This is a genomic window from Pontibacter fetidus (assembly GCF_010119545.1).
In the GTDB taxonomy this organism is placed as follows: domain Bacteria; phylum Bacteroidota; class Bacteroidia; order Cytophagales; family Hymenobacteraceae; genus Pontibacter; species Pontibacter fetidus.
The window spans coordinates 173015-230685 of record NZ_JAAEAA010000001.1 but is presented as its reverse complement, the minus strand read 5'-3'; the positions used below and the strand labels follow the sequence as shown (position 1 = coordinate 230685).

At 45.5% G+C, this 57671-nt stretch carries 45 protein-coding genes (2 of these 45 running past the window's edge); 21 read left to right on the top strand and 24 right to left on the bottom strand.

Annotation, left to right across the window (positions count from 1 at the left end; all coding sequences use genetic code 11):
- Positions 1–1117, bottom strand: the 5' portion of a protein-coding gene (locus tag GWO68_RS17990; RefSeq protein ID WP_162344525.1) for an LTA synthase family protein. The gene continues 722 nt to the left of window position 1, outside the view; 1117 of the gene's 1839 nt are visible here — the first part of the coding sequence; it begins with the start codon at positions 1115–1117; its stop codon lies off the left edge, out of view.
- 272 nt (positions 1118–1389) lie between these two features.
- Here GWO68_RS17990 and GWO68_RS00970 point away from each other — a divergent pair, with 272 nt between their 5' ends.
- Positions 1390–3582: a glutamine synthetase III family protein gene (locus GWO68_RS00970; protein ID WP_162344524.1), complete on the top strand. Its 2193-nt coding sequence runs from the start codon at positions 1390–1392 to the stop codon at positions 3580–3582.
- 80 nt (positions 3583–3662) lie between these two features.
- On the opposite strand, the gene GWO68_RS00965 is transcribed toward GWO68_RS00970, so the two are convergent.
- Positions 3663–4037, bottom strand: a complete 375-nt coding sequence (locus GWO68_RS00965; protein ID WP_162344523.1) for a hypothetical protein — start codon at positions 4035–4037, stop codon at positions 3663–3665.
- Between the two features lie 156 nt (positions 4038–4193).
- Here GWO68_RS00965 and ispG point away from each other — a divergent pair, with 156 nt between their 5' ends.
- The 4 genes from ispG to GWO68_RS00950 all read left to right on the top strand — a co-directional run bounded on the left by ispG (position 4194) and on the right by GWO68_RS00950 (position 7552).
- Complete coding sequence (gene ispG, locus GWO68_RS00960; protein ID WP_162344522.1) at positions 4194–6167, top strand: (E)-4-hydroxy-3-methylbut-2-enyl-diphosphate synthase; 1974 nt, start codon at positions 4194–4196, stop codon at positions 6165–6167.
- A gap of 46 nt (positions 6168–6213) precedes the next feature.
- Positions 6214–6378: a DUF6728 family protein gene (locus GWO68_RS17710; RefSeq protein WP_202923621.1), complete on the top strand. Its 165-nt coding sequence runs from the start codon at positions 6214–6216 to the stop codon at positions 6376–6378.
- Between the two features lie 89 nt (positions 6379–6467).
- Positions 6468–6815 carry an MmcQ/YjbR family DNA-binding protein gene (locus tag GWO68_RS00955; RefSeq protein ID WP_162344521.1) on the top strand — a complete coding sequence of 116 codons (348 nt, stop codon included), beginning with the start codon at positions 6468–6470 and terminating at the stop codon, positions 6813–6815.
- 236 nt (positions 6816–7051) lie between these two features.
- Positions 7052–7552, top strand: a complete 501-nt coding sequence (locus GWO68_RS00950; RefSeq protein ID WP_162344520.1) for a MarR family winged helix-turn-helix transcriptional regulator — start codon at positions 7052–7054, stop codon at positions 7550–7552.
- Between the two features lie 143 nt (positions 7553–7695).
- On the opposite strand, the gene leuS is transcribed toward GWO68_RS00950, so the two are convergent.
- On the bottom strand, positions 7696–10461 hold the full coding sequence (gene leuS / locus GWO68_RS00945) for a leucine--tRNA ligase (RefSeq protein ID WP_162344519.1): 2766 nt from the start codon (positions 10459–10461) through the stop codon (positions 7696–7698).
- Between the two features lie 180 nt (positions 10462–10641).
- Between leuS and GWO68_RS00940 the strand changes: the two genes are divergently transcribed.
- Positions 10642–11295 (top strand): DsbA family protein, encoded by a 654-nt coding sequence (locus tag GWO68_RS00940; protein ID WP_162344518.1) that lies wholly within the window; start codon positions 10642–10644, stop codon positions 11293–11295.
- Between the two features lie 66 nt (positions 11296–11361).
- Positions 11362–12081, top strand: a complete 720-nt coding sequence (locus tag GWO68_RS00935) for a DUF1003 domain-containing protein (RefSeq protein WP_162344517.1) — start codon at positions 11362–11364, stop codon at positions 12079–12081.
- Here GWO68_RS00935 and GWO68_RS00930 read toward each other — a convergent pair.
- Both GWO68_RS00930 and GWO68_RS00925 read right to left on the bottom strand, forming a co-directional pair.
- Positions 12078–12809 carry a spheroidene monooxygenase gene (locus GWO68_RS00930; protein WP_162344516.1) on the bottom strand — a complete coding sequence of 244 codons (732 nt, stop codon included), beginning with the start codon at positions 12807–12809 and terminating at the stop codon, positions 12078–12080. The genes GWO68_RS00935 and GWO68_RS00930 overlap by 4 nt on opposite strands.
- 133 nt (positions 12810–12942) lie before the next feature.
- Complete coding sequence (locus GWO68_RS00925) at positions 12943–13437, bottom strand: pyridoxamine 5'-phosphate oxidase family protein (RefSeq protein WP_162344515.1); 495 nt, start codon at positions 13435–13437, stop codon at positions 12943–12945.
- A gap of 133 nt (positions 13438–13570) precedes the next feature.
- Between GWO68_RS00925 and GWO68_RS00920 the strand changes: the two genes are divergently transcribed.
- Positions 13571–14155, top strand: a complete 585-nt coding sequence (locus GWO68_RS00920) for an acyl carrier protein phosphodiesterase (RefSeq protein ID WP_162344514.1) — start codon at positions 13571–13573, stop codon at positions 14153–14155.
- 667 nt (positions 14156–14822) lie between these two features.
- Here GWO68_RS00920 and GWO68_RS00915 read toward each other — a convergent pair.
- The 3 genes from GWO68_RS00915 to GWO68_RS00905 form a co-directional block, all read right to left on the bottom strand.
- Complete coding sequence (locus GWO68_RS00915) at positions 14823–15335, bottom strand: FKBP-type peptidyl-prolyl cis-trans isomerase (RefSeq protein WP_162344513.1); 513 nt, start codon at positions 15333–15335, stop codon at positions 14823–14825.
- A gap of 76 nt (positions 15336–15411) precedes the next feature.
- On the bottom strand, positions 15412–17352 hold the full coding sequence (locus GWO68_RS00910) for an AAA domain-containing protein (RefSeq protein WP_162344512.1): 1941 nt from the start codon (positions 17350–17352) through the stop codon (positions 15412–15414).
- A 145-nt stretch (positions 17353–17497) separates the two neighbouring features.
- Complete coding sequence (locus GWO68_RS00905) at positions 17498–18094, bottom strand: hypothetical protein (RefSeq protein WP_162344511.1); 597 nt, start codon at positions 18092–18094, stop codon at positions 17498–17500.
- Between the two features lie 186 nt (positions 18095–18280).
- Here GWO68_RS00905 and GWO68_RS00900 point away from each other — a divergent pair, with 186 nt between their 5' ends.
- From GWO68_RS00900 to GWO68_RS00885, 4 genes are all read left to right on the top strand, one after another.
- Positions 18281–18550 (top strand): hypothetical protein, encoded by a 270-nt coding sequence (locus tag GWO68_RS00900; RefSeq protein ID WP_162344510.1) that lies wholly within the window; start codon positions 18281–18283, stop codon positions 18548–18550.
- A 122-nt stretch (positions 18551–18672) separates the two neighbouring features.
- On the top strand, positions 18673–19467 hold the full coding sequence (locus GWO68_RS00895) for a thymidylate synthase (RefSeq protein ID WP_162344509.1): 795 nt from the start codon (positions 18673–18675) through the stop codon (positions 19465–19467).
- Positions 19468–19557: 90 nt separating this feature from the next.
- Positions 19558–20355: an MBL fold metallo-hydrolase gene (locus tag GWO68_RS00890; protein ID WP_162344508.1), complete on the top strand. Its 798-nt coding sequence runs from the start codon at positions 19558–19560 to the stop codon at positions 20353–20355.
- Between the two features lie 117 nt (positions 20356–20472).
- Complete coding sequence (locus tag GWO68_RS00885; protein WP_162344507.1) at positions 20473–23115, top strand: TonB-dependent receptor plug domain-containing protein; 2643 nt, start codon at positions 20473–20475, stop codon at positions 23113–23115.
- 51 nt (positions 23116–23166) lie between these two features.
- Here GWO68_RS00885 and GWO68_RS00880 read toward each other — a convergent pair whose 3' ends face one another.
- The 3 genes from GWO68_RS00880 to GWO68_RS00870 form a co-directional block, all read right to left on the bottom strand.
- On the bottom strand, positions 23167–23991 hold the full coding sequence (locus GWO68_RS00880; protein WP_162344506.1) for an aminotransferase class IV: 825 nt from the start codon (positions 23989–23991) through the stop codon (positions 23167–23169).
- Between the two features lie 276 nt (positions 23992–24267).
- Positions 24268–25389, bottom strand: a complete 1122-nt coding sequence (dprA, locus tag GWO68_RS00875; RefSeq protein WP_162344505.1) for a DNA-processing protein DprA — start codon at positions 25387–25389, stop codon at positions 24268–24270.
- Positions 25390–25411: 22 nt separating this feature from the next.
- Positions 25412–25759 carry a MerR family transcriptional regulator gene (locus tag GWO68_RS00870; RefSeq protein ID WP_162344504.1) on the bottom strand — a complete coding sequence of 116 codons (348 nt, stop codon included), beginning with the start codon at positions 25757–25759 and terminating at the stop codon, positions 25412–25414.
- 202 nt (positions 25760–25961) lie between these two features.
- On the opposite strand from GWO68_RS00870, the gene alaS reads away from it, so the two are divergent.
- From alaS to GWO68_RS00855, 3 genes are all read left to right on the top strand, one after another.
- The gene (alaS, locus tag GWO68_RS00865) at positions 25962–28598 is read left to right on the top strand and encodes an alanine--tRNA ligase (RefSeq protein WP_162344503.1); all 2637 of its coding nucleotides are present in this window, start codon (positions 25962–25964) and stop codon (positions 28596–28598) included.
- 86 nt (positions 28599–28684) lie between these two features.
- Positions 28685–30142: an Asp-tRNA(Asn)/Glu-tRNA(Gln) amidotransferase subunit GatB gene (gatB, locus tag GWO68_RS00860; protein WP_162344502.1), complete on the top strand. Its 1458-nt coding sequence runs from the start codon at positions 28685–28687 to the stop codon at positions 30140–30142.
- Positions 30143–30153: 11 nt separating this feature from the next.
- Positions 30154–31275 (top strand): TlpA disulfide reductase family protein, encoded by a 1122-nt coding sequence (locus tag GWO68_RS00855; protein WP_162344501.1) that lies wholly within the window; start codon positions 30154–30156, stop codon positions 31273–31275.
- 260 nt (positions 31276–31535) lie between these two features.
- Here GWO68_RS00855 and GWO68_RS00850 read toward each other — a convergent pair whose 3' ends face one another.
- The 3 genes from GWO68_RS00850 to GWO68_RS00840 all read right to left on the bottom strand — a co-directional run bounded on the left by GWO68_RS00850 (position 31536) and on the right by GWO68_RS00840 (position 33450).
- Positions 31536–32153 carry a hypothetical protein gene (locus tag GWO68_RS00850; RefSeq protein WP_162344500.1) on the bottom strand — a complete coding sequence of 206 codons (618 nt, stop codon included), beginning with the start codon at positions 32151–32153 and terminating at the stop codon, positions 31536–31538.
- A 4-nt stretch (positions 32154–32157) separates the two neighbouring features.
- A complete protein-coding gene (locus GWO68_RS00845) occupies positions 32158–32694 on the bottom strand; it encodes an acyl-CoA thioesterase (protein ID WP_162344499.1) in 537 nt (178 codons plus the stop codon).
- Positions 32695–32790: 96 nt separating this feature from the next.
- The gene (locus tag GWO68_RS00840) at positions 32791–33450 is read right to left on the bottom strand and encodes a protein-L-isoaspartate(D-aspartate) O-methyltransferase (protein WP_162344498.1); all 660 of its coding nucleotides are present in this window, start codon (positions 33448–33450) and stop codon (positions 32791–32793) included.
- Between the two features lie 162 nt (positions 33451–33612).
- Between GWO68_RS00840 and GWO68_RS00835 the strand changes: the two genes are divergently transcribed.
- Entirely contained in the window at positions 33613–34197 is a 585-nt protein-coding gene (locus GWO68_RS00835) for a riboflavin synthase (protein WP_162344497.1), read from the top strand.
- A 95-nt stretch (positions 34198–34292) separates the two neighbouring features.
- Here the strand turns inward: GWO68_RS00835 and GWO68_RS00830 are convergent, their stop codons facing one another.
- Positions 34293–34874 carry a phosphatase PAP2 family protein gene (locus GWO68_RS00830; protein ID WP_162344496.1) on the bottom strand — a complete coding sequence of 194 codons (582 nt, stop codon included), beginning with the start codon at positions 34872–34874 and terminating at the stop codon, positions 34293–34295.
- A gap of 3 nt (positions 34875–34877) precedes the next feature.
- The gene (hemF, locus tag GWO68_RS00825) at positions 34878–35777 is read right to left on the bottom strand and encodes an oxygen-dependent coproporphyrinogen oxidase (RefSeq protein ID WP_162344495.1); all 900 of its coding nucleotides are present in this window, start codon (positions 35775–35777) and stop codon (positions 34878–34880) included.
- 209 nt (positions 35778–35986) lie between these two features.
- On the opposite strand from hemF, the gene GWO68_RS00820 reads away from it, so the two are divergent.
- Entirely contained in the window at positions 35987–38065 is a 2079-nt protein-coding gene (locus GWO68_RS00820) for an alpha-ketoacid dehydrogenase subunit alpha/beta (protein ID WP_162344494.1), read from the top strand.
- Between the two features lie 75 nt (positions 38066–38140).
- Here GWO68_RS00820 and GWO68_RS00815 read toward each other — a convergent pair whose 3' ends face one another.
- A complete protein-coding gene (locus tag GWO68_RS00815; protein ID WP_162344493.1) occupies positions 38141–44527 on the bottom strand; it encodes a T9SS type A sorting domain-containing protein in 6387 nt (2128 codons plus the stop codon).
- A 410-nt stretch (positions 44528–44937) separates the two neighbouring features.
- Entirely contained in the window at positions 44938–47388 is a 2451-nt protein-coding gene (gene tamL, locus GWO68_RS00810) for a translocation and assembly module lipoprotein TamL (protein ID WP_317164474.1), read from the bottom strand.
- 4 nt (positions 47389–47392) lie between these two features.
- On the opposite strand from tamL, the gene GWO68_RS00805 reads away from it, so the two are divergent.
- The gene (locus GWO68_RS00805; RefSeq protein WP_162344491.1) at positions 47393–48142 is read left to right on the top strand and encodes a TrmH family RNA methyltransferase; all 750 of its coding nucleotides are present in this window, start codon (positions 47393–47395) and stop codon (positions 48140–48142) included.
- A gap of 74 nt (positions 48143–48216) precedes the next feature.
- On the opposite strand, the gene GWO68_RS00800 is transcribed toward GWO68_RS00805, so the two are convergent.
- The 4 genes from GWO68_RS00800 to GWO68_RS00785 form a co-directional block, all read right to left on the bottom strand.
- Positions 48217–49344 (bottom strand): outer membrane beta-barrel protein, encoded by a 1128-nt coding sequence (locus tag GWO68_RS00800; RefSeq protein WP_162344490.1) that lies wholly within the window; start codon positions 49342–49344, stop codon positions 48217–48219.
- Between the two features lie 12 nt (positions 49345–49356).
- Positions 49357–50232 (bottom strand): hypothetical protein, encoded by an 876-nt coding sequence (locus GWO68_RS00795; RefSeq protein WP_162344489.1) that lies wholly within the window; start codon positions 50230–50232, stop codon positions 49357–49359.
- Positions 50233–50247: 15 nt separating this feature from the next.
- Complete coding sequence (locus GWO68_RS00790) at positions 50248–50781, bottom strand: RNA polymerase sigma factor (protein ID WP_162344488.1); 534 nt, start codon at positions 50779–50781, stop codon at positions 50248–50250.
- A 509-nt stretch (positions 50782–51290) separates the two neighbouring features.
- The gene (locus GWO68_RS00785) at positions 51291–51998 is read right to left on the bottom strand and encodes an arylesterase (RefSeq protein ID WP_317164473.1); all 708 of its coding nucleotides are present in this window, start codon (positions 51996–51998) and stop codon (positions 51291–51293) included.
- A gap of 131 nt (positions 51999–52129) precedes the next feature.
- Between GWO68_RS00785 and GWO68_RS00780 the strand changes: the two genes are divergently transcribed.
- From GWO68_RS00780 to GWO68_RS00770, 3 genes are all read left to right on the top strand, one after another.
- Positions 52130–52825 (top strand): ABC transporter ATP-binding protein, encoded by a 696-nt coding sequence (locus tag GWO68_RS00780; protein ID WP_162344487.1) that lies wholly within the window; start codon positions 52130–52132, stop codon positions 52823–52825.
- A gap of 159 nt (positions 52826–52984) precedes the next feature.
- Positions 52985–55489 (top strand): ABC transporter permease, encoded by a 2505-nt coding sequence (locus GWO68_RS00775; protein ID WP_162344583.1) that lies wholly within the window; start codon positions 52985–52987, stop codon positions 55487–55489.
- A 135-nt stretch (positions 55490–55624) separates the two neighbouring features.
- Complete coding sequence (locus GWO68_RS00770; RefSeq protein WP_162344486.1) at positions 55625–56461, top strand: SDR family NAD(P)-dependent oxidoreductase; 837 nt, start codon at positions 55625–55627, stop codon at positions 56459–56461.
- Positions 56462–56598: 137 nt separating this feature from the next.
- Here the strand turns inward: GWO68_RS00770 and GWO68_RS00765 are convergent, their stop codons facing one another.
- A complete protein-coding gene (locus tag GWO68_RS00765; protein WP_162344485.1) occupies positions 56599–56961 on the bottom strand; it encodes a CoA-binding protein in 363 nt (120 codons plus the stop codon).
- Between the two features lie 91 nt (positions 56962–57052).
- On the bottom strand, positions 57053–57671 hold the 3' portion of the coding sequence (locus GWO68_RS00760) for an NAD(P)/FAD-dependent oxidoreductase (protein WP_162344484.1). It continues 959 nt past the right edge of the window; only the last 619 of its 1578 coding nucleotides appear in the window; the start codon falls outside the window, past its right edge; its stop codon occupies positions 57053–57055.

The window sequence follows — 57671 nt, the reverse complement described above, 5'->3', positions numbered from 1 at the left end:
AGGATTTCAGGTTGGCAAATTCCAGCTCACCTCCGTAATAGAAACTCGTGTTATACCCCTGCTGCTCAAATGTATGGCTTAACTGCGGCAACTTCTCCGATTTTTTAGGCACCTTAACTATAGATGTAGCTGGCTGCACCGGGTAACCACTCAATATAGAAACCATACCTTTCTGGCTACGGTCTCCGCTGGCATAAAAATTTGTAAAGCTGATGCCCTCTTTTGCCAATTTATCCAGGTTAGGGGTTACGCCTTTTTCGCCGCCCAGGCTTTCAACCATTTTGGCCGTATAGCTCTCCAGAATAATGAACAGCACATTTGGCTTGCCCGTTTTTACAACTTGCCCCGACGTGTCAGCAACGGAACTATAGAGTTTATGTACCACATTTTCGGCCGAGTCGGCAGGCAGGTACAGATAGGGGTTAGTGCTTTGTTCGCCATACTTCAGCATCGAGTGCATCATGTTCCAAGGCATATTCAGGCTGGCATGGTTAACAAAAGGCTTGTCAGAGAAATAAGCGGTACTTTGGTTGATCGGGATCTGTTGTACCCCGCCGCGCATCGGCAATACCAACAACGCAATAAAAGCAAAAGACAAAACAGCCGTTATCCACGAAAAACGGTTCAGTCTATAGTTGGCCAGGTCAAAAAACAGCTTATAGATAATTATAAATATACCCGTAAGTGCAAGTGCCACAAAAGTTAGCAGCAGGAGCGGGGCCGAAGCTGCCGAAGCCGCCATTTCGGTCGGGGTATTGAGGTATTGTAAAGGTGTAGAATCTAGCCGGAAACCCCAGTGCGAATACAGTTCCAGATCAGCGGCAAGTATAACTGAGATTATACCCAGCCACACAAAGGTGAACCACCGGATAATAGCCGCAGCAGGCAGCCGTTGCCAGAGCGAACTTACAAAAGCAACTATAAACGGCACGGCACTCAGGTAAGAGGCAAAAGAGAGATCGAGGCGGGAACCATACCAAAAGGTACCGGCTAGCTCGCTTATAGTAACCTGCGTTGTATTATCGAGATGATATAACAGGAATGCCGCCCTGGAAACTATAAAAAACAGTACCCAAAACAGGAAATATAGCGGCTGAAAGTAAAAGGGCTTTTTCACGGTGCAAAGATAATCACTTACCAGCCTCAATTAACAGTTATCCGCATAAGTTAATTCCACCTGATCTATTAAAGAGGTTACCTTTTAAATTAGAGGGGTGTTAGGCTTAAATATATATTCGAATTATATTGATGGGTTTAAAATTTAGAGGGGTTGTTGTGGTGTTTAAATATTTTTCCAAATACACCCCTTAAAAAATATACCCTTTTTGTAAAACTATGTAATTTGCTTTTATCTTTGTGCTACCAAATAAACATCTCAACCCCAAACCAATGGCAACACTTCGTTTTAAAGCGCTTGAACTTGTAAGCCAGCGCAAACCCTGTGAAGTAACTTTCTCTTCTACAGTAATTTCAGATTTTTTTGGCGAGAACGTATTTAACATGCAGGCCATGCGTGCTACGTTATCATCAGAGTATTATAAAAAACTGAAGCGTACCATTGATGCAGGTGAGCAGGTAGACCGTAACCTGGCTGACGCCGTTGCTGCTGCGATGAAAACATGGGCAATGAGCAAAGGAGCAACGCACTACACGCACTGGTTTCAGCCACTAACCGGCTCTACAGCCGAAAAACATGACTCTTTCTTTGACTTGACCAACGAAGGCGAAGCGATAGAGGCTTTTAGAGGAAGTGCCCTGGTACAGCAGGAGCCGGATGCATCGTCTTTCCCGAGCGGTGGTATCCGAAACACTTTCGAGGCCCGTGGCTATAGTGCCTGGGACCCATCTTCACCTGCCTTTATTATTGAAAATGCCGGTGCTAAAACACTTTGTATTCCTACCATTTTCGTTTCCTATACTGGCGAGGCTCTGGACTACAAAACTCCTTTACTGAAATCGCTGAACCTGTTGGGCGACGCTGCACTACCGGTTTGCCAGTATTTTGATAAGGATGTTACCAAAGTAAATACCACCTTAGGCATTGAGCAGGAATACTTTTTAGTAGACCGCGCCTTATGGGAAGCCCGCCCGGACATGGTATTAACAGGCCGTACCTTGTTTGGCCATGCCCCGGCCAAAGGCCAGCAGCTGGAGGACCATTATTTTGGTTCTATCCCGAGCCGCGTGCATGCGTTTATGGTTGATTTTGAGAAGTCAGCTTTGCGTTTAGGTATTCCGTTAAGAACCCGTCACAACGAAGTTGCCCCTAACCAGTTTGAGTGCGCCCCAACCTATGAAGATGCTAACCTTGCCGTAGACCATAACCAGTTGCTAATGGACATTATGGACCGTGTAGCTGAGCGTCATAACTTTAAAGTATTACTGCACGAGAAACCATATAAAGGCGTAAATGGAAGTGGCAAACATAACAACTGGGCACTGAGCACAAACACAGGAGTTAACCTGCTAAGCCCGGGCAAAAAACCAAAGGAAAACCTGCAATTCCTGACTTTCTTCATCAATACCATGATGGCCGTTTACAAGCACGCCGATCTGTTGCGCGCAAGTATCGCCTCTGCCAGCAACGACCATCGCCTGGGTGCCAACGAAGCTCCGCCGGCGATCATGTCGGTATTTGTAGGGCAGCAACTATCAGCTGTGTTAGATGAACTGGAGCGCACCTCAAAAGTGCCGATGGAGAAAGGCGACAACATGTACCTGAAACTGGGCATCGACCGCATTCCGGAAGTTTTACGAGACAACACCGACCGTAACCGTACTTCGCCATTTGCTTTTACCGGTAATAAATTCGAGTTCCGTGCAGTAGGTTCATCGGCTAACAGTTCCTCGTCTATGACAGTGCTTAACACAATTGTAGCCGACCAACTGATCGAATTCCGAAACGTAGTAGATGAACTGATAGAGAAGCAGGGGATGAAAAAGGAACTGGCCATTATCCAGATCCTGCGTGAGTACGTGGTGGCATCCAAAGCAATTCGTTTTGAAGGCAATGGTTACTCTAAAGAATGGGAGGAGGAAGCAGAGCGCCGTGGTTTATCCAACGTTAAATCTACCCCGCTAGCCCTGGATGTGTACCACAGAGCCGAAGTGATAGACCTGTTCTCGAAACATGGTATTTTTACGAAAGTGGAAGTAGCTGCCCGCCACGAGATATTGCTGGAAGATTACATCAAAAAGATCCAGATCGAGTCGCGTATTATGGGTGACCTGGCTGTAAACCACGTGATCCCGACAGCAGTTGCTTACCAGAACAAGCTGATCCAGAACATACGTGGGTTAAAAGACCTGGGCCTGGAAGATGAGTACACTGCCACAACTATAGAAGCGATCAAGAAAATGTCGCGCCACATCACTACTATACAGCGCAGCGTCGATGCCATGATCGAAGCCCGTAAGGTTGCTAATAAAATTGAAGATGCCCGTGAGCGTGCTATTATGTACCGCGAGCAGGTGTTCAGTTACTTTGATACGATCCGTTACAGCGTAGATAAACTGGAACTGATGGTGGATGATGAAGACTGGCCGCTAGTGAAGTATCGTGAACTGATGTTCCGTCATTAATCATATTGATTATTATAAAAAAGGGTGTCTATTTAAGGCGCCCTTTTTTATTTTCATTTTAGGGAAATCCGGATTAAAGTTTACTTATTCTTTCCGGTAAACTTACTGATTGCTTCACCGCTGAGCTTGGCAAGTATAAGCGGGATAACTATAGCGGCTATACTTACTGCTATTACTTTTCGCAGACCTAATCGCATGACCAGGTTTGTAGCAATGTGGTCCCGTAGTTCGTTTAACATAAACTTACCGGCATTGGTCATTGGCTTTCCTTCCAACACATCCTGCACGGCTCTCCACTTACCTTTTTGCAACTGTCGCTTCAGGAAACCAACCACCGATTCGTTTGTGATCAGTATAGCCTGGCTTAGCTGTTCCTGCCGTAATTTGCCCCATCGCAATATGTCGCTTAAGCGCTGCTGCGTGTTGTCGGGGATGAATGCGCGCATGTGTATCATAAGTCGCTGATTTATAACACTTCATACGTATTTCGCAACACTTATGTAATGCTGGTTTATAGTTATGTTTAAAAAAGCTAATTTTACGCAATTTCCCCTTTGAACAAAGCAGACGCAACTTTAGTTAAGAGATAGATGAATTGCGAGATCGATCAAATGAATAAGAGTTATTGCCCGAGCATGACGGAATACAAACGTCGCAAAACGCGGGTTGTGAATATTGGCGGAGTTCCGATGGGTGGCGATTACCCGATCCGGGTACAATCAATGACTACAGTGGATACGATGGATACGCTTGGTTCTGTGGAGCAGTGTATCCGGATGATAGAAGCTGGTTGTGAGTATATCCGTATCACGGCGCCAAGTATAAAAGAAGCTGAGAATTTAAAGCATATTAAGGAAGAACTGAACAGGCGTGGTTATAATGTTCCGCTTGTAGCAGACATACATTTTACACCAAATGCCGCCGAAGTTGCTGCCCGTATAGTTGAGAAAGTGCGCGTAAACCCAGGCAACTATGCTGATAAGAAGAAATTTGAAGTTATAGAATATAACAACGAAACCTACCAAGCAGAACTGGATCGTATCCGGGACCGTTTTGTGCCGTTGGTACGCATTTGTAAAGAACACGGCACTGCCATGCGCATCGGTACAAATCATGGTTCGTTGTCGGATCGTATACTTAGCCGCTACGGCGATACACCGCTGGGCATGGTAGAAAGCGCTCTGGAATTTATCCGGATCTGTGAAAGTGAAGGCTACTATGATCTGGTGATCTCGATGAAAGCCTCGAACACGCAGGTAATGGTGCAGGCTTACCGTTTGCTTGTTCAGAAACTGGACGAAGAAGGTTTGCAGCCATATCCGTTGCACCTGGGCGTAACAGAAGCCGGCGAGGCAGAAGACGGTCGTATTAAATCGGCGGTTGGTATTGGTACCTTGCTGGAAGATGGTCTGGGAGATACTGTTCGCGTGTCGCTTACAGAAGCACCGGAAGCCGAAGCACCTGTAGCCAAAGCACTGATCGACCGGTATACGCATCGTGCCGAAAAAGCTGATCCCATCAAGCCAATCTGCAATGTTCCTATCGACCCTTTCCAGTATCATCGCAGAGAAACCATTGAAGTAGAAAACCTGGGTGCACAGAATGTACCTCGCGTAATTGCTGACCTGAGCCGCTTAACAGCTATCCAATATGCTGACCTGAAAAGTGTTGGGCACCTGTACTCGATGCTGCTCGATAAGTTTAACATGAACGACCTGGGTGCTGACTACATTTACACCGGCGATAACCCGATCACGTTTATGTTGCCTAATGGTCTGAAGGAGATCGTGAACTATAGTTCGTGGCAAAAAGCAGAGCATACTGAACACCGCCATCCGCTGTTAACGGTTGCGCAATTCCTGACGGACCAGCCACGCCATGCTAAACTTAACTTTATACTGGCAACTATAAACGACCTGACGTCGGAAGTTTTAGAAAGATTAAAAACAGATGGAACTGCCGTTCTGATGCTGCATACTACAAACGAGCATGCCATGCCGGAGCTACGTAAGTGCTTTTTCAGGTTGATGAATAATGGCGTTCAGGTTCCATGTATCATTAAAAGAGCGTACGGCCAACTGACTTCGGATGAAGTACAACTTTATGCCTCAACGGATGTGGGCGGTTTGCTGATTGATGGCTTGGGAGATGGTGTAATGCTGGGAACAGAACTATTGCCGGAACAGGAGAAAGGAGCATGGCTGCAAACGATTGATACGCTGAATAAGCTGAGCTTTGGTATATTGCAGGCAGCCCGCACACGCATGAGCAAGACTGAGTACATCAGTTGCCCGAGTTGTGGCCGTACCTTATTCGACCTGCAGGAAACCACCGCTATGATCCGGAAACGTACTGACCACCTGAAAGGAGTGAAGATCGGAATTATGGGCTGTATTGTAAACGGCCCCGGCGAAATGGCTGATGCAGATTACGGGTATGTAGGTGTAGGCAAAGACAAGATTGCGCTGTACCGCGGACAGACTGTTGTTAAAAAATCAGTACCAGCTGACCGGGCCGTGGACGAACTGATAGAACTGATACGCGAAGATGCCCGCTGGATTGAACCTGTAAAGCTGGAAGAGTAACAGGTCTATTACAAACTATAATTTATAACTGTTAACCCATATTACCATGAAGGGATTATTTGATTTCACGGAAGTGGCTACTTATTTTTTCCGTAAGAAAGACCCTAACCGCAAAAGCAGTTTTAACCTGCGTGCCATGCATACTATCAATAAAATTTCGATACTGATGTTTTTGGCAGCCATCATTTATTTTATTGTAACACACCTATAGTTTACGAACTATAAAATATAGTAAAGGAGAGCTGTTTAGTTCTCCTTTTTTATTACATTGTATCCCGCTTTTAAGTAACCTACTATACCATGCATATAGAAGCTTTAAGGGAGTATTGCCTTGCTAAACCCGGGACAACCGAGGAACTGCCATTTGATGAAGACACCTTGGTTTTTAAGGTTTGCGGTAAGATGTACGCTTTGTGCAGTATAAATGAGTTTGAAAATGGCATTGCATTAAAATGCGATCCTGAACATGCCGTAATCTTGCGGGAGCAATACGTCCAGATTAAGCCCGGCTACCACATGAACAAACAACATTGGAACACTGTGCTACCTGAAGCCGGACTGCCAGAACAGTTACTTAAAAGCCTGATAGATGACTCTTATGCGCTGGTTGCATCTAAACTTACAAAAGCACAGAAACTGACTATATGATTGTAGCCTAGCATAAAAGCGAAAAGGAAATTTATCACCTGGAATTGTAAATTTTTAAAACCTATAGTTGCGGTATATTATAACAATAGCTAACCTGTTGCGTACTCTGAAAACAATGCAATTTCAGTTTTAGCCGTTAGTATACGAAACAGAGTTGTTTAGCTTAAAATTTTAACCGTTTGTCTTATTTATTCGAAATTTTTAAGTATAATTGACACTACACTTTACATTTATTTATGCACTTTGAGAATGAAGTTGGGATCAAGATCCGCAACGAGTGGCAGAAGGCAAGTTTAAACCTTCTTTATACTTATGGTTTTCTCTTTAACGGTTACGAGAACTTCTTTAAGCGTTATGGTCTTACCACGCAGCAGTACAATGCTGTGCGTATACTTCAGGAACAATATCCTAACCCGATTTCTACTTCAGGGTTGAGGGACAAGATGCTGGATAAAATGTCTGATACATCGAGGCTGGTGAGCAGGCTGAATGCAAAGGGCTTTGTAGATGTAAAACAAAACCCACACGACAAGCGCCTGGTAAACATTATACTTTCAGAAAAAGGGCACCGCTTAATGGAAACTATTGAGCCCGAGTTAAACCTGCTGGATAGTATGATGAACGGACTGACCGAAGAAGAAGCTATTATGCTTAGTGAACTGCTTTCCAAAGTGCGGACATCAGTAAAAACAGCTTGCCGCAGGATACGCGCTACAACGGTGGCAGAAACAAACTAGATTGAACTTTATAAAACAATAAGAGGGTAATTATGCGGTGCATGGTTACCCTTTTTTGTTGGCTATAGTTGCTTAAAAACCAAAAGCCGCCAGGAGTTGAGTCTGGCAGCTTTTAGTGAGTTAGTTGGTAAAATGGAATACTTTTATACTACCACGTTTATAATTTTGTTAGGTACTATAATAACTTTCTTTGGTGTTTTTCCATCAAAAAAACGAATAACCTGTTCATCTGCCAATACCGCTTTTTCAATTTCTTCGCGCGGCGTATCTGTGGCAAACGAAAGCTTATGACGCGTCTTACCATTTACCGATACCGGGTATTCAAATGTATTCTCTACCAGGTACTCTTCTTTCCATTGCGGGAAACCAGCATAGCTGATACTTTCAGAATAGCCCAGCTGCTGCCAGATCTCTTCAGTAATATGCGGCGCGTAAGGTGCCAGAACTTTAGTTAACGGCTCCAGTATAGCACGTTTGTTTGTTTTAAGTTGCGTAAGTTCATTAACGCAGATCATAAACGTAGCCACCGACGTGTTGAACGAGAAACGCTCTATATCTTCTTCTACTTTCTTGATTGTCTTATGCAGCGTTTTCAGTTCTTCGGCAGTAGGCTGCTCTTCTGAAACTATAAAGTTGCCATTGTTATCATGGAAGAGCTTCCAGTACTTCTTCAGGAACTTGTGCACCCCATCCATGCCATTGGTATTCCATGGCTTGAACTGCTCCAGCGGACCTAAGAACATCTCGTACATACGCAGCGTATCAGCACCCATTTTCTCAACCAGGTCATCCGGGTTCACCACGTTATACTTCGACTTCGACATTTTCTCAATCTCGACGCCTACATGGTATTTGCCATCCTCCAGTACAAACTCTGCATTCGCATTTTCCGGTCTCCAGGCTTTAAAGGCTTCTAAATCCAGGATGTCGTTTTCTACAATGTTTACATCCACGTGCAACTGGGTAGTTTCATACTGATTTTTCAATCCGTAAGAAACATACTTGTTGGTGCCGTTGATGCGATAAACAAAGTTAGAGCGGCCCTGGATCATGCCCTGGTTAATAAGCTTTTTGAACGGCTCTTCTTCCACTACTAAGCCAAGGTCAAACATAAATTTGTTCCAGAAGCGGGAGTAGAGCAGGTGACCAGTTGCGTGCTCTGAACCACCGATATACAGGTCAACATTACGCCAGTACTCGATCTTGTCTTTTGCTGCAAACTCGGTGTTGTTCTGTGGGTCCATGTAACGGTACCAGTACCAGCTGCTGCCTGCCCAGCCTGGCATCGTGCTCAGTTCATACTCATACTGATCTTCATATTTCCAGTCCACGGCGCGGCCAAGTGGCGGCTCGCCGGTTTCTGTTGGCAGGTACGCATCAATTTTTGGTAGCTCTAATGGCAGCTCTTCATCTTTCAGTAATTGCGGAATGCCATCTTTAAAGTAAACCGGAACCGGCTCGCCCCAGTAACGCTGACGACTGAAAACAGCATCGCGCATACGATACTGCACGCGACCTTTACCTACACCCAGTTCTTCTGTTTTGGCTATGCCTGCTTTTATAGCGTCCTTCACGTCCAGCCCATTCAGGAAACCGGAGTTAATGATCTTTCCTTCTTTAGCTGCGTAGGCTTCTTCTTCAATATTGCCACCTTCCACAACCTGTTTAATAGGCAGGTTAAAGTGTCTAGCAAACGCATAATCGCGCGAATCATGACCCGGAACGGCCATTACGGCACCGGTACCATAACCAGCCAGCACGTAATCGGCAATCCAGATCGGCACACGTTCTTCCGAAATAGGGTTGATAGCGTAAGCACCTGTAAACACACCGCTTACGGTTTTCACGTCCGTCATGCGCTCGCGCTCCGAACGGTTTTTGGCTACGTTTACATATTTTTCAACTTCAGCGCGCTGTGCATCAGTGGTTATCTCTGCAACAAGGTCATGCTCAGGGGCAAGCACAACAAACGTAGCCCCGAAAATTGTATCAATACGCGTAGTGAAAACTTTAATGTGGCCATCACCTTCAATAGCAAAGTCCAGCTCGGCACCAACCGATTTGCTGATCCAGTTGCGCTGCATTTCTTTTACAGGCTCCGGCCAGTCTATAGTATCCAGACCTTGTAATAAACGCTCAGCGTAGGCTGTGATACGCATCATCCACTGGCGCATTTTCTTACGCTCTACAGGATAACCGCCACGCTCTGAAACACCACCAACTACTTCGTCATTCGCCAGTACAGTACCCAAAGCAGGGCACCAGTTTACAACCGCTTCGGCAACGTAGGTTAGTCTATACTTTAGCAACAGTTCAGCCTGCTGCTGCTCGTTCATCGCTTTCCAGTCTTCTGCAGTAAAGGCGGGTGTATCTTCGTCGCAGGCGGCATTTATAGTTGCGTTTCCGTTGGCTTCAAACTCAGCGATCAGCTTATCTATGCTTTCTGCTTTATCAGAACTATAGTTATAGTAGCTGTTGAACAGTTGCTTAAATATCCACTGCGTCCATTTATAGTAGTTAGGGTCAGAAGTGCGCACTTCGCGTTCCCAGTCAAAAGAGAAACCGATATTCTTCAGCTGCTCTACATAGCGGGCAATATTCTGTTCTGTAGTTATAGCCGGATGCTGACCGGTTTGTATGGCATATTGCTCTGCTGGCAAACCAAACGAGTCGAAGCCCATCGGGTGCAGCACGTTAAAACCTTTCAGGCGCTTGTAACGGCTAACTATATCAGAGGCAATGTAGCCAAGCGGGTGACCAACGTGCAGACCGGCACCAGATGGATACGGGAACATATCCAGTGCGTAGTATTTTGGTTTACCGTTAGTTTCGTTGGCTTTAAACGTCTGGTTTTCTTCCCAGTAGCGCTGCCATTTTTTCTCAATCTGGCTGAAATTATATTCTGACATAGTTTAAATCGAATTCGCTTGTTCTAACTTAAACCGCTAAGTTAATTGTTGGGAGGCTAAATGGCTAAATTGTTGGATGGTTAAATTGCTTTTTATGCTTTCAACTATAAACAACAATCAAACAATTTATCAATTCAACAATCAATAGTACCTTTGCAGCTTTAAAGAGGAACTATAGAAATGGAAAAATACGATCTACTGGATGTGCCGCACCTGATCTATGTAATGGACCCGATGTGCTCGTGGTGTTATGGTTTTGCGCCGGTGCTGCATCGCATAAAAAATGAACAGGAAGGCAAACTGAACTTTAAACTGGTACTGGGCGGACTACGCGCGAACACTGAACCAATGGATGCGGAGAATGTTGCCAAAACCAGACAGCACTGGCAGGATGTAGAGCAGGTAACCAGGCAGCCTTTCAACTATAGTTTCTTCGACAGAACTGATTTTATCTATAACACCGAACCTGCCTGTCGCGCCGTAATTACCATGCGTTACCTGAATGCGGAAGCAGAACTGGAGATGGCAGAGAAAGTACAGGCTGCTTTTTATGCGGGTAATAACGATGTAACGAATGAAGTGGTGCTGGCTGAGATCGCCTCTACGTTCGGGGTTGAAGAAGACGTGTTTCTGGAGAAGTTTAACTCCGATGAAATGAAAGAGAAAACTCAACAGGATTTTCTGATTGCCCGCCGCCTGCAAGCTGTTGCTTTCCCGAGCATGTATTTGTTAAACGGACATGAAGTGCATTTGCTGAGCCGTGGGTACCGCACATACGAAGCGATGAATATGTTGCTGGAGAATGCCATGAAGCAGATCAACAACCCGAAATAGCAGGCTATAGTTACTGTTTCAATCTGATTATGCGTATGGCACGTTAAAGTTATAGCCTGACACACTATGAAAACCCATCGAAACAACACTGCCGTTTGCCAGATTACCGGTAAGCATTTGCCAATGCAGCAACTGGTTTCGGGTGTCGGTATCCGCAAGAGCATCCTGGACCTGATAAAAGCAGATCACCCGGATTTCGATGAGAAAGGCCTTATATCGATTGCTGTGCTGAACCAGTACCGCAACAAGTACCTCGAAAACATGCTTACCAGCGAGATGGGCGAGCTTTCGGTGCTGGAAAAAGAAGTAATCCAAAGTATAAACCAACACGAACTGCTATCATCCAATATCGAAACGGAGTTGTCTGAAAACCTGACGTTCGGGGAGCGGGTATCGGATAAGATTGCGTCGTTTGGTGGCAGCTGGACGTTTATACTCATCTTCTTTTCTTTTCTTTTTATCTGGATGGCTATCAATATATATTTCGTAGCCAACCGCCCTTTTGACCCATACCCGTTTATACTTTTAAACCTTATCCTGTCTTGTCTGGCTGCCATACAGGCACCTATTATTATGATGAGCCAGAACAGGAAAGAGGCCAAAGACCGGCAACGCTCCGAATACGATTACCAGGTAAACCTGAAAGCTGAACTGGAAATAAGATTGCTGCACGAAAAAATAGATCACCTGATCATCAACCAAAACCAACGCCTGATAGAGATACAGCAGATTCAGGTAGATTTGCTGGAAGACATTATGGTAGGCCTGAAAAGTAAAAAAAACTAACCAGCAACGTTACTACTTACCGGGTCGATGCCATTCCAGGTGCCAACTGTTTTCACAACTATAAACCGCGCAAAGAGCTCTTCGGAATACCAGTTTTCTGCGCGGGTTCTTTTAATTACTTCCAGATGCTTTGGGTTGCGGTAGGCATAAGTTTTCATGGCTTCCGCTGAGTTCCAGATACTGAATGTTGCCTGCCGGATAAGTGGTAATTCACCCATCCCAATCGAACAAAGCAAGCCTTCAGCCTTATCCAATGCCTTGCTGGATTGTGGTACATATTTCCAGAAACTTGGCAGTGCCCGCCAGTTTATACTGGCACGTGTAATAACAGCCATCGGTCCCGAACTATAGGTCAGATCTGAAACAGGCGTGAAGGGTTCTTTTTTATCCCATTGCCCATGGCTTTGCAGCGGTTGCAGGTAACAGGTCCATTGCTCAAACGAGTGTTGCCTGTATTCGTGCATCAGTTCTGATCTCTCGAAAAAATCTGTGGCAGCCTGTTCGCTTTGCCAAGTACAGATGAGCCCGTAGCGGTAAAAATTGGGTTTTATACTAAAGCCTTTGCCATGTCCGCTGCCCAGTAATTTATAAAACACCAGCCCCGGCACTTTTTGCAACTCAGGCCCTGACGTTCCCATTTGTGCCAGACCCCAGCGCATATGTCCATTTTTTATACCAAATAAGGTAAGGGTGGTAAGGGTAGAGGTTGGCGCTATAGTTGGTTGCAAGAGATGTATAGTTAGTAAATTACAGTTGAAAGGTACGTGTTATCGTTTTAAAACAGAACTATAGTAAATAAAAACACCTGCCAGATGGGAGTAAGGCAGGTGTTGCTTTCAAGCTATAGGTATTCTTTTATACTTACAGGTTGATCTTTTTGTTTTCGCCGGGATGAGCAGGTTCGCCTGTTATGGCTGCTTTTACTACACCATACAAATGTACCACCGCACTGTTCGGCGAGTCCCAGTATTCTGCTTTGTCAATGGTAACTTTTATCAGTCCTACATTCGGGTCGTCTTTGCCTTCCGGAAACCAGGCTTTCATCGCAGGGTTCCATAGTTCATCGATCTTGGCTTTGTCCCGTGAGATAGACGCCCTGCCAGACACTGATACATACAGGTTATTTGAAGGATCTGCATAGCTCAGGTTTACATGTGAGTCATTTTTTAGCTCATGCGATTTGGCAGATTCGTAACCGGTAAAAAACCAGATAATACCGTCGTCCTTTATCTGCATGTTACGCATCGGGCGACTGCGCAGGCTGCCGTCATCGTCTGCAGTGGTCATCATACAAGTATCAACGTCCTTTATCTTGTCTATCAGTTTCTGTAAGTTCTCGTTTTGTTCGTTATTCATAGTTTTATTTTCTTGGATTCGTGTTTCTGATTACGCGCCCTTAAAGCAAAGGGTTTGTAACCGTGCCGTTTATACTTTTAAGAACAATGTAAAGTATAAGTTGTTTAGAGTGATCTACCTTTAAAATATTGTTTTGAATTATCTCGCCCATTTATACCTGTCCGGTAACGACGAAGAATTGCTGCTCGGCAACTTTATAGCTGATGCTGTGAAAGGCAACAAAGCTACGAACTATAGTCCGGGCATTGCGCGCGGCATAAAACTTCACCGCCTTATTGATTCCTATACCGATTCTCATCCTGTTGTTTCAGAAACAAAAACACGTTTGCGCGACAAATATAAAAAGTACGCACCGGTGGTAGCAGACCTTTATTTCGACCACTTCCTGGCCAAGCATTTTGAGAGATTCGCTAATGAGTCGCTGGATGCTTATACCCAACGAACCTATAGTTTGATCAGCAATCATTTACCAAATTTGCCGGAGCGGGTGCAGTATTTTTTCCCGTACATGATGGCACAAAACTGGCTATTGGGATATGCAGAAATAGAAGGAATTGCCAAGGCATTGACTGGCCTTAGTCGCCGCACAAGTTTCGAATCCGGGATGGAAACAGCAGGGGAGGAATTGACGCTAAACTATAGTTTGTACCACCAGGATTTTGAATTGTTTTTCCCGGAACTGGAGAAGTATGTGGGGGAAGTGAAGTGGCAGATTTAGTGTTTTCAAAATGTTATAGGGTGTTGAGTTTCAGATAACGCTAGGTGTTCGTTTCTGCCTTTGCTATAATTACAACTATAGTTTTATAGCTACAGTTTTACCTCACCCCAGCCCTCTCCTAAAAACAGGAGAGGGAGTTTTGCTAAAGCCATAGTTATCATTATAGTGCTATAGTTTCAGCCTATTTGCGGACAGGTCGCGACCTGTCCCTACGGAAATACATAACAGAAAAACTATAGAACTATAGCAGCTCAAACTTTAGATAAACTATAGCTATCGAAAGATATCAGTCTTTGGGTTGAGCGCCTTTGACTTGTTGCGGTGCCGATAGGCAATCCGAGGCACGAGGATAGCAAGAAGGCAGCAGCTCGATGCCCATAGACGGGGCCTCCCGGCCGTGAGGGCACCAAAGCTGGATTGAAACGATGGGCTTATTGAGCTCCCAGGATTAAAATTAGCAATGAAAGAAAAGGCTTGTGGCAATTGTAGAAAGCTTCAACTATAGGACATATAAGATCCTTCGACTACGCTCAGGATGACAAAGGAGAAACTTTAATCTAAGATAGATTTCTCACGTTGTTCGAAATGACAAAAAAGAAACTATAAAACAAAAAAGCAGCATAAGGTTAATCTTATGCTGCTTCCGGAACTAAACGTTCAGATACTATTAATGATGATGACCACCGGCCCCATGTACGTGGCCATGATCCAGTTCTTCCTGTGAAGCATCACGCACCTGAGCAACTTTACCTTTAAAATGTAACTCTTTGCCAGCCAGCGGATGGTTGAAGTCCATGGTTACATTTGAGTCAGTAACGTTTGCTACGCGGCCTTGTAACTGGTTGCCTTCGCTGTCAGTCATTGGTATAAAGTTGCCTACCTCCAGCATGTTATCCGGCACGGCACCTTCCACTTCAAATACATTCATCGGCAGTTCTACTACCGCGTTTTCATCAAACTCGCCGTAGCCTTCTTCTGCATCTAGTGTAAATTCAAAGTTGTCGCCTTCGCTTAGGTTGCTCAGGTTTTCTTCGAACTGATCTGGCAGGCCGCTCATGCCGTAAATAAAGGCCATTGGCTGCTCTTCGTTCGCTATTTCTATCACGCTTTGCTCTCCGTTTTCGTTTTGCACACGCAGTTCGTAGGTAAGCGTTACTACTTTGTTCTTTTCAATTTTCATTTTATCGTTGATTTTTTTGATGGCAGCAAGGTAACCAATTATACTTGCTTTGTCATGCTTCGGTTCAAATTATCGGCTAAGGCAGGCACTCGGTCAGTTCCCACGCACTTTTATAAGCATTGATACTTTCGGTATACTTTATAAAAGCGTCGTAGTAGGGGTGATGGGTTAAAGTGGCACTATCGCCAACTATAACCAGCTTCTTTTTAGCCCGTGTCATGCCCACGTTCATTCTCCTGATATCGCTCAGGAAGCCTATCTCGCCGGTCTCGTTGCTGCGTACCATGCTGATGTAAATAATATCGCGCTCCTGACCCTGGAAACTATCTACTGTACCAATCGACAGCTCACGTTTATGGTAAAGTTCATGTAGATGCGGCATATGTTCCACTCTGTCCTGCAGGTAATTTATTTGGGCGCGGTAAGGCGCAATTACTCCAATTTTAAGTGGGGCAACTTCTTCGTCCTGTTCGTAATCTTTCAGCAACAGTTGCAGGTGGTTTAACAACAGATCAGCTTCTTCGGGGTTGGCAGAACTTTGCGCTTCGGGGTTTACCACTTCGTTGTAGCCACAACCGGCCGTATCTATAAATTCAACGGCAAGGCCGGGTTTAAAGAACGTATCGTAGCCATGCAGGTCGCTGTTATATACGCTTTCGTGGGCAGTAAGCTCGCCGTTGTAAAACTGCTCGTTCGAGAACTGCATAATGTGGTGGTGCATACGGTACTGGGTTTTCAGCATCACCGATACATCTTTCTGCCTTTCGATACATTTCTCAAACAGCGTAATACTTAAGCCTTTCTGGTCGGCCAAAAAAGACTTAACAGTGGGTGGTAACTGGCAATGGTCACCGGCTAAAACTACTTTGTTTGCTCTGGTAATCGGTACCCAGCAGGCAGGCTCCAGGGCCTGGGCCGCTTCATCAATAAAAACGGTATCGTAGTGCAGGTGGCGGATGGCTTTGTTCGCAGCACCCACCAACGTACAGGTTATCACCTGCACATTGTCCAGCAAGTCCTCGGTAATGTAATGCTCTATGTTATCGGCTTCGTCTAATAAGCGGTTGCTTTCGGCTTTGTATAGTTGGCGCTGCATGCGCTCTTCGTGCCCGAACTTACGCTTAAACTGGTAAGCCATGCGCTTGTACTCCTCAGCAGTTTTACGCACCGTTTTCAGATCTTTATAGGCCTTATGGTCCATGATCTGCGCATCCAAAGTATGCTCCAGCAACACATCCGACACCCGCGACGGATTGCCAATACGGATCACATTTACGCCTTCGTTTGCCAGTTTTTCGGTAAGTAAGTCTACAGCTGTGTTGGAAGGTGCCGTTACAAGCAAGCGCTTCTGGGTTTTTAAAGAATGAAGTATAGCCTGTACCAGTGTAGTGGTTTTGCCTGTGCCCGGAGGACCATGTATAATGGCTACATCTTTGGCCTGTGCTACTTTGCGCACTGCATCGTTCTGCGACTCGTTCAGGGCCTGAATTTCAGGGACTTTAATATCTGTAAAAGTGGGAACCTTAATGCCTAACAAAATATCGCGCAGCTCGGCAAGGCGGGTTTTATCTGTTTCAATTACTTTTTTCAGAGCATACTCCATTTCGCGGTAGCTCATTTCATCAAAAGTCAGGTCGATGCCCAGTTTGCCATCGTCTATCCAGTCGGGGAGGTCTTCTTTATTAGTTGCGAGCTGGATTTTGTTGCGTTTCAGGCCAACTATAACGCCGTTCAAGGTATTGCGTTCGCCGCTGTTACTGAACAAAGCCGCTGCTTTACCCGTCTGGAAAAGGTGCAGTTGGTCGCGGCCCGAGGTGCGTTCCAGTTCTATGACTACTTTGTTCCCAAAACCAATCTCTTCTTTCGAAATCACAACCGGGTACCAGCAAAAACCCATATCCTTGCGCTCCTGTATCGAGCTTTTCAGGCTTTTAATTTTATATTGCTGGCGGTCTTCTTCCTGTTCTATTTTAAGCAGTTGCTGTACCTGCTTTAACTCTTCAAAAATATCTCTCATCTATGTCAAAAAATAAAGGCTGGTATAGTAACGCCAGCCTTTGCCTTGTGTTAGCATTTGTATACGTGTGCAAGCTAAAAGGCAAGCAACCTATAACATAAATTATGCGGTTTTTAATTCCGAATTTATACCCTAAAACTATAGTTTAAGCTTTCTTTTTACGCACCTTGCTTTTGGCCTTATTCAACCTTACCTGCAGCACAATTGCATAGAACAAAAGTATAGCAGCCACGATAGCCAGCACTGTAATTACTTTATCTTTACCGTAGCGTTTTTCATCAGCCTCATTTACCTGCACTTCCAGGTCTTTTATAGTTCGTTCACGTTTTTTAACCTGGCTCTGCAGCGAGCTAATCTGGCTTTGTAAGCCTTCTATCCGATCGTTTATCTGGCGCTCGTCAGCTATAGTTTGCTTGCCGGTTCGCTGGGTTTCTACGGTGGTAGCGGCAATCTTTTTTATACTGGCCTCCTTTACTGCGGCAATCAGTTCCGAGTCTTTTTTAATGATCTCTTTCAGCGTATCAACAATACTGAGCAGGTCCTTTTTAGATTTGTTTCCCCAAAAACTGTTATTCTGCTGGTTCAGGTACTGATATTCTAACACCAGTTGTTCGCGTTCGCTCATCAGGCGGGCAATTTTGTCTTCCTGCGCTTTTGCTTTTTCAGGTGTGGGAGTGTCCTGGGCCTGTACATTCATCAACATAGTACACATCAGGCCCAGCGTTAGGAGTTTTTTCTTCATGGTTTGTATGCTTGCTATGTTATTACACGCAAATATGAGAAGCATATTGGATAAAGCCCGATTTATTTTTTGTTAATGGTACAGGCAGTATTTTTGTAAACTGATGAACATCATTTTGAATATAGCGTAAATCAGTTATCTTTACTCCTGTAATTCTATCAGATAAATCACCATAATTCAGATATCATGAAAAAGTTAGTCCTTGTTTTAGCCATGGCAGGCTTTTTAGGCGCCGGTGCAGCCCCAGCATTTGCCTGCGAAGGCGGTAAGTGCAAAATGGAGCATACTGATAAAGATAAATCAGGCAAAAAAGGTAAAAAAACTGCTGCTACTGCTGAAAGCTGCCACATGAAAGGCGCCACAGCCGAAGCCGGTAAAACGCCCTCTTGCTGCATGAAGAAAGATGCAAAAGCTGATGCTTCTAAAACAACCAAAGAAACGAAAGCGAACAAGTAACTATAGTTTTATAGTTCCAATAAAAGCCTTCTGCCAAGCGCAGCAGGCTTTTTTGTTTTTTGCGTTTGATACGCTGAATTTAACTCTTAACTTTCAACTCTTAACTATAGCCATACTTTACCATGAAGCAATATTTAGACCTGATGCAGCACATCCTGGACAATGGGGTGAAGAAAGAAGACAGAACCGGAACAGGTACCCTGAGCGTTTTTGGTTACCAGATGCGCTTTAACCTGGCCGATGGCTTTCCGTTGGTGACTACAAAAAAAGTACACTTAAAGTCTATCATTCATGAGCTGCTCTGGTTTTTAAAAGGGGAGACCAATATTGCGTACCTGAAAGAGAATGGCGTGAGCATCTGGGATGAATGGGCTGACGAGAATGGTAACTTAGGTCCGGTTTATGGTTCGCAATGGCGCAGCTGGCCAACCCCTGATGGCCGCCACATCGACCAGATCACGCAGGTTGTAAACCAACTGAAGAACAACCCGGATTCCAGAAGAATTATAGTTAGCGCCTGGAACGTAGCCGAAATCGAAAACATGAAGCTGCCACCTTGCCACGCGTTTTACCAGTTTTACGTAGCCGAAGGCAAACTTTGCTGCCAACTATACCAGCGATCCGCCGATGTATTTTTAGGCGTTCCGTTTAACATTGCTTCGTATGCGTTATTAGTTTTAATGATGGCACAGGTAACCGGGTTGGAGCCGGGAGAGTTTATCTGGACCGGCGGCGACACACATTTATATACCAACCACTTAGAACAAGCCCAACTACAGCTTACCCGCGAGCCGCGGCAGTTGCCAACTATGGTTATTAACCCAGAGGTAAAAGATATCTTCGGCTTTAAGTATGAAGACTTTGAATTGGTAAACTATAACCCGCACCCGGCTATTAAAGCGCCGGTGGCTGTATAATTTATAGTCTGTTGCCTGATGTAGGAAAAATAGCGTAAACAAAAAGCTGCGTTTATACTTTATAGTTGTATTCACTAACCACTTTATACTATGAAATTAAAAGCTTTTTTTACTTTACTGCTGGGGCTAGCTATACTACAGGTAAATGCACAGCCTACAGTTAAGCCTGACATGGTTAAGACCAACAAAGGACAACTCAAGATTCAGCCAATAACGCATGGTTCGCTGGTGCTGCAATGGAATGGCAAAACTATTTATGTAGACCCGTATGGCGGCTCAGAACTATACAAAGGCATTGCCAAACCCGATCTTGTACTTATAACAGACATCCACCCGGATCACCTGGACACCAAAACGCTGGACGGACTGACTTTGGAAGGTATAAAAATGGTAGTGCCACAGGCAGTAGCCGATCAGTTACCTGAAAAGTATAAAAGCCAGGCTGTTGTAATAAGCAACGGGCAAAGCACCAACCAACTGGGCATTCCGATTGCAGCCATACCAATGTATAACCTGCCTGAAGCTGCGGATGCTAAACATGTAAAAGGCCGTGGAAATGGTTATATACTGAACATAGGCGGCAAAAATGTATACATTTCCGGTGACACTGAAGACATACCTGAAATGCGTGCCCTTAAGAACGTTGATGTAGCTTTTGTAAGTATGAACTTACCTTATACTATGGATATAAACCAGGCAGCGAGCGGCGTATTAGAGTTTAAACCGAAAGTAATTTACCCATACCATTACCGCGGCACCGATGGCCTGGCTGATGTGGAAGCTTTTAAGAAAATGGTTAACGACCAGGATAAGAATATTGAAGTGAGGTTGCGCAACTGGTATCCTGAAGCAGCAAAGAATAAGGCTGCAGAAGTTAAGAAGAAGTAAGCTAAACTTTATACTTTAAAAGAAAGCACCGACGTTAGCCGGTGCTTTCTTTGTTATATATACTTTAAAATATATTCTATAACTTTAGCCTTAACTTTCCACCTAACTATAGTTAACTTGAAACAAACTTTACGCAACTATAAGCCTGTAAGGCTTGGCAGTATTACGTTTGGATTTCTGCTCGCCGGACTTACAGTTACAGCACAACAATTACCATCCGATTCCCTTTCGGTTCTCTATTCTGATGCACGTTATCAGGACCTTCGGAGGAAAGCTCAAAGCCTCACAGCAATTGATTTTAACAAAGGGTTAATCTCCAATTCGGAGCAATTATTTACGGGGAAATTTGCAGGGCTACAGTTATCAGCGCAGGGCGGACAGCCTGGGGCCGGGACACAGATACGGGTACATAACATTACTTCTATAACAGGTAGCAACCAACCACTTATTTTATTGGATGGCGTACCTGTTAACAGTCAGCAAACATCATTTTTTACCGGTGTACTTAACTTTATAAATCCTTCTGATATTGCCTCGGTTACCTTCGCAAAAGACGATGCCACGTTAGCAGTGTATGGGAGTAGGGCAACAAATGGGGTACTTTTTATAAACACAAAGCAAACCCATAAAAGCGACAGAATTCGGGTACAGTATACTTCCACTGCAGCCATATCGGTGCTCCGCAAAAAGGCCGATGTACTCTCTGCTGATCAGCTCAGGGAAGTAGTAGAGAAGGAATACCCGGAGGAGGCAAACCTGCTTGGTAACTATAGCACCGACTGGCAGGATGTTATCTACCGCAATGCCTATAGCCACGACCAGCACCTTAGCCTGTCCGGGTCTATACTTAAAGCGGTGCCTTTCCGTATCTCAGCAGGGCACCAAAACCAACAGGGCATTCTTAAGACAACACAAAGCAAAAGAAATACACTGGGCCTGGCTCTAAACCCGAGTTTTCTGCAAGACCATTTAAAGCTTAACCTGAACCTGGGAGGAGCACAGCAGGATAGCAGGCTGGCGCAACCAGATTTAATTTACAACGCATTAATTTTTGACCCGACCCAACCGGTTTACCAGGATAACCAATACGGTAATTATTTTGCTTACCTGGACGAGAACGGTAAAGCAGCCAGCTATTCCCCGCTAAATCCGCTTAGTTTACTGGAGCAGCAGCACCTGACTGATGAAAATAACACGATGGCTGGAAGTGCACACCTGCAATACAAATTCCATCCGTTGCCTGCCCTGAAATTAAATTTGCGCTATAGTTACCAGGCTACAGATAATGCATATAAGCTAAGTGTAGATGAAAAGCTGGCTGCTTTAGAAGCTCGTAATGGCAGCATAATGCTCCAGGATTTTGACAGGGGTACAAAAAACAGGTTTACCGAAGCGTTTATAGTTTACGAACATCCGGAGCAGCTACTGCAAAGCGACATCAGTATCTTGGCCGGTGTTGCTGATGCAACTATAAAGAGAGTTCAAAATTACCGCGAATGGATGTATAACGGTACCAGCAGCTGGTGGCAAAAGTATAAAACCGAACGCCAGACACGAAATTTATTCGGAAAGGTATCGCTGTTGCACAAATCGAAGTATGGAGCAGACCTGGCATTTAGCAGCGTGAGGGAATCTAACCTGGTATCCGGAAACAACATGTTTAACATTGCTGTTGGTGGCCACTGGAACCTGCTGAAAGAAAACTTTATGGTTGAACAGTCGTCATTCACCAGCCTTAACTTGTATGGTAATCTTTCTTCCTTTAAAAATGATAACAGCTTGGCATTTGTTGAAAGCGCACCCTCAACAAGCCCGTATTATGGAACATTAGTTGATCCTGATTTAAAGCCTGAGAACATTATAAAACTAAACCTTGGCGCAAGCTTTGGTTTATTGGATGACAAATTACATGGTAAACTTTCATACACCAGATCAAAAGTAAAAGGCGTGATCCATCCGGTGGGTGTAAGCAGGCAAACCGGCTATGAATACTACCTGGCAAATGTAGCTGACTTTACTTCTTCCGGTTTAGAAGCAGCCATGCAGTATAAATTGGTCTCTAATGAACAGTTTGAGTGGGGTGTAGGTACAACTATAAGCTATAACACCACAAACCTTACTAAAATGCATAACGGTATGAATGGAATAAGTTATAGCCCCAATTATAGCGGTTATGCTTATTTCATAAGCAGACCGGGGCAGCCAGTAAACACGTTCAGGTTATACGAGCATGCATATGACAATAACGGCCGCCCAATAGCGGACACATATAAACGTAGTCAGAATGGCGCCTATATACTATCTGAAAAAAACTCACCCGACCCTAAACTTTTGCTAAGCGTTAGCTCTGATCTGACCTATAAAAAATTAAGTATGGGCTTGTTATTCAGAGGTAGCACAGGCAATTATGTTTTCAACGCCTTAGAACAAAGAACTGGCTATTTTCTGGCTACTGAGAACGATTCGTATCTTATGAATGCAGCTGGCAGTTATTTAAAAGACGGGTTTTTGTTTCCGCAACTGCGTTCAACACATTTCCTTGAAAATGCTTCTTTTATAAAACTGGAATATATACAGTTGGGCTACCATGTTGGTAATCTCTGGAAGGATAAAGTAAATATGAGCTTAACGGCAACTGCTCAAAATGCACTGGTATTAACCAAGTATAAAGGCCAGGACCCGGAAGTAATAAACGGTGTAGATAACGGACAATACTCTAACCCGGCAACCTATAGTTTAGGCCTTAAACTGGACATTTAACAATTTTGATTTATCTCACAGAAAAGCACAGGTACCCTGCCTGTGCTTTTTTTATTGACTTAAAAATCCTAATTCCGCACGAAGTTTCGTTACAAAACCTTCATCTATACTTACAGCTTTGCCATTTATACTTGCTATACTCCGGATGCCTGTAACATTACAACTAAAAATAGCATCTGTTTTTAGTAAACTGGCAGCGTCAAAATATACTTCTTTTGTTTTTATATCTGCTTTGTTCGCCCAACGAAGTATATTCTGCCTGACAATTCCCTTTACACAACCGGTTTCGATTGCCGGAGTAAACAATACTTCTTCTTTAAGCCAGAAAATATTAGAAGAGATAAGTTCTGAAACCTGATTCTGTCGGTTTAACAACAGCATATCATCGAACCCTTTTTCTTTTTTCTCGATACCCGCCATTACATACAGCAGCGCATTTGGGCCTTTAAAAAAGGAGAAGGGGCTAAAGTTGGTAGTTATAGTTTCGCAGATGCCAATTTGCAGGGGAGTTGTTGGAGCAGGAGTAACCGGAACTATAGTTGCCAGCCAGTCGGCTTGGTTAGTTTCGGGCGTATATAGTCCGCAGCCGCGACGCCATAGTTTCATTTTCAATCGGCCATAGTTTGCAGCATTATTTGTCTCAGCCAGCTGTAACAGCTGTTCATCCAAGTCACCTGAAACTATAGTTTGAGGCAATTCTAACTTTAAAACATTTGCCGCAGCCTGCATACGCGCCACGTAGTCATCCCAGAATCTTAGTTTTCCGTTCGCAACTATAACCGTCTCAAAAAAGCCATCATTAAACTGAAAGGCCCGATTTGTTAGTGGCAGTTTCAGTTCTGATTCTGGAATAAAGTCGCCGTTGTAAAGCAGCATTTAGTATAGTTAAGAGTTGAAAGTTGAAAGTTAAGAGTTTTTGATTGTTGGTTGGTAATGGATGATTGTTTTCTCTTTCCCAAGCATGCAGAACTCGCTCGCGTCCCGCGAGTGTGGGTTACCCGAGGACTCTGGCGCTTAAATTTATAGTTCGTGAAAGCCATACTTTTATAGTTTGACTATAAGTTTATGGTTATATTATAAAGTGGCGGGACCCCACCAAATAGCTTACACTCGTGGGACGCGCGAGCGAGGGCAATAGCTATAACAATCAAACTACCTTATCAACCCAAACCGTTTACCCGGCATGGCCTTTACCATACCTTTAAACTCCAGCGTTAATAGCACCGAGGCCAGTAGACTTACAGGTATCTGCGTCTTCCAGCTGATGTTGTCCATGTGCTCGTCCTGCGTTTGTACTAACAATGTCAGCACTTTGATTTCGTCTTGTGTGTATTCTTCAGGTGAGAAGACTTGATTTCGCAATTTTCGGGCCTGTGTCTCATCTTCCAGGTCCCAATTCAGTAGTTCCACCAGATCCTGCACCGATGTATAAATAGCTGCTTTATGATTTTTAATCAGATGGTTTGGCCCTTCGGAGACCGGAGAAGTTACATTGCCCGGCACTGCCATTACTTCTTTGTCATAGCCATGGGCTAAGTCTGCGGTAATGAGTGTTCCGCTTTTAAGTGTTGCTTCCACAATTATAGTACAGTCACTCATACCAGCTATAATTCGGTTGCGTGCCGGGAAGCGTGGGGCATCGGGTTTGGTGCCAAATGTGCTTTCAGATAACAAGCCGCCTTGCGTTAGCATTCGTTCTGCATACTTGCGGTGAACTGCCGGGTAAACGATATCTGGTCCGCTGGCCATTACGCCTATAGTTGGCAAACCTGCCTGCAATGCTGCCCTGTGCGAAACAATATCTACGCCATAAGCCAAGCCACTAACTATAAGCACATTATAAGGAGCCAGATCAGCCACAATTTTTTCGGTCATAGCCTGGCCATAGTTGCTAACCTGGCGCGTACCAACTATAGAAATAATGCGACGCTGGTTCAGGTTGCCGTTACCTCTAAAGTATAAAAGGGTAGGAGCATCGGCGATCTGCTTCAGTCGGTCGGGGTACTTTGGCGAAGTATAAAACAGTAGCTGCACTTCATGTTCTTCGGCCTTTTTCAGCAACTCTTCAGCCTGCAACAAAGCTTGTTTTGCGCCTTGCGTTATGTTTTTATAAGCGGCCGGGCCAATCCCCGGAATTTTCTGCAGTTTTCCCGGCGGGGCATGAAATACGGCATGTGGTGAGCCGCAGTAACTTACCAGTTGGCGTGTCATCTGCGGACCAATTCCATGCAATTGAGTTAAAGCTACTTCGTATAGTTGCTGATTTTCTCCCATAGTTAGAGAGATTACGCAGCAATTATGCTTTAGTGTTCAGCTGACTTTTGATACCAACTAAAAAAGCCCGCACTTTCTCCAGTGAATCAATCATATCTATCTTGTCCTTGGTCTGCACCGATTTGTTTTTCATCACATCCTTAGCGCCTTGAATAGTATATCCACGCTCTTTTACCAGGTGATACACTGTGCGAAGCGTTTCAATATCCTGCTTGGTGTACTGGCGGTTACCTTTCTTGTTTTTCTTTGGGCGCAACTGCTCAAATTCAGTCTCCCAGAAACGTATAAGCGACGCGGCAACATCAAACATGGCGGCAACTTCACCAATCGTATAATACTGTTTCTCTATTTCTTTTTCTTTATAAGGCATATGGCTATAGCTAAAGTATAGTGAAAGCACTGTTAATTTTCGGCCTGATGTTACTGTTTACAGCTAAAATATGCTACTTTTGCTAGTAATTGGCTAACCGGAACGCGAAAATTAGTCGTGCTTCTGAAAGGCAAAAATTCTATATTTTTTGTTCTTAAACAACAAGTATAGCAGATAGTATCTAAAGGCTTAATAATCATAGATGAACTCAGCTGAGATAAGACAAAAGTTCCTGGATTTCTTCGCTTCCAAGCAGCACCAGATCGTGCCATCGGCCCCGATCGTGGTTAAAGACGACCCAACCCTGATGTTTATTAACTCGGGTATGGCCCCTTTCAAAGACTACTTTTTGGGCAACAAGCCAGCGCCGTACAAGCGCATCGCCGATACCCAGAAATGCCTTCGCGTAAGCGGCAAGCACAACGACCTGGAAGAAGTAGGTTACGACACCTACCACCACACCATGTTCGAAATGCTGGGTAACTGGTCGTTTGGCGATTACTTTAAAAAAGAAGCGCTGGAATGGTCGTGGGAACTGCTTACCGAAGTGTACAAGCTGCCAAAAGACAGGCTGTACGTTTCCGTTTTCCAGGGCGATGCTTCCGAAAACTTGCAAATGGACCAGGATGCTTTCAATATCTGGAAGTCGATGATCGCGGAAGACCGTATCCTGATGGGTTCTAAAAAGGACAACTTCTGGGAGATGGGTGATACCGGTCCGTGCGGTCCTTGCTCTGAAATTCACGTTGACTTAAGAACAGATGAAGAACGTGCGCAGGTTGACGGTAAGTCTTTGGTGAACAACGACCACCCGCAGGTTGTCGAGATCTGGAACAACGTATTCATGGAGTTCAACCGCCTGGCTGATGGATCACTGGTAAAACTGCCTGCGCAGCACGTAGATACCGGCATGGGCTTCGAGCGTTTGTGCATGGCTATTCAGGGCAAGCGTTCCAACTATGATACCGACGTTTTCCAGCCGTTAATTCAGTTTGTAGCAAAAGAAGCTGGTTTAGTTTATGGCGAGGATGAGAAAACGGATATTGCCATCCGCGTAATTTCTGACCACATCCGCGCTATTGCCTTTACCATTGCCGACGGACAGCTGCCGTCTAATAATAAGGCTGGTTATGTTATCCGCCGTATCCTGCGTCGTGCCGTGCGTTATGGTTTCACTTTCCTTGATTTCAAGAAGCCGTTCCTGTACAAACTGGCTGCCGTTCTGGCCGACCAGATGGAAACTGTATTCCCTGAGTTGAAGCAGCAATTGAGCTTTGTTCAGCGCGTGATCGAAGAAGAAGAAAATGCTTTCCTGCGTACGTTGGAGAATGGTCTGAAAAGGCTGGATGCACTGGAAGCTAAATTTAAAGAGAATAACAACACCATCGATGGCAAAACTGCTTTCGAACTATACGACACCTTCGGTTTCCCGCTGGACCTGACGGCCCTAATTGCCCGTGAAAAAGGCCTGACAGTAGATGAAGCAGGTTTTGGCGTGGAGATGGAGCAGCAGAAGAACCGTTCGCGCAACGCATCGGCTTCGGAGCAAAGCGACTGGGTTATCATTCAGCCGGATGTAATTACCGAATTTGTGGGCTACGATTGCAATGTTTCGGATTCACACATCGTGCGTTACCGCCAGGTTAAGACGAAGAACAAGAGCGAGTATCATATCGTGCTGGACAAAACTCCTTTCTATGCAGAGAGTGGTGGTCAGGTTGGCGATACCGGTTATCTGATCTCTGATTCGGAGCAGATCGAAGTACTGGACACCAAAAAAGAGAACGATCTTATACTCCATATCACAGCTAAGTTACCGCAAACTATAGATGCAGCTTTCAGAAGTGAGATCGATTTTGAGCGCCGTAACTATATCCGTAAGAACCACTCTGCTACGCACTTACTGCATGCCGCTTTACGTAAAGTTTTAGGTGAGCACGTGCAGCAGAAAGGCTCATTGGTAAATGAAAAAGTACTTCGTTTTGACTTCTCGCATTTTGCTAAAGTAGAAGATGCACAGATCCGTGAGATTGAGCATATCGTGAATGAGCGTGTGCGCCAGAGCATACCATTAGAAGAGCAGCGTAACGTGCCTATTGCCCAAGCCAAGGAGATGGGAGCAACTGCCCTTTTCGGCGAGAAGTATGGCGAATATGTACGTGTTATCGCTTTCGACCGTGAGCATTCGGTAGAGCTTTGCGGTGGTACGCACGTGTATAATACCGGCGAGATCGGTTACTTCAAGATCGTATCTGAAAGCTCGGTAGCTGCCGGTGTGCGTCGTATTGAAGCCGTTACTGCTAAAATTGCAGAAGACTTTGTTCATGCGCAGTTAGATGAACTACACGCCGTACGTGAAGTACTAAATACCCAAAGCAATGTATCAGGTGCGGTGCAGAAACTACAGGATGAAAATAAAGCGCTGCAGAAGCAACTCGAGCAGTTTGAGTTGAAGCAACTAAGCGGCTTGAAAGATACGCTGGCACAAAAAGCACAACAACTGAATGGTGTAAGCCTTGTAGCCGAACAGATAGAAGTAAGCAACGCCGACCACTTGAAGAAGCTTGCCTTTGATATGCGCCAGGTAGTTGATAACCTTATACTTGTACTGGCAGCTGAAATCGACGGTAAACCACAGATCGCGGTAATGCTTTCGGATAACCTGGTTGCTGAGAAAAACCTGAATGCCAGCCAGATGGTACGCGAACTTGCCAAAGAAATCAAAGGCGGTGGCGGTGGCCAGCCATTCTATGCAACTGCCGGCGGTAAAGATACTGCAGGCTTACAGGCAGTGCCAGGCAAAGCAGTAGAACTTGTAAAGAACTTAATGAATAGTTAATAATGATTAATTAATAATGACCAGTTGATGATGGGGAAACTATAGTTATTACTCATTATTCATTCGTCATTAATCATTAAAAATCAATGGAACAATCAATCAGAAATAAATACCAGGCGATTATTGGCCTGGAAGTACACGCGCAGTTGCTGACGGAGAGCAAGGCTTATAGTTCTGACTCTACAGAATACGGTATGCTGCCAAATACCAACCTGAGCGCTATCACACTTGGTCACCCGGGCACGTTACCGCGCATCAACAAAACGGTTGTTGAGATGGCCGTAAAGATGGGTTTGGCTACCAACTGTAACATTACGCGCTACAACATTTACGCCCGTAAGAACTACTTCTATCCTGACCTTCCGAAAGGATACCAGATCACACAGGATAAAACGCCTGTTTGTACGGCTGGAAATGTAGTGGTGAAAGATGCTGATGGTAACGACAAAAAGATCGGTATCACGCGCATCCACATGGAAGAAGATGCTGGTAAGTCGATGCACCTGGCTGGTGAGACCGAGACATTGGTTGACTTTAACCGTGCCGGTGTACCACTTATCGAGATTGTATCGGAGCCGGATATCCGTGACTCTATAGAAGCTTATAACTACCTGACTGAGATAAAGCGTTTGGTAAAGTACCTGGACATTTGCGACGGTAACATGGAAGAAGGCTCGCTGCGTTGCGATGCCAACATTTCGGTGATGCTGAAAGATTCGCCGCTGTGGGGTACGAAGGTGGAAGTGAAGAACATGAACTCCTTCCGTAACGTGCAGCGCGCCATCGAGCACGAGATCGAGCGTCAGATCATTGTACTGGAGAATGGCGGCACGGTAGATGGCGAGACGCGTAACTTCGATGCCAACACCGGTACAACTACAGCCATGCGCTCTAAAGAAACACTGAACGATTACCGTTACTTCCCGGAGCCGGACCTTCCGCCATTAGTTATTGAGCAGGAATGGCTGGAGCGCATTAAAGAAACGATGCCAAGTCTGCCACAGGAACTATACAAGCGCTTTACCGAAGAGTATGGCCTTCCGGAATATGATGCCAATGTACTGACTGATGCCAAGGAAGTAGCGTTATACTTTGCCGAGCTTTGCAAGTATACCACCAACTATAAAGCGGCATCTAACTGGGTAATGGGTCCTGTTAAATCGTACCTGAACGAGTTGCAGCTGCACATGAAGGATTTCCCGCTGCAGCCGCACAGCATTGCCGAGATCATTGCGCTTGTGGATAAGAATAAGGTAAGCCACTCCGTAGCTTCCAAAAAGATTTTTCCTTACATGCTGGAAAACCCGGGCACACCGGCGCATCAGGTAGCCGAAGAGCAGAACCTGTTACAGGATTCTGATGCCGGAGCACTGGAAACTATAATTGCAGAGGTACTGGCAGCTAACCCGGCTAAAGTTGCTGAGTACAAAGCCGGCAAGCAAAGCCTGGTAGGTATGTTTATGGGCGATGTAATGAAAAAGACCAAAGGCAAAGCTGATCCGAAAGTTGCTAATAAACTATTAATTGAACGCCTGAACGCATAATCATTCTGGATATGAAGAATTATAAAAAGTACCTTGCATTTGCCTCCTTGGTTGCTTTGCTGGCAAGTTGCCAGGGAAATAAGTCAGCTACTAACGGCGACAATGGATATAGCATTCAGGGTAAGCTTACTAATGCTACTGCAGGAAGTGACATTTACCTGTTTGAGCTGGATAAGCAGCAATTTGTACCTCGGGATACAGCTAAAATTGAGGAGAACGGTTCTTTCAATTTTGATGGTGAAACTACAGAACCATCTTTTTACCGTGTAACTATAGATCAGCGCGACGGCGTGATACTGGTTCTGGATAAAGGTACTAATGTTGTACTTGAGGCGGATGCCAAGAACTTTAATCTTTCATCTAAAATTGAAGGCTCCGAGGATTCTAAGCTTTTCCAGGAGCTGAATAAAATGGTGAACGAAAAGCAGGCTAAAGAAATGGAATTGCAGCAGCGTTTTATGCAGGCCAATTCTGAAGGTAATACAGCTGAAGTGGAGAAGATCAGAGCTGAATTTAAAGCGATGCAGGATAACCTGAAAAGCTTCCTGGCAAAGCATCCGGCATCTGTTGTATCAACCTTTGGTACACTTACTTTAATTGACCCGATGAACGATTTTGCTTTTGCTGATAGCATGTCAACGCTTTACAGCAAAAACCTGCCTAACTCAAAGTATACCAAAGAACTGGACGAGAAACTGAAAGGAATGCGCAGCACGGCGGTAGGGCAGCTGGCTCCGGATATTACGTTGCCAACTCCGGAAGGTGGTTCTGCATCTTTGTCTTCGCTACGTGGTAAGTATGTCCTGATTGATTTCTGGGCTAGCTGGTGTGGACCGTGCCGTAAAGAGAACCCGAATGTGGTGCGCATGTATAACGAGTATAAAGACAAAGGCTTCGAGATATTTGGCGTTTCATTGGACCAGAATCGCGAGAAATGGTTGAAAGCAATTGCCGATGATAAATTGACCTGGCCACATGTATCAGACCTGAAAGGATGGGAAAGTGCAGCCGCCGGACTTTATAACATCACCGCTATCCCTCAGACGTTGTTATTAGATAAGGAAGGTCGCATAATCGCTAAAAATCTTCGTGGTAAAGACCTGGAAGATAAACTTGCTGAGGTGCTGAAGTAAGACTAAGATTTTCTGGATTCAAAGATTTCAGGATTAGGTAGAGACATGGCAAAAGCTGTGTCTCTATTTTTTGACCAGTGATTAAACTGATTTCTCTGATTTTTAGGATTTCTGTCCTCACAGCGTTTTTAAAACCTGTGAGCGTCTTTGATGATTCGTAGCCAGACACTCACAGGTCTTCAAGACGCTGTGAGGTCTTCATAAAAAAAGAGACGCAAAATGTTACGTCTCTATAGTTCTCTTTTAATCTGTGGTTCAGATTACTTAAATACTTTCTGTAGTGCTCCCCAAAGTAATTTTTTCTTTTCCTGATCATGTTCCAGGTCTGCCAGTGCATGTGAGAAAACGATCGGGACGTTGCCCAGCTTTACCGGATTATATAACGTGAATTTCTCATGTGGCAGGTTGGAGTCTACGCGGCTTGCAAAACTCAGGATATAGTTTACCTGAAGTGTCTGCTGCAACTCTTCAAACACAGCAATTTTACCTGACACGTTATTTACATAAGCCACATCCGTTGGCTGTAAACCAATAGCGGCGAGTATTTTGTTCAGGAACTCCAGTTGCGGCAGCTTCCTGAATTCTTCATCGGCTATAGTCACCAGTACTGCCACGCCCTTACTGTTCTCGCCAATCACGTTATACTTTGCAGGTTGTGCAGGTGCATCGGTTTTAGGCAGCTTTGGAATTGCAAGCGTAGCTTTAGGTTGCGGGGCAGGGGCAACTATGGTTTCAGATTTAGTTACAGTTACTGGGGCAGCAGTTTCTACTTCCGGAACTATAGGCGCCGGCACGTCACCTTCTACCAGAAAAATAGTCTCCGGTATAAAGTTTTTAAAAAACTCATTGTTAAGATCTTCTGCCTGTAAACCTGCCATTGTTTTATACTTCTGCGCCGCTTTCTTTAATATCGAAAATAGATTTAAGCTCGTTGGCTTCACTTGGCTTCATGCGGCCTGCTAACACTAAACGTAACTGTCGGCGGCGTAATGCACCATCGTATAGTTTAACTTCTTCTTCGGTTTCAGGTATTGCTTCAGGCACATCAATTGCTTTGCCCGACTGGTCTACAGCTACAAACGTGAAAAATGCCTGGTTTGAAAGCACTTTTTTTCCGCTTGGGATATCTTCGGCATAAACCACAATATGCACTTCCATAGATGAAGCGAAAGCACGCGTTACTTTTGCCTCCAGGGTAACAACATTGCCTAGTTTTATACTTTCCTTGAACGATACGTTATCTACGGAAGCCGTTACTACAATGCGGTTAGAATGCTTTTGCGCGGCGATGGCTGAAACAATATCCATCCAGTGCATCATTTTACCACCCATCAGGTTGTGCAGGGTGTTGGTATCGTTAGGCAATACCAGTTCCGTCATGATCACATAGGATTCGCTTACTTTCTTTTGTTTACGCATAGTGGTTCATAGTTTATGCTGCAAAGATAGGGCAAGCGCGTCCAAACTAAAAACGCACACCACAATTTGACTAAAAGATAAACTATAGTTTGTAGCTTAGTTGCCAGCATCCCAGCCTTCGCGGCCTAGCAATGGCACAAATTTAAAATCGTCGAATTCTTCCTGTTCAAACTCTGTTTCGGTAGTTCTGGTTATACGTAGCATCTTCTGGCTACTTTCATTGCCTACCGGTATTACCAGAATGCCACCAACATTTAGCTGCTTTAACAAACTACGGGGTACAACTGGCGCTCCGGCAGTAACTATAATCTTGTCGTAAGGCGCGTGCATTGGTAAACCTTCGGAACCATCGCCATGGAACGTGTGTGGCTTTAATCCATACCTGGCAAAAAAACGACGGGCCTTCTCGTAAAGCGGTTTGTTGTATTCTATAGTATACACGTTTGGCGTAATCTGCAGTAAAACGCAACACTGGTAACCGGAGCCTGTTCCTATTTCCAACACTTTGTCGGTTGGTTTTAAACGCAGCAGTTCTGATTGGAAAGCAACTGTATATGGCTGCGAAATGGTTTGTCCTTCCCCGATCGGAAAAGCCTTGTCCTGGTAGGCCTGCTCTACAAATGCCTTCTCGAAAAAGAAGTGACGGGGCACCGCTTCAATGGCAGCCAGCACGCGCTCGTCGCGGATTCCTTTCTGGCGAAGATGCTGCACCAGGCCGCGGCGCATTCCTTTGTGTTTATACAGATCAGTTTCCATGTTAAGGTTATAGGTTGGCTATACGTATACTTACTGCCAGCAGGCGCCGGGGGTTCTTGTTCGCGAAAATAACGAACTATAGGCTATTTTACTGTATAAAATCAACTTTACTTTCGGGGTGCTGCAGTAAACACGTATCTTTGCAGGGCAAAAAACAGAACTATGTTTACCGGAATTATAGAAACTTTAGGCAGGGTAGAGGCCATCCGTGAGGAAGCTACAAACAAGCATTTTGTACTTTCTTCGGCGTTTACCCATGAGCTGCAAATAGACCAGAGTGTTGCCCATAACGGTGTGTGCCTTACGGTAGTAGCCATTGAAGGGAACAGCTATACTGTAACTGCTATTGACGAGACATTAAAGAAAACTAATCTGCATGCTTTAAAGCAAGGCGATGTGGTTAACCTGGAGCGTTGCATGCAGGCAAATGGTCGTTTTGATGGGCACGTAGTGCAAGGCCACGTAGACCAGACCGGCATCTGCGAAAGCGTTACAGACGAAAACGGCAGCTGGAAATTTACCTTCTCTTATGATACCAGCACCGGAAATGTAACCGTAGAAAAAGGCTCAATCTGTGTAAATGGCATTAGCTTAACTGTAGTTGATTCTCAGGAAGATCGTTTTTCCGTAGCTATTATACCGTATACTTACGAGCACACCAACTTACATAGTGTAAAGCCCGGCGACTCGGTAAACCTTGAGTTTGATATTATCGGGAAATATGTAGCCAGGCTGCTAAACCGGTAATTTATTAAAAGACCTCGTAGCGTGCGCAGCTCCTACGAGCGTCTGCCTACGAAGCACCTAAAACGCTCACAGGTTTTAGAAACACGGCGAGGTCATTACGCTTTTAAACTAAACCAGCTATATTTTTTGATTACGATGGCATAACCTAACGAGCAAACGTAAGCAGCAAAACTACCAACTATAGCACCGCCAATTACATCGCCCGGGAAGTGTACGCCTAAGTAAATACGGCTATAGGAAACTATAACTGCCCAGGTTATAAGTATAAACTTAAAAATCGCGTAACGGTCGGAGAGGATGAGGTTAAAGAAAACCGCAAAACCAAACGCATTAGCCGCATGCGACGACATAAAGCCAAACTTACCACCACAACCGGCCACCAGGTTTATTACATCCGATAAAGTTTCATCGTGACAAGGGCGAAGACGTGCAAAGTAAGGTTTAAAAATGCCGGAAGTGATGCTATCGGCCAAAGCTATAGTTAAGACAGCTAAAAGAAGCATCGGTATACTTTGCTTTTTATATTTCCAGATTACATATCCGATCAGGCCCAGGTAAAAAGGCACCCAAACGTATTTATCTGACGCAAAAAGCATGATCGGATCCCAGAAAGGCGACTGCATGTCGTTCAGGTAAACAAAAAGCTCCTTGTCCAGCTCAATTAACTTCTCAAGCATCGGCTATAGTACGTTTATCCAGTCGATGTCTTTTTTCAGGTAGTTCTGTGTTAGCTCTTCAGGGCTATCAGGCTCTGTTTTATGGTTGTATACCCACGAGGCAAGCTCCGGTAAACTCATCAATATAGATTCAATACGGCCACCCGTCATCAACCCAAATTTGGTACCGCGGTCATAAACCAGGTTAAATTCCACGTAGCGGCCACGGCGAATCAGCTGCCACTTTTTCTGATCTTCATTATAAGGTAAATCGCGGTTCTGCTTCATGATACTGGTATAGAACGGCGCAAACGCATAGGCTACATCCTTCACAAACTCAAAGCGCTGCTGCAGGGTAAACTCATCAGTAGCCATCAGCCTATCAAAGAAAATGCCACCTACACCGCGGGTTTCGTTGCGGTGCACGTTAAAGAAATAGTCATCAGCCCATTTCTTAAACTCCGGGTAATAGCTTGGGTGGTGCTTGTCGCAAACCGCTTTCATGGCCTTATGGAACTCTTGGGCCTGCTTCAAATCCAAATAGATAGGAGTTAGGTCAATGCCACCACCAAACCACGCTTTACCGTCGCCGGCTTCAAAGTAGCGCACGTTCATGTGCGTAATAGGCACCATTGGGTTGTGCGGGTGCATCACTACCGAAACGCCAGTCGCGAAAAAGTTAGGGTCCGGCATTTCCAACATTTTCAGAAACTGCGGAGAAAGTTGCCCGCCAACTGCCGAGAAGTTTACACCGCCTTTTTCCAGTACCGCACCGTGCTCAATTATGCGTGTTATGCCGCCGCCGTGTTCGGCATGTTGCCATTCATCTGTCTGAAAAGTGGTTCCACCATCGCAGTTTTCAAGGTCACGTACCAAATCCATCTGGAACTGGCGCATAAAGGCTTCTACTTCGTCTCTGAACATATTATTTTGATTGACAGTTTGACTTAATGACAAAAGACAAAAGGACTTTTATCAATGATTTCCAGCCAAAAGTCTTTAATCCATTGTCATTAAGTCTTTTGTCTAGAAAGTACAAAATTACTCAAATAAGCCGGTTCTGCCGAACACAACTATAGATTTTAGAAACAGCGTTGATTTTAGTATCTTCGGGCAATACAAAAGTATAAACTATGTCAAAAGATACTTTGGAAGACTTTAAAGTGGATGTTGCGCTCCTGAAGAAAGCCTACCGCCTGATGATAACTGCCAAAACCCTTGCAGATACCTACGAAGAAAACAAAACCATTTGTAGCAAGTATGTACACAGTACCTCGCGTGGCCACGAAGCAATACAACTGGCAGCCGCGTTCCAGTTAAAATCGTACGATTACGCCTCACTTTACTACCGCGATGATTCTGTACTGCTGGGTATAGGTATGCAGCCTTATGAACTAATGCTGCAACTGATGGCCAAAGCAGATGATCCTTTCTCTGGTGGTCGTACCTACTACGGTCACCCGTCGCTGCGCCGCGAAGGTTTCCCGGTTATTCCACACCAGAGCTCAGCCACCGGTATGCAGGCAATTCCGGCTACAGGTATGGCGCATGGTATTGCTTATTTAGAGAACCAGGGATTGTTGAACGGAGAAGAGAGACCAGTTGTACTTTGTTCGCTGGGCGATGGCTCGGTAACGGAAGGTGAAGTGGCCGAGGCATTCCAGATGGCTGTGTTGAAAGGTTTACCAATCGTTTACCTGGTACAGGATAACGACTGGGGAATATCGGCAACGGGCAAAGAGATGCGTGCCATGGATGCCTATGAATATGCCGCCGGCTTTAAAGGCATGGAGCGCCTCCGTGTAAACGGCTATGACTTTGCTGAGTCGTATGAGGGCATGCGTATTGCCTTTGAATACGCCCGCGAAGTTCGCAAGCCTATATTGGTACATGCCAAAGTTCCGTTGCTTGGCCACCATACATCAGGTGTGCGCCGCGAATGGTACCGGGGCGATAACCTGCAGCAGCACGCCGTGAATGACCCGATTCCAAGACTAAAGCAAACATTGTTAAGCCTGGATGTGTCCGAAGACGAAATCTATAGTTTAGAGCAGGAAGCCCAAGCTATAGTTGCTGCAGATTATCAGAAAGCGTTGGACGCACCAAACCCTGAGCCGACTACATTTGACCAGCACGAATTTGCCCCTACGTCAGTAACGGAAGAAAAAGGCGAACGCACACCAGCAGGAGCTGAGAAAGCTATAATGGTAGATGCTGCGCTACATGCCGTAGACGATATTCTGAAAACTTACCCGGAAGCTCTGTTCTATGGCCAGGACGTAGGCGGTGAACTGGGTGGTGTTTTCCGGGAAGCAGCTTTGCTGGCTAAAAAATATGGTGATGCCCGCGTGTTCAACACCCCGATTCAGGAAGCGTATATAGTTGGTTCTACGGCTGGTATGTCGGCGGTTGGGGCCAAGGCTATAGTTGAGATACAGTTTGCGGATTATATCTGGCCGGGTATGAATCAGCTGGTGGAAGAGCTATCGAAGAGCTGTTACCTGTCGATGGGCAAATTTCCGATTCAGTCTGTGATTCGTGTGCCAATCGGTGCTTATGGTGGCGGTGGCCCTTATCATTCCGGAAGTATAGAATCTACGTTGCTAACGATACGAGGCATTAAAGTAGTGTACCCAAGCAACGCAGCCGACATGAAAGGTCTGATGAAAGCCGCTTTCCTGGATCCGAACCCGGTAATAATGCTGGAACACAAAGGCCTGTACTGGTCTAAAGTTGCCGGAACCGAAGATGCCAAAACAATAGAGCCGGATGAGAACTATATCCTGCCGTTAGGCAAAGCCAATGTAGTGCAGCATGCTTCGGAAGAAGAAATTAAAATGGGTAACTCCATATCGGTAATCACTTATGGCATGGGTGTGTACTGGGCTAAAACAGCTTCTAAACAATTCCCGGGCAGTGTAGAGATCCTGGACCTGCGCACGCTTAACCCGTTGGATTTTGATGCGGTTATTGCATCAGTGAAGCGCCATGGTAAAGCACTGGTATTAACCGAAGAACCATTAATGAATTCGTTTGCAGAATCATTGGCTGGCCGTATCTCGAAAGAATGTTTCCAGCAGTTGGATGCACCGGTATATACGTTGGGTGCGGCTAACCTGCCAGCTATACCACTTAATGTGGAGCTGGAGAAAATGATGCTTCCAAACCCTGATAAAGTAGCTGCAATTATAGAAGAACTGCTGAATTACTAATACCGAACTATAGTTGGTATAAACAGAAAGCCCCGCTAAACATAGCGGGGCTTTACTTATATATTTGGCTAAACTTTATCTTTTCAGTAAACTGTGGCTCTCGGTAAAGTGCTGGCCTTGCACCCGTATTATATACTTGCCTGCTGCCAGGTGCCCAATCTCTACCTGATGGTTTACGCCACTCTGTAACTGGTAACGGTTTACCACACGGCCATCCATGCTAACTATAGTTACAGTATAGTCGCCTTGTGGCAGTAAGCGTAGGTCCAGGTTTACATTCTCTGTTGCTGGGTTCGGGTACAGTGTCACCAACGATTTGCCGGTATGTGGGGCAGGCTGTACCGTAACAGTTCTGGAATAAACAAATGTGCCATCCATATCTACCTGCTTCAGGCGATAATAAACTATAGTTAACGGCAGTACAGTATCCAGGTAACTATAGTTTAGTTTTGAGTTACTGGTACCGGCACCTTTAACAGTAGCTATCGTTTTAAAGGTTTTGCCATCTGCACTGCGCTCTATCTCGAAGCGGTCGTTGTCTTTTTCTGATGCCGTTACCCATTTAAGCATAACCCCATCCGCATTTAATTTACCCTGGAAGCTGACCAGAGAAACGGGTAGCGGTGTTACAACGCCGGCATCGCGGTAATTCATTTTATTGTTTGCGTTTAACTGGTAAACTACCGCCGTTCCCGAATTAGCCGGATCGAACAGGTCTACAATGCCGTTACCGTTGGTGTCATGATAATACTTGTGGCCAAACTGTAAAAAGTTTTGAATCCCGTTAAAATCATCATCATCCAGCCAATCAGCGGTTTTGTTTGTGTTCAGATCTGTGTTTGGGTAATAACCGTTTGTGAAATTGGCAGCTCGTAGCATCAGATCATCGCCGGAGCCGCCACTGTTGTTATCATCAAACGACTCGATCATATCTGAAATGGCGTCGTTATCACTGTTCGTATCCAGGTAGTCTGGCACCGTATCATCGTCTGAATTTACGAGCACTACACCAGCACCAGCCGTTGCACAACCACAGGTCGGGTCAAAGGCATCGTCCAGTCCATCACGGTCACTGTCTGTACCATAGCGCAGGCGGTAACCGGCGGTAGTTTGTGCCTCCATCAGGTCTGGTAAGCCGTCGTTATCCGAGTCAAGGTCAAACATATCTTTTATTCCATCGCGGTCAGAATCCGGAAGGCTATACTTTGTAATGCCACTGTTGTCAGCTGTCTGGGCGGCTATAGTCATACCATTTGTGCTTACGGCGCCATTTAATATGCCTGCAGCCGTATTGTACCCAAAAGCCATTGGCATGGTACCCCCGTTTGCTTCAATAGCATTTGGTATGCCATCGTTATCCATATCAACATCCAGCGAATTGATGATACCATCCAAATCTGTATCAAACCAGTCGTTTATGCCATCGCCATTTATATCTGTAAAAGTTTTACCACCCGGAGAGATGAAACCAGTGTCACTATAGTTCAGTTCGCCGTCGTTGTCCTCATCGGCATAAGGGTCTGTCGTTCCCGATACCATCGTATCTGGTAAGCCATCGTTGTTGTCATCTATATCTGTAAAATCAGGAACGCCATCGCCGTCGCGGTCACCGTTTATAGTTATGGTGTGGTTGGTTATAGTTGTGGTATTTCCAAACTCATCCGTCAGATCTATACTTACCAGGTATGTGCCCGGGCGCAGTTTAAACGGATCGCTGACAACTAACTTACCATTGTTCTCCAGTGTCAGTCCGTTTGGTAAGGTCGTATTATTTAAACGGGCCGATGTTACGCTACCATCCGGGTCGGTCGGGTAAGCCAATACGTCACTCTTCTTATAGTCATAAAAGTTTTTGACACTGTTGGAAGAATAAGTAGCTGCACGGTCGCTGATGTTAAAAAGGATGGTTATCCGGTTATTACCTGCCTGCAGGTTTTGCCCGTTCGGGTCGTACTCTGCTGATGTTATCTTGTAACTATAGTTGGTTATAGCACCTGTTTTGTTCGGGATAACCGTAAACGTTAGATTCGTTTTTATACCACTCGCCAGTGTTGGTATGGTCCACACGCCTGTGCTGGCATCATACGTCCCTGTAGTAGGCAGTGCACTTACAAAAGTAAAGCCGTCCGGAAACACTTCCTGCACAGCAATGCCTGTTGCTTCATCAGGGCCAAGGTTTGTAACTTCAAGCGTAAAGGTGGTTTCTTTCCCTACATTCCGGGTTTCGGCAGGTAAACTATAGTATACCCGTATATCAGCTGTTTTATCGGTTGTTATAGATGCAGTTGCTTGGTTATCGGTTGCAAGTTTATCGTATTCGTTAGCCGTTTTAACTTTCGCTATTGTCTCTAAAGTACCTGCTATAGTTGGTTTGGCAGTTATGGTAAGAGTTTGTACCTGTGCGGGCAGCACATCAGAGCCAAGCGTCCAGATACCGGTTGTAGCATTATACGTACCCATTGTGGTTGTAGCACTTACAAACTCCAGTCCGGCCGGTAATTTGTCTTCTAGCGTTACGCCTGTGGCAGCATCCGGCCCAAGGTTTTCGACAGTAACCGTAAACGTGGTAGTTTGTCCGTTATAATATGGCCCTGCAGCAACGGTGTTGGTCACCTTGAGGTCAGCTACCGGAGCTACGTTAAATAAAGCTATGGCCACGTCATTTTCCTTAATCGGATCGAACTGATCCATAGAAGTTATTGTACCGCCCAGGTTCAATCGGCCGGTTGTGTTTGGTATACCTTTTACAACAAGTGTTTTTGTTTCGCCAGGTTGCAGTACAGGTATGATCCATTCGCCGGTTTTCATGCTGTAAGATGTACCTTCAGATGGTATCGGCGGATTTTCGAGCGAGAAAGTCAGGTAACCGGTTCTGGTATCTCTGCCCACCAGGTTGGTGATTACGTCTGGACCAGCATTTGTAACGGTTATAGTTATAGTTGCCTGCGTTACATTATGATAGAATACACCGTTTACATCGCCGGTTACTGCTATAGTTGTTACTGCATCTGCTTTCTTTTTAACTACAACATTTACAGTTCCGGTATCAGTATTCAGGTTACTGCCCTGGGTTTCATTAAGGCTCAAGCCCGATGCATTGAATGTGTATGTTTTATCACCTGTAACCGTATTATCTGGCAGGGATTTAACCGTAAGAATAAGCTCCGTAACATTACCTGGCCCTAAGCTGCCCACCATCCATTTGCCGGTTGCAGCATCGTATGTTCCGGTTCCGGGCGCACTTTTCACCAGCGACATACCGGATGGTACAAGCGAGGTAAGTTGCAAACCAGTTGCAGCATCCGGGCCATTGTTTGTGAGCTTCACTTTTATAGTTACCTCATCGCCGGTATAGCTGGTAGCTGCAGAACTGGTAATACTAACCCCTACATCTGCCGTTACCTGCCCCGAGCCAGACCTGATGGTATTGGATGCGGAGTTATTGTCGCTGAGGTTATCTGTTTCGGTGTGGGTTTGGGTAGCTGTGGTGGTAATAACAGCACTTTGGTTTATAGTTGCCTGTAAGGTTAAAGTAGCAGAGGAGCCAACGGCAAGATTCCCGATAGCCCAGGCGCCGCTTGTGGAGTTATAAGTGCCTACTGATGGTGTAGCCGACATAAATGTAAGCGATGCAGGAAGTTTATCTGTAACGGTAACATTCGTTGCGGCGCTCGGGCCGTTATTTGTAACCGTAACTGTATAGGTAACAGCATCGCCATTCGCATATTCTGTTTTAACCGGGCTTATGGTGTTTGTAACTGCCACGTCAGCTGCTGCGCTTACAGTTATAGTAGAGGTAGCTGAGTTATTTGCCGCAACGCCATCCGGCTCCGTATGCGTCTGGGCCGAAACTACAGAATAAGAGCCGCTCGCATTTACGATAACATCATAAGCAATGTAATGGACGGTATTTACCGGTATCGAACCTACGTTCCAGGTATAGGTAGTCGGGTTGTAAGTACCTGTGGTTACGGTAACCGGCTGCTTTACCTGGAAACTTGCCGGAATGGCATTAGTTACCACCACATTGGTCGCTTCGTTGGGGCCGTTGTTTTTAGCGCGTATCGTAATCCTGATCGTTTCGCCCTGGCTTGGGTTTAGGTTCGATACAGTATGCGTTATGTCAACATCTGCCGAAGGGTTAACCGAGATCGTATTAGATGATGTATTATTAGAGGAATTGTCGTCTAGTTCGTACCCGCTTCTGTTATTCAGGCTGGCCGTAGTGGTTATTGATCCCAGGGTGGTGGTTTTTGCTTTTAAAACCAGCGTGGCCGTTGGGGCAATATTCAGGTTACCTATAGTCCATATGCCTGTAGTTTTATCATAAGTACCTATAGTTGGCGATGCACTCACAAATGTTAACCCGGCAGGTAACAGGTCGGTCAGCGAAACGCCGGTGGCATTGTTAGGGCCCAGGTTCTTAGCAGTTATAGTATAGGTTACCTCATCACCGTTGTTAAATGTAGCGCCCGATGCCGTGTTCTTTACTTCAATATCCGCAGCAGAGGACACATTTATCGTAGCCGTGGCGCTGTTGTTGGTAGTTACGGGGTCCGTTTGCTGGGCAGCAGTTATCGTGGCTGTCTGGCTTATAATTCCGGTAACTTTAGGAGAGGCCGTAATGGTCAGAGTACGTGTTGCACCAGACCCCATATCCCCGATGGTCCAGTCGCCGGTAGTGCTGTTATAGGTACCCAAAGAGGCCGAAGCGCTGATAAAAGTAAGCTTTGCTGCATCCAGCAGGTCTTTTAGAATAATGCCTGACGCTAGCTGCGGCCCGTTGTTTTGTACGGTAATGGTATAAGTAAAAGGTTTGCCGATGATATAGTTACCGCCCGAAACAGTATGCGTAACGGCCAGGTCAGCCGAACAATCAAAGGTGTAAACCTGTGTCAGTTCCTGTTCGTTGGTGAAGCCGTACGTCCAGGTGTTTATCGTGTAAAGGTCGCCGGCGGTAGCATTGTTAGCTCCCCATTTATGCTGTCCACCACTTAAATTTGAATAATCGCCGGTAGAGGCCAGGCCAAATAACTGTTGCTGCGGCGCCGGAAACCTGGAAGCCAACAAATTAGAGTCATCCCAGAAAAGTTTACTGTTATAGTTTAGTGTAGGCGTACCGGCTGGCAAAGGGCGCACTTCTCCAACCCTGAAACCGTCCAGGTTCGTTTCTGCATCCCAAACCGGAAAGTTTAAGCGGCCGCTTCCGTTCTTAAAGTAGTATTTTATAGTTGTGCCTTTTGGTACCACTTGGCCAAGGCCATTCAGGCCGTCCCAGGTAATTACTTTGTTACCTGCCGGGCCGGTTTTCTCCAGCAATATGTCAGCAGTTCCCGGGTCGTAAGTGCCATTGTTGTTAAGGTCGATGAGAACCATAAACGTACTGCTCTCAGAGCTTGTGCCTGTAAAGGTTACGCCGCCACGGCCGGTCACAGAATTAACGCAGTAAGGCTGCGCCGTAACGCTAAAAGTAGGAGTAGTGGCTGTAGGCCAGAGGGCAGGGTCGGGGTTGTTAACGAAGTTCAGGTATTCGGGGTAATCAGAATTTGAGGTCTGGCTTTTGCGGCGCTCTTCAAATGTTGCGCCCATGTTGGTACCCATGCTATTGGTTACAAACCTGAAAAAGTTTTGAGGGGCTATACCGGCAAGTTCCAGCACTTTTACAAAGTATTTTCCTGGTTGCGTTTCGCTTGGTATAAGCGGGTACATGTCAAAATTCTTGGAAAATACGTTATTGGTACCGCCAGCTGAAAAGGCCCATAGTTTAGAGAACATACGGCCGGGTTTCTCATTTTTATTTGCATCCAGTACCGTAAAGTCCCAGTAATCATAAACCGAAAAACGTTGTTCCTGGCTAAGGCTTGCTTCATTTACCTGGTTAAACTCGAAAAATACATCCAGGTACGTGCTCCCGTTGTTTGTATAGGCTATACTGTTATACCCGGCAGCACCAGCCAGGTCATCAGGTCCGGCCAAGGCCTGGGCTGCGTTATCGATTACGCCCTTTTGCTGGTTTAACAGCATTTGCCTTTGAGATGATTTATTTCGGGTTAGGGTATGAGAGCCCGCAGTTAATTCTGTCCCATCAATGGAGCGGTATCTTACCGTAATGGTGAGGTCGTTTTGGTTGCCCGTGCCCTGGTCGTGTGTAGTACGGTGTACCCCGAAGTGGATGCTTTCGCCGGGAAGTACGCGCACATACAAGCGATGGTCAGGGGAATAAGTAGCTCCGTTATAGTTATAGCCCGGAGATTTAAGAAAACTCAGCGAAGTTGGGCCAACGCCTGCCGCCGATGCAAAGTTGGCATCGTGTGCCAGGTAACCGGCGCGTGAGTTATTCGGGTTTGTAAGGTCCGTTGAACTGCCGGAAGAATTGGGTGTCAGGTTTTTTGAACCTTCTGCCAGTACAAATCCCGGAGCTAATACAAGAAATAAAAAAACAACACGTAACAGTAGTTTCATAGGCTATGCAGCAATTTTATCTGAGTTTACCCAACCAAAAAAACTTATTTCCGTTTAAGGCTTTTTTATTGGGTTAAACTGCAAACTGAAAACAAACGTTGTAAGTTCCAGTTTAAAAATTGCCTCAAACGCTATAGCAAATAGAATAAAGCAGAAAAACGGAAAGGAGAAGTGACCAAAGCAAAAGATGTTTAAACACAGGTATAGCTATAGTTGCATCCTACAAAAAAGGAATTATACTTATCTCATAAAAATGACTCTTTAAAGTACCTGCACGGGTAACGTAACTACCAAACAATCAGTAAACTAATTAGTAAAAAAAACTGACCAATTGCGAAAAAAAGTTGAAAAAACTGAGCCGCTCACCTTTAAAATAGGGGACAGGCTATAGTTATAATTACTCGCTATGGTTAGAAAGGATAGCCAATACCGATGTTCAGATTGCTTTGGTTGTTTTGCGTAAAGAAGTCGGAGAAACGGAAATCGCCAAGTATGAATTTATTGCCATTTATACCACCCGGGTCATACACTTTGGTCGCAAAATCAAAGCGCAGTACAAGCACTGTCAGGTCGAAACGCAAGCCAAAGCCCGTACCAACTGCCAGCTCTTTATAAAAGGTATCGAACTGGAACGAAGCTCCCGGCCTGGCCACATCCTGTTGCAAAGTCCAGACGTTGCCTGCATCTACAAAGAAAGCACCGTTCAGGAAGCTGAAAATGTTAAACCTGTATTCTGTGCTGGCTTCTATTAAAACTCCTCCTGGTTGCTCAGCCAAAAAATCACGCACCAGTACCGTTTCGCCATTGTCAAGGGTAACTTCGCGTAGCTGCGCAAAAGAGCCCGGCCCCAACCTGCGCGACTGCCATGCCCGCACACTGGAAGCCCCACCGGCAAAAAAGTATTTATCATAAGGCAGGATGCGTGAGCTAAGGATTGGGGTGGCAATGCCCGTATTTAAGCGGTAAACAAAAAAGCGCTTATTACCGAGCGGGATGTATCTTCTGTAATCGGGGTTAAAGCGGGCAAACTGGTAGGTGCGCAGGTCGCCGAGCGTTACATTAAGTCCTAACTCCTGCGACAAACCGCCCACTTCCAGCAAACCCCGGAAATAGCGTGCGTTGCGTGACTGTGTAAAGTCGTTGGTGTTATAAATCACATTAAACGACATGGACGAGATAAAGGCGCTGTTAAAACTCTCGAGCAACGACCTGTTTCCCTGGCTATAGCGCTCCAGGTTTTCTTTAAATTCTTTGGATATCGTATCTACCTGCACCACATTCAGGTTTAGTGGCGAGAAGATGTATTGCAACACAGGCGGCTGCAGCGGTGTGCGCGATTTTTGCCAGATGTAGTCCAGCGACAGTTCATAGCTGGCGCGTTTGTATTCCTGCCGGTCTATGCTGGTATAGCCTGTGTAAATACGGGTACGGGGGCTATATTTGGTTAACAGGTTGCGGCCTCCCGGTGCAAGTATAGTAGGGAAAGAAAGCGACATGTCGCCGCCAAATTCCTTGATCATAACCGTTTTAAGGTCGTTTGTTAAGCTTATCTGCCCCTCAAAACCACCACGTATCCCTAAGTCCAGGTTTTCGGCACCGCCAAAAACGTTACGCACCCGCAGCCTGATACTGGAGAAGGGGCCGGGCGTACGCTCGGTATAGTTTAAACCAAGCTCAGTCGTTTCCTGGAACCGTTTAGATGGCAGCGCATTAATAAAGGCATTCAGTTTATTGTTACTCGTACTGTCGGTAGGGTCAATTACTTTGTTGTATAGCACATTGTTAAACTGGAAAACGTCGAGGTCGGCGAGCTTGCGCTGGGTAGTAGCTGTGTTTAGCTGGCTATACTTTTGCCCCGGGTAAATGTCTACTTTCTTGTCCAGTATTTTGGTGGAGTATTTATGGTCGTAGGCTACGTAGTTAATGTTGTTATACTTTATCGTATCGCGCGGAATGCCAAAGCGGTCGGTGTCGGTTTTAAAGTATACTTTGTTGATGGAGTATACCTGGTGGCGTCCGCCGGTTTCCGGATTCTGCACTATAGTTGTAACCCTGGCCTGGTTTTGTTTTCCAAGGGTATCTACCTCAAACTCTATGTACGCGCGGGCAAAATCGTAATAGCCGTTATTGCGCAGCAATTCAAATAGCCTCGTTCGTTCTTCGGTCAGTTCATCTTCGTTATAAATATCGTTTATCTGCAACAACGATTTATCAGCCGACGCCCGCACCAGTGCTAGTATGGCCGTATCGGGTATGCTATAGTTTAGCGTAGTGTAGCGGTAGGGCTCATTTTCGGTGATGTTCAGGGTTACATAGGCCAGTTTTTTCTTTACTTCTTTCTCAAAACTGATGGTGTGCTTAAAATACCCATGCGAGTTAAGGAAAATTGCAATCTGGTCTATAGTTTGCTGCATCAAGGTAGAGTCGTAGATGGCCGGCGGTTCGCCTACCTGCATCAGAAAATTTCCTTTTTCTTTTTTTTCCCGCAGCCTTCTCACGCGGTCCGTAAAGCGCTCGCGTATTCTCCTGATCTTCACCGAATCTGTACCGGCCTGCTGCACCTTTTCACGCCACTTGTCTATCGTTTTCTGTATGCGTTCGTCTATTTTAGGCGGGTTATAGAATTTTTTGCCTACGTTATAGATGTATAAGTAGGGTGCAGAGCCAAGCACCATGCGGTTAGGTTCCTGCTGATAAAGGTTCTCGATAGCAGCCAGTTCGAAATGCTGTACGCCTTTCGGTTTTATGCTAACCAACAGCTGTTCGTCCTCGCCCAGATCTTTGGTGGGTACGCAGCCTGCCGAAAACAAAATTGTAATTAACAGACCGAATATGTAAAATCGTGACTTCAAACGGACCACAGTTATGTTATCGAAAGCAGTTATAAAATATATAAACTCGTTGCAAGTAAAAAAATACCGCAACCAACACCAAGCCTTTGTGGTGGAGGGTGCAAAAAGTGTTATCGAATTACTGCAATCCGGGTTTGAGCTGCAGCATGTATACGTAACCGAAAGCTTTGAAAAGGAGCATTCCCGATTATTGAGTAAAGGTATAACTTATGACGTAGTATCGGAAGCGGACCTGGTACGTGCCGGTACTTATGCCAGTAATAATGCGGCGCTGGCCGTTGCCCACATGCGCCAGTTGCCAACTATAACTATACGCCCCACAGACCTAGTGCTTGCCCTCGACGACATCCGCGACCCCGGTAACATTGGAACCATTATCCGGATTGCTGACTGGTATGGCATCGAAACTATAGTTTGCTCCGAAACCTGCGCCGATTTTTATAACCCAAAAGTTATTGCTGCCACCATGGGCTCTTTTACGCGCATGCAGGTATATTACCTTAACCTCGAAAACTGGTTGCAACAACATGCTACCATGCACCAAATCTATGGCGCCTCGCTGGATGGCGAAAATATACACCAGATGAAGTTAAAGCCGCAGGGTATTGTGGTAATGGGCAACGAAGCAAACGGCATTCGTCCGGAAGTAGCCAGACAAATAAACCGGCTTATCAAAATTCCTGCTTTTGGCCACGCCGAATCGCTGAACGTAGCAACCGCCACTGCCATTATAATAGATAACTTCAGGCGCTGGGAACTATAGCTTTGCACTATAGCTAAAAAAAGAGAGCCCCGAAACAGGACTCTCTTTCAACTATACAATTCACAAGTCTACGTTTAGTTTAGCAGGCGAAGACCGAAGCTGATCACGCTAACCTGCGGGCCGCGGTTCTCTTTAAACAGGTCGTTCATGTTATACTTCACAAACAGGCTTAGGTCGTTGTAGCCTATTACGCCGGTGGCACCGTACTGGAAATCGCTCAGGTTAAAACTGCCACGGTCTTTGTCTTTGGTAGTGTGGCCATCTTCTTCGTACTTCAGTTTGCTGTGGCTGCCCAGGCGGTAACCTGCAAATCCACCCGCCCCAATATGGAAGCCTTCTTTGCCATTGGCTCGCTTAAATTTCAGCATCGGCATAATCGGAACGTTAACGCTTGATGTGGTCAGTTTAGATTTGTCGTAGGTCAGTTCCGTTGCTTTCTCAAATACAGTTACATTGGCTTCGGTATCCCGGATGATGTAGTTCTTATCAAACATATAGTTGTTGAACGCGAACTCTACCCCAGATACAATGTAGAAAGGACTTTTTTCGCCGCCAACCTGCGAAATCATGTGTGAGTTAATGCTCACATAACGAGAGCCCATTGGCTTCAGGTCTGGTAAAAAGGCGCCGCCATCTTTTTTATCTATAAAATTGTTCAGGCCAAGGTCCAGGTCCAGGTTAAAACGAGTGGCTTTGTATTCTTTAATTTCTACGTGGCTGGTGGTGTCGTCCTGGGTATTGATATCTACTTTGGTATCGTCGCCATCTTCTTCAATTTCAACATCAATTTTAAACTTCTTGTTGATGTTGATCTCGTGGCGTTCTTTTTTGACATTGCCTTTGCCATCGGTTTCCTGCACGGTTACAGTTACTTGTTCTGCATTGGTTTTGTCGCCTTCTTTGGTATTAAAGGTTACAGTCATCTGCTTTGCTTTTCCGTCCTGCTGGGTAGCGCCTTCCATTTTGTCTACCTGCTTTACGTACTTGTTCAGTTCGCGCATCAACGAGTCCAGGCTATAGTTCTGGAAAGCTTCGAGCTGCTTCATGTTCTGTAGTTGCAGGATCATTTTGGCGCCGTTGGCCATTTTTACCACAATGGTATCCTGGTTCTGGGCTCTGTTGGCAACGGTAAGGCCGCCTTTGGCAGACACACCGGTAGCTGCGGCCATGAAAATGGCCATTGAAAGTAGTATTCGTTTCATGGTTTTAAGGGATTAGAGATTGATTACTTTTGAGATTTTTTGTTTTCCGATTTTTGTTTCGAGGGCAATCCTGTCAGCACTCAAGCCAACTTCATGCAGGTTTATTTTTTCGCCGTTAGATAGGTTTTTTACCTGCTTAAAGATGTTTTTGGCAAGGCGTTGTTTCCGTTCAAAAGAGCTGGTCTGTTCCGGTTCATCAGCTGCAGCCATCGCCACCGCTTCCTGACCTACAGTTCTTTTAATAGTGATCTCCACGGGCTCAGCACTAGTTACAGAGGCAAAAGCAACCGGTGTTTGCATGGCTACGGGCATTTCTTGCTGTTGTGCAGGCTTTTCCTGTTTAACAGTTTGCTGTGCCAGCATAGCGGCCGGTTGTTTCGTGGTCTGTACTTTTACCCAGTGGTCGCCGGTTGTCTTGCGTGGCTTGCCTGCTGCTTTTACAGAATGTCTTTTTTCGGCTTTGGCAACTATAGCTGGTGTGGTTTCTGGTGCAACTATAGTTTCGTCGGGGGTAGTAACTGCGGCTATAGTTGGTGCCGGTTCCGTTATAGTTTCCGTAGCTGCTATAGTTGGCTCAGCTGGCTGTGTCGCATCTTTTGTAACATTTGCCTGGGCTATTGTTTGGTTATCTATAGTTGCCTGCGGATTCTGGAATTTAAGCACTACACCTACAGCAAGTAACAAGGCAATAGCAGCGGCAATACTATAGTATAAGAAACCAAAACGGCGCTTTTCTTCGTGCTGCGGCTCTAGTTTTAGTTCCGGCTGGGCTTGTGGCATTTCCGCATTCACGCGGTCCTGCAAACGGCTCCAGAGGTCAGCGGATGGGGTAGGAGCCATGCGGCCCAGTCTGTCCTTAAATAAGTTATCTATTTCTTCAGGTTCCATTGTTTTCCTCCTTTCTTAGCTGGCTATTGCTTCCTGGCCGGTCAGTCTTTTTTGTAACATGGCCCGGGCCTTGCTAAGCTGTGATTTTGATGTTCCTTCTGTTATGTTCAGCATATCGGCGATCTCTTTGTGCGAGTAACCTTCTATGGCATATAAGTTAAACACGGCTCTGTAGCCGGCCGGTAGCGTGTGTAGCAGTTCCAGCAGCTCATTTTCGTTTAGGTCCTGGTCTGCGCCGCCGCTTCCGGCAATCTGCGTGTAGCCATCTTCAATGGCCAGGTGCAGGGGCTCTTTCTTTCTTAAAAAGCCAAGGGCTTCGTTCACCATTATGCGGCGTATCCATCCTTCAAAACTGCCTTTTGCTTCAAACTTTTCTACGTTCTGGTATATTTTCATAAACCCGTTCAGTAGTGCTTCTTCGGCATCCATTTCGTTTTTAAGGTAGCGCATGCAAACACCGTACATCATGGAAACATAGCGTTCATAAAGCACCTTCTGCGCTTTACTGTCTGCCCGCTGGCATCCTGCTATTAATTCTGACTCTGTCACGCTGGGTAAAAGTTTAACTTATAATCAACTCGTGTTTTGTAAATCGTCTCAGCATTTTGCTGCGCTTCTGATCCTAAGATGTAAGGTTTAGGCCGGAGGTTGCCTGAGTAATTCTAAATTTCTTATTTTTTTTAGAAACTGCCTTGCCGCTAACTATAAATAATTGATTATCAACTATAGATATTTAGCACCCCATTAGAAAATAAGTATAAAAATATATTTAGGATGGAGCAACCACCACCTGCAGTAGAAAAAGAAAGCCAGGATAAGTATAAGGAGCACTATAGGATCGGACTTAATTAAAAGCGGATATAACTATAGATTGCAGAGAAATATGGAATTGGCTAAGAAAACGGAATGGGTATAAAAACAAAAAGGCTCCCCGGGTGGAGAGCCTTTGTTGTTGTTTGAAAATTAAATTTTCAACTTTTAGCCATACATACTAACGGGACCCTAAAAGGAAGGTTACGTTCTGATGAAAAAAAATTAAAAATATTTTTTCGGATGCCTTAAAGTGCTGCTTCTGCTTTAACTAATGGCTCCATAACCTGCCATACGTTATCAGCTAATATTTTCTGCCCCTCTACGGTTGGGTGAATACCGTCTTTCTGGTTTAGCTCCGGATCTCCGGCTACACCCTCCAGCAGGAAAGGAATCAGCACCACATTTTCTTCTTTGGCCAGTTTTGTGAATACCTCGCTGAATTGTGTGGCATATTTCTGTCCCATACTTGGTGGCATCTGCATACCTGCAAGCAAAATCTGCACATCAGGGTTTTTACTTCTCACCTTATCCATAATGGTTTTCAGGTTTTTGTAGGTACTCTCCGGATCTATGCCGCGTAAGCCGTCGTTGGCGCCCAGTTCCAGTACAAACACGTCTACCGGTTTTTTCAGCAGCCAGTCTACGCGGCTTTTACCACCCGCCGATGTTTCGCCGCTCACACCTGCGTTCACTACTTTATAGTTATAACCCAGTGAGTCCAGCCGTTCCTGAATCAAAGCCGGGAACGCCTGTGTCGGCTCCAGGCCATAACCAGCCGTTAAACTGTTCCCAAAGAAAAGGATCACTTTGGTTTCCTCTTTTTTGGTATTTGCCTTGTCCTCAGTAGTGGTTTCCTGACCGGATTGTATCTGCTCTTTCGTATCGGCCTGGCTGCAGCCAAGTATAGTTGTGCTTAACGCCAATGCCCAAAACCAATTAATAGTTAATTTCACGCTTTATCTATTTAGTTGTAATTTTATACCTGTTAAACATATAACGAACTTAAACAGTTATTAAGTTTTTGCCAAACATCTGTCAATTTGCCTGCGTTTTTAGGGCAATCATCATTAAACTATAACCTGCTGTGTCTGCTATACTCGAAATACAACACCTGACCAAAACCTACGACTCCGGTGAGCGCCACCTTACCGTACTGCACGATGTAAACTTTACACTGCAGGCCGGCGATACCTGTTCTATAGTTGGACCATCGGGGAGCGGCAAAACTACCTTGCTGGGCTTGTGCGCCGGCCTGGACAGGGCAAGTTCCGGTTCGGTTATACTTAATGGTGTAAAGCTGGACAATATGAGCGAAGATGAACGAGCACAGGTACGAAATCAGTTTGTAGGCTTCGTTTTCCAGAACTTTCAGCTGATACCAACCCTGACTGCCCTCGAAAATGTGATGGTACCGCTGGAGCTACGCGGAGAACGAAATGTACAGAAACAGGCCATGGACTTATTAGGCAGGGTAGGCCTGGCTGAACGGGCAGACCATTACCCAACGCAACTATCGGGTGGGGAGCAGCAGCGCGTAAGTATAGCCAGGGCTTTCTCTAACAGGCCAACCATCCTTTTTGCCGATGAGCCAACCGGTAACCTGGATGAAGAAACCGGTACCCGTGTAGAGCAACTGCTTTTCGACCTGAACAAAGAAGCCGGAACAACTTTAGTATTGGTAACCCACGACCTTGAACTTGCTGAACGGACAAACCGCATCATCCGCATCAAAGGCGGCCACATCGTTTCGGATGAAGCTACAGCGCTTATCAGGAATTAAGAAGAATATGTTAAAGGTAAAAGCTATAGTTACCAACTTTCTAACTTATACTTTTCTAACTTTCTAACTACTTTAACTCTCAAACTATAGAGACCTGTGTCTGATACCTATATACATCTTCCGGGCAAACCGAAACTGAACTTGCGCTGGTTGCTGCTGATGGCCTGGCGCGACAGCCGCCGTAATCGTGGCAAACTGGCGCTTTTTATCTCCTCTATTGTATTAGGTATTGCAGCACTGGTGGCTATCAATTCGTTTAGCGATAACCTCAAAACGGATATCGACAAACAGGCCAAATCATTGATAGGAGCAGACCTGGTAATGGCCAGCAACAAAGTACCTGAAAAGGAGATGGCCAAACTAATCGATTCGATTGGCGGAGACCGGTCTGATGAAGTACGTTTTGTATCGATGGTTTACTTTAATGCTACGCAAAGCACCCGGCTGGTACAGGTTCGTGCCCTGGAAGGTGGCTTTCCGTATTATGGCGCCATCGAAACAGAACCAACTACAGCCAGCCGTAGCTTCCGGAAAGGCAGGCGCGCACTGGTAGACCATACCTTGCTATTGCAGTTTAATACCAAGCCCGGCGATTCTATCAGGGTAGGTAACCTGACCTTTGAGATTGCCGGCGCGTTGCATAAAATTCCGGGGCAGTCGGCAGTTACGGCAACTATAGCACCAGCCGTTTACATCCCCCGCGAATATTTAGAACAGACAGGTTTATTACAAAAAGGCAGCCGCATCAGTTATTACTATTACTATAAACTCCCGGAAAAAACAGACGCTGATAAACTGGTAAAAAAACTGGAGCCCCGCCTCGAGGAAGCAGGTATAGCCTTTGATACCGTAAAAAGCAGGCAGGAAAGTACCGGAAAAGCGTACAGCGACTTAGCCAGCTTCCTGGCATTGGTTGGGTTTGTAGCATTGCTGTTGGGTTGTGTTGGCGTTGCCAGTGCCGTACATGTGTACATCCGCGAAAAACTGGCAACCATAGGCGTACTGCGCTGTATTGGTGTTAGCGGCAGGCAGGCATTTCTTATTTACCTTTTCCAGGTAATGGCAATGGGTTTGATTGGAGCTATACTTGGGGCTATACTTGGCAGCCTGATACAACTATACTTACCACAATTATTCCAGGCTTTTCTTCCGGTAGAAGTTACCGTTGCCGTATCCTGGGCAGCGATATTTGAAGGGATAGGGATTGGCGTACTGGTTTCGGTATTATTTGCCTTGCTGCCTTTGCTGACAATACGCAACGTTTCCCCGATTATTACCTTGCGCTCCAGCGTAGAGCACCTAACTAACCAGCGGGACCCGATACGCCTGGCTGTATATGGGCTTATTTTGCTGTTTGTGCTGGTGTTTGCTTATTTCCAGTTGGGTACCTGGCTTCGGGCGCTTGCCTTTACTGGTGGCGTTATAGTTGGGTTTATAGTGCTTGCCTTGCTGGCGCGCGGCATGATGTGGCTGGTAAAACGTTTCTTTCCGGTTAACTGGGGCTATGTGTGGCGACAGAGCCTGGCCAACCTTTACAGACCCAATAACCAGACCTTACTACTAACAGTCTCGATAGGCTTAGGCACGGCGCTTATTGCTACATTGGTATTAATGCAGAACCTGTTGATCTCGGAAGTGGCCATATCAGGGAGCGAGCATCAGCCAAATTTAGTTTTATTTGATATACAGACAGCCCAAAAAGATGGCGTTGTAGCGCTAACAAAAGCAGAAGGCTTGCCGGTGCAGCAGTTGGTACCAGTTGTAACCATGCGCCTGGAAGAAATAAATGGCATTACAGCTGCCGATGTCCGGAAAGATACGACCTTAGGCATACCCGACTGGGCTTATACACGAGAGTACCGGGTAACGTACCGCGACACCTTAATTGATTCTGAAACCAGTGCAGAAGGCGAATGGGTAGGTACTGTATCACCAGATGCTGGGATTGTACCTATCTCATTAGAAGAAGGATATGCAGAAAGACTTAAAGTAAAACTTGGAGATACGTTGCTGTTTAATGTGCAGGGAGCTTTAATGCCGACACGCATTGCACACCTGCGCGAGGTAGAATGGAACCGCGTGCAAAGTAACTTCCTGGTGTTGTTTCCGAAAGGCGTTTTAGAAGAGGCACCGCAGTTCCATATCCTGATGACGAGAACTAAAACCGATGAACAGTCAGCCCAGTTCCAACGCACTTTGGTACAGCGCTTCCCAAACGTTTCCGCCATCGACCTAGACCTTATACTGCAGACCCTTGATGATATTTTAGGGAAGATCTCGTTTGTGATCCGGTTTATGGCCTTGTTTAGTATAAGCACTGGTTTGCTGGTTCTGATCGGGTCAGTTAATATCAGTAAGTTTCAGCGGGTACAGGAAAGTGTGCTGTTGCGTACTTTAGGTGCCAGCCGCAAACAAATCTTAACTATAACTGCTTTCGAATACCTGTTGCTGGGGGCTTTAGCTTCTGGCACGGGTGTAGTGCTGGCCGTATTTGCAAGCTGGGCACTGGCAGTATTTAGTTTTGAAGTAAACTTTGTACCGGTGTTATGGCCGCTACTGCCAGTGTTCTTAGGCATTACTATACTAACTGTTATTATTGGCATCCTGAACAGCCGTGGTATCTTGAGTCGACCGCCGTTGGAAGTGCTTCGCCGTGAAGTATAGTTTATAGTTATTTGCCAGATATCAGTTTATTTACACATGTGTTTTATAGTTAGAAAGTAACCTTCGGCTTCCTGAAGCTGTAAACTTATACTTCGGGCATGGCGCCCTGCTTTGCCCGAAGTATAAAATCTAACTATGAAACAAATGGAAGGTAACAATCAGAAAACAGTATTAATTACGGGTGCATCCAACGGGTTTGGGCTGGAGTTTGCCAAACTTTTTGCGAAAGACAAGTATAACCTGGTGCTGGTGGCCCGCAGCGGCGACCGGTTAAAGAAGCTGGGCTATAGTTTGCAGGATGAGCACCAGTTAGAGCATGTTTGCATCATCCAATCAGACCTTGCCCGCCCTGAGTCGCCGCAGGAAATTTATGACCAGCTGAAACAAAAAGGCATTACCGTAGACATACTGGTAAACAACGCCGGTGCAGGTATACATGGTTTCTTCCATGAAACAGAGCTAGACCGGGAACTGGAGATCATTCAGCTAAATGTTGCCAGTGTGGTGCAATTGACCAAACTTTTCCTGAAAGACATGGTGGCCCGTAATGAAGGAAAAATACTGAATGTGGCCTCAGTTGTATCGTTTATGCCGTCACCTTTGATGGCAGTTTATGCAGCTACCAAAGCCTTTATACTTTCGTTTACAGAAGCCCTACAGAACGAGGTAAAAGACAAGAACATTACCCTTACAGCACTTTGCCCGGGCGCAAGCGATACCTTATTCTTTAAACGTGCCGAAGCTGAAAATACACGAGCTGCGCAAGGGCAGTTATCGTCGCCGGAAGATGTAGCCAAAGATGGATATGAGGCTTTGATGAAAGGCGAATCCCGTATAGTTTCGGGTGTACTGAACAAGGTACAGGCAGGTGCATCAAACATTTTGCCGGATAGTGCACTGGCTTCAACTATGCGCTACCAGATGGAAGAAAAGCCTGCATCTGAGAACCGGTCACCGGAAAGCAAATTATAAAAAGGCAGAAAACAAAAAAGGGATCTTTATCAGATCCCTTTTTCTATGTTAAACATAAGACAACTAATGCCATCTGCTTAACTTACACTTATTTATACGAAGCTCTTTTGGGCAGGTTATAGTTAACCAGAAAAAAATTAATATGTGCTGCTGGCCAACATAACCAGGGTGCAATGGTGCATAGTCTCGATGCCGTTATCTTCAGCTAGTTGCTCCAGTTCCTGGTTTTCGGTGCCCGGGTTAAAAATGATTCGCTTCGGTTTCAGGTTAATGATATAATCATACCACACCGGCTGGTTTTGCGGACCAACATATAAGGTTACCGTATCAACGTTATCTACTTTCTGGGTTTTATCGGTAATTATCTGCAATCCTTCTACTGTCGCGTTCTTTATTCCGACCGGCACAACTTCGTGGCCATGTTGTTTTAAGCGATTTATAGCTTTATAGGAATAGCGAGACGGATTATCAGATGCACCCAACACCACTGTCTTTTTCATAGGTATTACTTTAAGTACAACAAAGTATATGGGTAGTTTACAGTTACTTTTATAGTTTGGTTTTAAACTGGCTTATTTTAACCCGGTCAAACTATAGTACACGTCTAACCTTTGCTGCAATCATCTCGGCACAGCGCTCACCATCCATGGCAGCAGAAACGATACCGCCTGCATAGCCGGCACCTTCACCGCACGGGTACAGGTTCTTTATAGTTACATGCTCCAGTGTTTCCCTGTCCCGCGGCACCCTGACAGGAGAGGAAGTACGGCTCTCTACACCCACGATCTGGGCATTGTTGCTCAGGTAGCCACGCATTTTGTTTCCGAAACCTTTAAATCCTTCACGCAACCTATAAGCCATGTCATCAGAGAACAATTCGTTCATGTCTACTGATGCCAGGCCAGGCTGGTAGGATGTTTCAAGTAACGATTTGCTGACTTTACCTTGTGTAAAATCCTGTAGCAACTGGGCCGGTGCGACCTGTGTGCCACCGGCCATCTGGCAGGCTTTCTGTTCCAGGGCCTGCTGCATGCGCAAACCGGCTAACGGCCCGTACTTTTCCAATTCCATATCTTCCAGCTCAATAGCCACCACTATACCGGAGTTGGCAAACTTAGAATCGCGGCGGCTCGGCGACATACCGTTAACCACCACCTCGCCAGGCGCTGTAGCCGACGGAACGATAAACCCGCCCGGGCACATACAAAAC

Coding starts and splice junctions, on each gene's coding strand:
- GWO68_RS00805 (WP_162344491.1), top strand. CDS start 47,393: ATGTTATCGAAAGCAGTTATAAAATATATAAACTCGTTGCAAGTAAAA.
- leuS (WP_162344519.1), bottom strand. CDS start 10,461: ATGTCAGAATATAATTTCAGCCAGATTGAGAAAAAATGGCAGCGCTAC.
- dprA (WP_162344505.1), bottom strand. CDS start 25,389: ATGGGAGAAAATCAGCAACTATACGAAGTAGCTTTAACTCAATTGCAT.
- GWO68_RS00795 (WP_162344489.1), bottom strand. CDS start 50,232: ATGGAACCTGAAGAAATAGATAACTTATTTAAGGACAGACTGGGCCGC.
- gatB (WP_162344502.1), top strand. CDS start 28,685: ATGGAACAATCAATCAGAAATAAATACCAGGCGATTATTGGCCTGGAA.
- hemF (WP_162344495.1), bottom strand. CDS start 35,777: ATGTTCAGAGACGAAGTAGAAGCCTTTATGCGCCAGTTCCAGATGGAT.
- GWO68_RS00820 (WP_162344494.1), top strand. CDS start 35,987: ATGTCAAAAGATACTTTGGAAGACTTTAAAGTGGATGTTGCGCTCCTG.
- GWO68_RS00850 (WP_162344500.1), bottom strand. CDS start 32,153: ATGGCAGGTTTACAGGCAGAAGATCTTAACAATGAGTTTTTTAAAAAC.
- GWO68_RS00965 (WP_162344523.1), bottom strand. CDS start 4,037: ATGATACACATGCGCGCATTCATCCCCGACAACACGCAGCAGCGCTTA.
- GWO68_RS00950 (WP_162344520.1), top strand. CDS start 7,052: ATGCACTTTGAGAATGAAGTTGGGATCAAGATCCGCAACGAGTGGCAG.
- GWO68_RS00845 (WP_162344499.1), bottom strand. CDS start 32,694: ATGCGTAAACAAAAGAAAGTAAGCGAATCCTATGTGATCATGACGGAA.
- GWO68_RS00935 (WP_162344517.1), top strand. CDS start 11,362: ATGAAAACCCATCGAAACAACACTGCCGTTTGCCAGATTACCGGTAAG.
- GWO68_RS00925 (WP_162344515.1), bottom strand. CDS start 13,437: ATGAATAACGAACAAAACGAGAACTTACAGAAACTGATAGACAAGATA.
- GWO68_RS00970 (WP_162344524.1), top strand. CDS start 1,390: ATGGCAACACTTCGTTTTAAAGCGCTTGAACTTGTAAGCCAGCGCAAA.
- GWO68_RS00900 (WP_162344510.1), top strand. CDS start 18,281: ATGAAAAAGTTAGTCCTTGTTTTAGCCATGGCAGGCTTTTTAGGCGCC.
- GWO68_RS00910 (WP_162344512.1), bottom strand. CDS start 17,352: ATGAGAGATATTTTTGAAGAGTTAAAGCAGGTACAGCAACTGCTTAAA.
- ispG (WP_162344522.1), top strand. CDS start 4,194: ATGAATAAGAGTTATTGCCCGAGCATGACGGAATACAAACGTCGCAAA.
- GWO68_RS17710 (WP_202923621.1), top strand. CDS start 6,214: ATGAAGGGATTATTTGATTTCACGGAAGTGGCTACTTATTTTTTCCGT.
- GWO68_RS00775 (WP_162344583.1), top strand. CDS start 52,985: ATGGCCTGGCGCGACAGCCGCCGTAATCGTGGCAAACTGGCGCTTTTT.
- GWO68_RS00830 (WP_162344496.1), bottom strand. CDS start 34,874: ATGCTTGAGAAGTTAATTGAGCTGGACAAGGAGCTTTTTGTTTACCTG.
- GWO68_RS00955 (WP_162344521.1), top strand. CDS start 6,468: ATGCATATAGAAGCTTTAAGGGAGTATTGCCTTGCTAAACCCGGGACA.
- GWO68_RS00815 (WP_162344493.1), bottom strand. CDS start 44,527: ATGAAACTACTGTTACGTGTTGTTTTTTTATTTCTTGTATTAGCTCCG.
- GWO68_RS00855 (WP_162344501.1), top strand. CDS start 30,154: ATGAAGAATTATAAAAAGTACCTTGCATTTGCCTCCTTGGTTGCTTTG.
- GWO68_RS00940 (WP_162344518.1), top strand. CDS start 10,642: ATGGAAAAATACGATCTACTGGATGTGCCGCACCTGATCTATGTAATG.
- GWO68_RS00765 (WP_162344485.1), bottom strand. CDS start 56,961: ATGAAAAAGACAGTGGTGTTGGGTGCATCTGATAATCCGTCTCGCTAT.
- GWO68_RS00840 (WP_162344498.1), bottom strand. CDS start 33,450: ATGGAAACTGATCTGTATAAACACAAAGGAATGCGCCGCGGCCTGGTG.
- alaS (WP_162344503.1), top strand. CDS start 25,962: ATGAACTCAGCTGAGATAAGACAAAAGTTCCTGGATTTCTTCGCTTCC.
- GWO68_RS00800 (WP_162344490.1), bottom strand. CDS start 49,344: ATGAAACGAATACTACTTTCAATGGCCATTTTCATGGCCGCAGCTACC.
- GWO68_RS00895 (WP_162344509.1), top strand. CDS start 18,673: ATGAAGCAATATTTAGACCTGATGCAGCACATCCTGGACAATGGGGTG.
- GWO68_RS00770 (WP_162344486.1), top strand. CDS start 55,625: ATGAAACAAATGGAAGGTAACAATCAGAAAACAGTATTAATTACGGGT.
- GWO68_RS00870 (WP_162344504.1), bottom strand. CDS start 25,759: ATGCCTTATAAAGAAAAAGAAATAGAGAAACAGTATTATACGATTGGT.
- GWO68_RS00915 (WP_162344513.1), bottom strand. CDS start 15,335: ATGAAAATTGAAAAGAACAAAGTAGTAACGCTTACCTACGAACTGCGT.
- GWO68_RS00880 (WP_162344506.1), bottom strand. CDS start 23,991: ATGCTGCTTTACAACGGCGACTTTATTCCAGAATCAGAACTGAAACTG.
- GWO68_RS00890 (WP_162344508.1), top strand. CDS start 19,558: ATGAAATTAAAAGCTTTTTTTACTTTACTGCTGGGGCTAGCTATACTA.
- GWO68_RS00835 (WP_162344497.1), top strand. CDS start 33,613: ATGTTTACCGGAATTATAGAAACTTTAGGCAGGGTAGAGGCCATCCGT.
- GWO68_RS00905 (WP_162344511.1), bottom strand. CDS start 18,094: ATGAAGAAAAAACTCCTAACGCTGGGCCTGATGTGTACTATGTTGATG.